Annotated in this window: 52 protein-coding genes and 2 pseudogenes (2 of these 54 cut by a window edge); 12 read left to right on the top strand and 42 right to left on the bottom strand. The window is 58.1% G+C overall.

Annotation, left to right across the window (positions count from 1 at the left end; genetic code table 11):
- Positions 1-1,251, bottom strand: partial view of a bifunctional aconitate hydratase 2/2-methylisocitrate dehydratase gene (acnB, locus tag ACTG2W_RS15370; protein WP_139460945.1) — the 5' end (the start) only. It extends 1,347 nt beyond the left edge of the window; only the first 1,251 of its 2,598 coding nucleotides appear in the window; the start codon lies at positions 1,249-1,251; its stop codon lies off the left edge, out of view.
- Between the two features lie 229 nt (positions 1,252-1,480).
- Positions 1,481-3,742, bottom strand: a complete 2,262-nt coding sequence (locus ACTG2W_RS15365; RefSeq protein ID WP_335836934.1) for a patatin-like phospholipase family protein — start codon at positions 3,740-3,742, stop codon at positions 1,481-1,483.
- A gap of 234 nt (positions 3,743-3,976) precedes the next feature.
- On the opposite strand from ACTG2W_RS15365, the gene ACTG2W_RS15360 reads away from it, so the two are divergent.
- Complete coding sequence (locus tag ACTG2W_RS15360; RefSeq protein ID WP_167567086.1) at positions 3,977-5,887, top strand: methyl-accepting chemotaxis protein; 1,911 nt, start codon at positions 3,977-3,979, stop codon at positions 5,885-5,887.
- Between the two features lie 84 nt (positions 5,888-5,971).
- Here the strand turns inward: ACTG2W_RS15360 and ACTG2W_RS15355 are convergent, their stop codons facing one another.
- The 6 genes from ACTG2W_RS15355 to ampD all read right to left on the bottom strand — a co-directional run bounded on the left by ACTG2W_RS15355 (position 5,972) and on the right by ampD (position 14,999).
- Complete coding sequence (locus tag ACTG2W_RS15355; RefSeq protein ID WP_440016348.1) at positions 5,972-6,934, bottom strand: diguanylate cyclase domain-containing protein; 963 nt, start codon at positions 6,932-6,934, stop codon at positions 5,972-5,974.
- Positions 6,935-7,058: 124 nt separating this feature from the next.
- Complete coding sequence (gene lpdA, locus ACTG2W_RS15350) at positions 7,059-8,486, bottom strand: dihydrolipoyl dehydrogenase (protein WP_005341659.1); 1,428 nt, start codon at positions 8,484-8,486, stop codon at positions 7,059-7,061.
- Between the two features lie 148 nt (positions 8,487-8,634).
- Positions 8,635-10,524 (bottom strand): pyruvate dehydrogenase complex dihydrolipoyllysine-residue acetyltransferase, encoded by a 1,890-nt coding sequence (aceF, locus tag ACTG2W_RS15345; RefSeq protein ID WP_440016346.1) that lies wholly within the window; start codon positions 10,522-10,524, stop codon positions 8,635-8,637.
- 119 nt (positions 10,525-10,643) lie between these two features.
- A complete protein-coding gene (gene aceE, locus ACTG2W_RS15340; RefSeq protein ID WP_440016345.1) occupies positions 10,644-13,301 on the bottom strand; it encodes a pyruvate dehydrogenase (acetyl-transferring), homodimeric type in 2,658 nt (885 codons plus the stop codon).
- Between the two features lie 79 nt (positions 13,302-13,380).
- Complete coding sequence (pdhR, locus tag ACTG2W_RS15335) at positions 13,381-14,145, bottom strand: pyruvate dehydrogenase complex transcriptional repressor PdhR (protein WP_005336127.1); 765 nt, start codon at positions 14,143-14,145, stop codon at positions 13,381-13,383.
- 278 nt (positions 14,146-14,423) lie between these two features.
- Positions 14,424-14,999, bottom strand: a complete 576-nt coding sequence (gene ampD / locus ACTG2W_RS15330; RefSeq protein WP_440016343.1) for a 1,6-anhydro-N-acetylmuramyl-L-alanine amidase AmpD — start codon at positions 14,997-14,999, stop codon at positions 14,424-14,426.
- A gap of 130 nt (positions 15,000-15,129) precedes the next feature.
- On the opposite strand from ampD, the gene ACTG2W_RS15325 reads away from it, so the two are divergent.
- The 9 genes from ACTG2W_RS15325 (at position 15,130) to yacG (ending at position 22,877) form a co-directional block, all read left to right on the top strand.
- Positions 15,130-15,600 (top strand): retropepsin-like aspartic protease family protein, encoded by a 471-nt coding sequence (locus tag ACTG2W_RS15325; RefSeq protein WP_040068932.1) that lies wholly within the window; start codon positions 15,130-15,132, stop codon positions 15,598-15,600.
- Between the two features lie 3 nt (positions 15,601-15,603).
- Positions 15,604-16,467, top strand: coding sequence for a carboxylating nicotinate-nucleotide diphosphorylase (gene nadC, locus ACTG2W_RS15320; RefSeq protein ID WP_440016342.1), 864 nt, complete (start codon positions 15,604-15,606; stop codon positions 16,465-16,467).
- Between the two features lie 315 nt (positions 16,468-16,782).
- Entirely contained in the window at positions 16,783-17,163 is a 381-nt protein-coding gene (locus ACTG2W_RS15315) for a pilin (protein WP_440016340.1), read from the top strand.
- Positions 17,164-17,166: 3 nt separating this feature from the next.
- Positions 17,167-18,873: a PilB family type IVa pilus assembly ATPase TapB gene (gene tapB / locus ACTG2W_RS15310; protein WP_440016339.1), complete on the top strand. Its 1,707-nt coding sequence runs from the start codon at positions 17,167-17,169 to the stop codon at positions 18,871-18,873.
- A 236-nt stretch (positions 18,874-19,109) separates the two neighbouring features.
- A complete protein-coding gene (locus ACTG2W_RS15305; RefSeq protein WP_005336136.1) occupies positions 19,110-20,351 on the top strand; it encodes a type II secretion system F family protein in 1,242 nt (413 codons plus the stop codon).
- A gap of 61 nt (positions 20,352-20,412) precedes the next feature.
- Positions 20,413-21,285 (top strand): prepilin peptidase, encoded by an 873-nt coding sequence (locus ACTG2W_RS15300; RefSeq protein WP_440016337.1) that lies wholly within the window; start codon positions 20,413-20,415, stop codon positions 21,283-21,285.
- Positions 21,286-21,298: 13 nt separating this feature from the next.
- Complete coding sequence (gene coaE, locus ACTG2W_RS15295) at positions 21,299-21,913, top strand: dephospho-CoA kinase (protein ID WP_440016335.1); 615 nt, start codon at positions 21,299-21,301, stop codon at positions 21,911-21,913.
- A gap of 37 nt (positions 21,914-21,950) precedes the next feature.
- Positions 21,951-22,673 (top strand): cell division protein ZapD, encoded by a 723-nt coding sequence (zapD, locus tag ACTG2W_RS15290; protein WP_005356622.1) that lies wholly within the window; start codon positions 21,951-21,953, stop codon positions 22,671-22,673.
- A 9-nt stretch (positions 22,674-22,682) separates the two neighbouring features.
- On the top strand, positions 22,683-22,877 hold the full coding sequence (gene yacG / locus ACTG2W_RS15285) for a DNA gyrase inhibitor YacG (RefSeq protein WP_005336142.1): 195 nt from the start codon (positions 22,683-22,685) through the stop codon (positions 22,875-22,877).
- Between the two features lie 76 nt (positions 22,878-22,953).
- Here the strand turns inward: yacG and mutT are convergent, their stop codons facing one another.
- From mutT to mraZ, 18 genes are all read right to left on the bottom strand, one after another.
- Positions 22,954-23,358, bottom strand: a complete 405-nt coding sequence (mutT, locus tag ACTG2W_RS15280; RefSeq protein ID WP_440016333.1) for an 8-oxo-dGTP diphosphatase MutT — start codon at positions 23,356-23,358, stop codon at positions 22,954-22,956.
- A gap of 74 nt (positions 23,359-23,432) precedes the next feature.
- Positions 23,433-26,153 carry a preprotein translocase subunit SecA gene (secA, locus tag ACTG2W_RS15275; protein WP_005336144.1) on the bottom strand — a complete coding sequence of 907 codons (2,721 nt, stop codon included), beginning with the start codon at positions 26,151-26,153 and terminating at the stop codon, positions 23,433-23,435.
- A 59-nt stretch (positions 26,154-26,212) separates the two neighbouring features.
- Positions 26,213-27,118 (bottom strand): M23 family metallopeptidase, encoded by a 906-nt coding sequence (locus ACTG2W_RS15270; protein ID WP_005355107.1) that lies wholly within the window; start codon positions 27,116-27,118, stop codon positions 26,213-26,215.
- 140 nt (positions 27,119-27,258) lie between these two features.
- The gene (gene lpxC / locus ACTG2W_RS15265; RefSeq protein WP_005336146.1) at positions 27,259-28,182 is read right to left on the bottom strand and encodes a UDP-3-O-acyl-N-acetylglucosamine deacetylase; all 924 of its coding nucleotides are present in this window, start codon (positions 28,180-28,182) and stop codon (positions 27,259-27,261) included.
- Between the two features lie 99 nt (positions 28,183-28,281).
- Positions 28,282-29,433: a cell division protein FtsZ gene (gene ftsZ, locus ACTG2W_RS15260; RefSeq protein ID WP_005336147.1), complete on the bottom strand. Its 1,152-nt coding sequence runs from the start codon at positions 29,431-29,433 to the stop codon at positions 28,282-28,284.
- A 39-nt stretch (positions 29,434-29,472) separates the two neighbouring features.
- Positions 29,473-30,732: a cell division protein FtsA gene (ftsA, locus tag ACTG2W_RS15255; protein WP_005336148.1), complete on the bottom strand. Its 1,260-nt coding sequence runs from the start codon at positions 30,730-30,732 to the stop codon at positions 29,473-29,475.
- Entirely contained in the window at positions 30,713-31,465 is a 753-nt protein-coding gene (locus tag ACTG2W_RS15250; protein WP_005336149.1) for a cell division protein FtsQ/DivIB, read from the bottom strand. The genes ftsA and ACTG2W_RS15250 overlap by 20 nt, the downstream gene beginning before the upstream one ends.
- A 97-nt stretch (positions 31,466-31,562) precedes the next feature.
- The gene (gene murC / locus ACTG2W_RS15245; RefSeq protein ID WP_005336150.1) at positions 31,563-33,017 is read right to left on the bottom strand and encodes a UDP-N-acetylmuramate--L-alanine ligase; all 1,455 of its coding nucleotides are present in this window, start codon (positions 33,015-33,017) and stop codon (positions 31,563-31,565) included.
- A 111-nt stretch (positions 33,018-33,128) separates the two neighbouring features.
- Positions 33,129-34,211 carry an undecaprenyldiphospho-muramoylpentapeptide beta-N-acetylglucosaminyltransferase gene (gene murG / locus ACTG2W_RS15240; RefSeq protein WP_106843505.1) on the bottom strand — a complete coding sequence of 361 codons (1,083 nt, stop codon included), beginning with the start codon at positions 34,209-34,211 and terminating at the stop codon, positions 33,129-33,131.
- A complete protein-coding gene (ftsW, locus tag ACTG2W_RS15235) occupies positions 34,211-35,392 on the bottom strand; it encodes a cell division protein FtsW (RefSeq protein WP_005336154.1) in 1,182 nt (393 codons plus the stop codon). Before ftsW ends, murG begins: the two co-directional genes overlap by 1 nt.
- The gene (murD, locus tag ACTG2W_RS15230) at positions 35,389-36,672 is read right to left on the bottom strand and encodes a UDP-N-acetylmuramoyl-L-alanine--D-glutamate ligase (protein ID WP_005336156.1); all 1,284 of its coding nucleotides are present in this window, start codon (positions 36,670-36,672) and stop codon (positions 35,389-35,391) included. Before murD ends, ftsW begins: the two co-directional genes overlap by 4 nt.
- A 4-nt stretch (positions 36,673-36,676) precedes the next feature.
- Positions 36,677-37,759, bottom strand: coding sequence for a phospho-N-acetylmuramoyl-pentapeptide-transferase (mraY, locus tag ACTG2W_RS15225; RefSeq protein ID WP_005356635.1), 1,083 nt, complete (start codon positions 37,757-37,759; stop codon positions 36,677-36,679).
- Entirely contained in the window at positions 37,753-39,108 is a 1,356-nt protein-coding gene (locus ACTG2W_RS15220) for a UDP-N-acetylmuramoyl-tripeptide--D-alanyl-D-alanine ligase (protein ID WP_106843504.1), read from the bottom strand. Before ACTG2W_RS15220 ends, mraY begins: the two co-directional genes overlap by 7 nt.
- A complete protein-coding gene (murE, locus tag ACTG2W_RS15215) occupies positions 39,105-40,637 on the bottom strand; it encodes a UDP-N-acetylmuramoyl-L-alanyl-D-glutamate--2,6-diaminopimelate ligase (RefSeq protein ID WP_106843503.1) in 1,533 nt (510 codons plus the stop codon). The genes ACTG2W_RS15220 and murE overlap by 4 nt, the downstream gene beginning before the upstream one ends.
- A complete protein-coding gene (locus ACTG2W_RS15210; RefSeq protein ID WP_019444792.1) occupies positions 40,570-42,324 on the bottom strand; it encodes a peptidoglycan glycosyltransferase FtsI in 1,755 nt (584 codons plus the stop codon). The genes murE and ACTG2W_RS15210 overlap by 68 nt, the downstream gene beginning before the upstream one ends.
- Positions 42,321-42,635 (bottom strand): cell division protein FtsL, encoded by a 315-nt coding sequence (gene ftsL, locus ACTG2W_RS15205; protein ID WP_042058665.1) that lies wholly within the window; start codon positions 42,633-42,635, stop codon positions 42,321-42,323. Before ftsL ends, ACTG2W_RS15210 begins: the two co-directional genes overlap by 4 nt.
- Before the next feature lie 3 nt (positions 42,636-42,638).
- Positions 42,639-43,577 (bottom strand): 16S rRNA (cytosine(1402)-N(4))-methyltransferase RsmH, encoded by a 939-nt coding sequence (gene rsmH / locus ACTG2W_RS15200; RefSeq protein WP_005336168.1) that lies wholly within the window; start codon positions 43,575-43,577, stop codon positions 42,639-42,641.
- Positions 43,578-44,036, bottom strand: coding sequence for a division/cell wall cluster transcriptional repressor MraZ (gene mraZ / locus ACTG2W_RS15195; protein WP_042655670.1), 459 nt, complete (start codon positions 44,034-44,036; stop codon positions 43,578-43,580).
- 114 nt (positions 44,037-44,150) lie between these two features.
- Between mraZ and ACTG2W_RS15190 the strand changes: the two genes are divergently transcribed.
- Both ACTG2W_RS15190 and ACTG2W_RS15185 read left to right on the top strand, forming a co-directional pair.
- Positions 44,151-44,600: a hypothetical protein gene (locus ACTG2W_RS15190; protein WP_181281616.1), complete on the top strand. Its 450-nt coding sequence runs from the start codon at positions 44,151-44,153 to the stop codon at positions 44,598-44,600.
- Between the two features lie 80 nt (positions 44,601-44,680).
- Positions 44,681-45,688, top strand: a complete 1,008-nt coding sequence (locus ACTG2W_RS15185; RefSeq protein WP_235657010.1) for a lytic transglycosylase domain-containing protein — start codon at positions 44,681-44,683, stop codon at positions 45,686-45,688.
- Here ACTG2W_RS15185 and ACTG2W_RS15180 read toward each other — a convergent pair.
- From ACTG2W_RS15180 to fgIL, 16 genes and pseudogenes are all read right to left on the bottom strand, one after another.
- On the bottom strand, positions 45,621-46,082 hold the full coding sequence (locus tag ACTG2W_RS15180) for a hypothetical protein (RefSeq protein WP_128834329.1): 462 nt from the start codon (positions 46,080-46,082) through the stop codon (positions 45,621-45,623). The genes ACTG2W_RS15185 and ACTG2W_RS15180 overlap by 68 nt on opposite strands.
- Positions 46,069-47,016: a lateral flagellar motor protein LafU gene (lafU, locus tag ACTG2W_RS15175; RefSeq protein WP_245148018.1), complete on the bottom strand. Its 948-nt coding sequence runs from the start codon at positions 47,014-47,016 to the stop codon at positions 46,069-46,071. The genes ACTG2W_RS15180 and lafU overlap by 14 nt, the downstream gene beginning before the upstream one ends.
- Positions 47,016-47,873 carry a lateral flagellar motor stator protein LafT gene (lafT, locus tag ACTG2W_RS15170; protein WP_019444796.1) on the bottom strand — a complete coding sequence of 286 codons (858 nt, stop codon included), beginning with the start codon at positions 47,871-47,873 and terminating at the stop codon, positions 47,016-47,018. Before lafT ends, lafU begins: the two co-directional genes overlap by 1 nt.
- 50 nt (positions 47,874-47,923) lie before the next feature.
- Positions 47,924-48,640 (bottom strand): lateral flagellar system RNA polymerase sigma factor LafS, encoded by a 717-nt coding sequence (gene lafS, locus ACTG2W_RS15165; RefSeq protein WP_026034857.1) that lies wholly within the window; start codon positions 48,638-48,640, stop codon positions 47,924-47,926.
- Positions 48,641-48,647: 7 nt separating this feature from the next.
- Positions 48,648-49,070 (bottom strand): lateral flagellar basal body-associated protein LafF, encoded by a 423-nt coding sequence (gene lafF, locus ACTG2W_RS15160; protein ID WP_272870671.1) that lies wholly within the window; start codon positions 49,068-49,070, stop codon positions 48,648-48,650.
- 71 nt (positions 49,071-49,141) lie between these two features.
- Entirely contained in the window at positions 49,142-50,224 is a 1,083-nt protein-coding gene (locus ACTG2W_RS15155; protein ID WP_440016330.1) for a flagellar hook-length control protein FliK, read from the bottom strand.
- On the bottom strand, positions 50,215-50,616 hold the full coding sequence (locus tag ACTG2W_RS15150; protein WP_234921483.1) for a LafX: 402 nt from the start codon (positions 50,614-50,616) through the stop codon (positions 50,215-50,217). The genes ACTG2W_RS15155 and ACTG2W_RS15150 overlap by 10 nt, the downstream gene beginning before the upstream one ends.
- Positions 50,617-50,675: 59 nt before the next feature.
- Positions 50,676-51,068 carry a lateral flagellar export chaperone LafC gene (gene lafC, locus ACTG2W_RS15145; RefSeq protein ID WP_005336195.1) on the bottom strand — a complete coding sequence of 131 codons (393 nt, stop codon included), beginning with the start codon at positions 51,066-51,068 and terminating at the stop codon, positions 50,676-50,678.
- A 48-nt stretch (positions 51,069-51,116) separates the two neighbouring features.
- The gene (gene lafB, locus ACTG2W_RS15140) at positions 51,117-52,403 is read right to left on the bottom strand and encodes a lateral flagellar capping protein LafB (RefSeq protein ID WP_440016328.1); all 1,287 of its coding nucleotides are present in this window, start codon (positions 52,401-52,403) and stop codon (positions 51,117-51,119) included.
- A gap of 121 nt (positions 52,404-52,524) precedes the next feature.
- Positions 52,525-52,782 (bottom strand): annotated as a pseudogene (locus tag ACTG2W_RS15135) (flagellin); the annotation flags it as partial.
- A gap of 387 nt (positions 52,783-53,169) precedes the next feature.
- Positions 53,170-53,691: pseudogene (locus ACTG2W_RS15130) on the bottom strand (flagellin N-terminal helical domain-containing protein); the annotation flags it as partial.
- Between the two features lie 249 nt (positions 53,692-53,940).
- Positions 53,941-54,945, bottom strand: a complete 1,005-nt coding sequence (locus ACTG2W_RS15125) for a hypothetical protein (RefSeq protein WP_371153324.1) — start codon at positions 54,943-54,945, stop codon at positions 53,941-53,943.
- Between the two features lie 17 nt (positions 54,946-54,962).
- Positions 54,963-55,862 carry a lateral flagellar hook-associated protein LfgL gene (lfgL, locus tag ACTG2W_RS15120; RefSeq protein ID WP_149152012.1) on the bottom strand — a complete coding sequence of 300 codons (900 nt, stop codon included), beginning with the start codon at positions 55,860-55,862 and terminating at the stop codon, positions 54,963-54,965.
- Between the two features lie 11 nt (positions 55,863-55,873).
- Positions 55,874-57,217 carry a lateral flagellar hook-associated protein LfgK gene (lfgK, locus tag ACTG2W_RS15115; protein ID WP_421308521.1) on the bottom strand — a complete coding sequence of 448 codons (1,344 nt, stop codon included), beginning with the start codon at positions 57,215-57,217 and terminating at the stop codon, positions 55,874-55,876.
- Positions 57,217-57,615, bottom strand: a complete 399-nt coding sequence (locus ACTG2W_RS15110; RefSeq protein ID WP_019444809.1) for a rod-binding protein — start codon at positions 57,613-57,615, stop codon at positions 57,217-57,219. Before ACTG2W_RS15110 ends, lfgK begins: the two co-directional genes overlap by 1 nt.
- Positions 57,616-57,623: 8 nt before the next feature.
- On the bottom strand, positions 57,624-57,671 hold the final stretch of the coding sequence (gene fgIL / locus ACTG2W_RS15105) for a lateral flagellar basal body P-ring FlgIL (protein WP_421308523.1). It continues 1,059 nt past the right edge of the window; the window shows 48 of its 1,107 coding nt (coding positions 1,060-1,107); its start codon lies off the right edge, out of view; the stop codon is at positions 57,624-57,626.

The raw sequence follows: 57,671 nt of genomic DNA, 5'->3' as shown, positions 1-57,671 counted from the left end.
CGTGGTGTCCTGGGAGCCGACCGTGGTCATCTTGGGCTCGCAGTAAGTGCCCGGGCGAATGCCTTTCACGCCACACGCCTTGCCCACCATCTTCTGGGCCAGGGTGAAGCCTTTGCCGGTATCGGCCACCGGCTGCGGGCGACGGAATACGGTGGAGAACGGCAGACCCAGCGCTTCGCGGGCCTTGTCAGTCAGACCGCGACCGATGATCAGCGGAATACGGCCACCGGCGCGTACTTCGTCGATCAGTACGTCGGTTTTCAATTCAAACTGCGCCAGCACCTGGTCGGTGCCGTGTTTGCAGATCTTGCCGGCATAGGGGTAGATGTCGATCACATCGCCCATCTCCAGCTTGGAGACGTCCACTTCGATGGGCAGTGCGCCGGCATCTTCCATGGTGTTGAAGAAGATCGGGGCAATCTTGCCACCCAGACAGACACCGCCAGCGCGCTTGTTCGGCACGAACGGAATGTCGTCGCCCATAAACCAGAGCACCGAGTTGGTGGCGGATTTACGGGAAGAGCCGGTACCGACCACGTCACCCACATAGGCCAGCGGGAAGCCTTTCTCTTTCAGGGCATCGATGGTCTTGATGGGGCCGACGGCGCCATCCTTGTCCGGGGTAATGCCGGGACGAGCGTTTTTCAGCATCGCCAGCGCGTGCAGCGGAATGTCCGGGCGGGACCAGGCGTCCGGTGCCGGAGAGAGGTCGTCGGTGTTGGTTTCGCCGGTCACCTTGAACACGGTGACAGTGATCTTCTCGGCCAACTCCGGGCGGGAGAGGAACCACTCGGCATCAGCCCAGGACTGCATCACCTGTTTGGCGTGGACATTGCCCGCCTTGGCCTTCTCTTCCACGTCATGGAAGGAGTCAAACATCAGCAGGGTGTGGGAGAGCCCCTTGGCGGCAAGCGGCGCCAAAGTGGCGTGATCCAGCAGGTCAATCAGCGGCTGAATGTTGTAACCACCCTGCATGGTGCCCAGCAGCTCAACGGCTTCGGCTGCAGTCAGGATGGGAGAGTGGGCTTCGCCCTTGGCGACGGCGGTGAGGAAACCGGCTTTGACATAGGCCGCTTCATCAACACCGGGGGGAATACGGGAGGACAACAGCTCTTTCAGAAAGTCTTCTTCGCCAGCGGGCGGGTTCTTGAGAAGCGTTACCAGGGCGGCGACCTGCTCTGCATCCAGAGGTTTGGCAACCACGCCCTCGGCGGCACGTTCTGCGACGTGTTTACGGTATGTTTCAAGCACGACTAATTCCTCTTTGGTCTTTTTTTGGGGTTCGCCCACGCTCGCGGCGATCGTCCTTGCGGGACACCCCGTAGGGTGCTCCCCACTATATAAGTTTTAACGACTAATTAAAATCCAAACCCTGTTTACTTATTCACCACAAAATCGTAACCAATTAAACAGACTGGTATTTTTTGAAAATTAATTGAACGCCCCCAATCAGAGTTAACAAATTGGCATCATTTCAGCATTATTCGAACGTACTGCCCAATTGCAGATAGAAGACGTCATTGCCCCCCTCCGCCATGCCGTAGCCGAGGAACACAGGGCCGAGGAAGCTCTCCACCCCGACATAAACCGACCCGGCGGTAAACGAGCTCTCCAGACTGATATCCTCACCCTTGTTCCAGACCCCGCCCTGCTCCAGAGATCCACCCAGATAGAGCGGCATCTTGAGGGCACCGAAGTCGTTGTCTGCCACCCGATAGATGTAACGCAGGCCACCAAACAGGCTGTAGCGACCGCTCAGCTGGTAGCGCTGGAAACCGGAGAGGCGGAACAGCCCGCCCAGATCCTGAATATGCAGCGGCACCACTTCTTCACTGCCCGAGCCTCCCCCTTCGAGGATCAGGTTGAGGCTGTGCCTGTCCCATGACCAGGGCTTGATCATGGAGAGTTGATAATTCCAGCCTTCACTGCGCCCATCTGCTGACTCGAGTCCATCCACACTGACATGGGAGTGGCCCAGTTTCATGTCCCATTTCATCCCCTGATAGGGGAAATAGAGGCTATCCAGATTGTCGTGTTCAAAGCGGACATAGGGGCCCCACGCCGTGGCATCCATCTCCAGCCCCTTGAAGTTCTTCACATCAATCGTACCCAGTTGTCCCTCCAGTCCCATCGACAACCGGCTCCAGGGCTGGCGGTTCCAGCCCACCGCCAGATCGCCGCTGAAGAAGGAGTATTCGGAGTCGAGATAGCTTATCGAAACCGTCTCGGGATCCGGATTGGGGAAAAACAGGCGGCGCAGGGTCTGGTCATAGGCCAGACTCGCCTCACCATAGAAGGTCTGGGAGGGTTCGAGCGGGGTATAGAAGTCGGTCTTGATATGTTTGGCCGTGCCCAGCGACGCTTCGGTCAGCCACTCCGCTCCCCACTCGTTGACGTTGGTGAGGGTATAGGACATGCCGACGTTGTAGTTGGAGGTGTTCTCGAAGTCATCGGTGAAACCGAACTGGAAGTTGAGGTAGCCCGGCCCCCAGTTCTTCTCGCTGGCGTCCACCAGCAGCACGTTTTCCCCGTCACGCTCCTCCACCTCGTAGGTGATGCGATCGAACGACTCAAGGGCATAGAGGCGGCGAATGCCCGCCTCCAGACTCTCGTTGGTCTGTACCTTGTCCGGCCGCACTTTCAGCATGGCGCGCACCGTCTCATCGGAGAGGCGCGACTTGTTGATGATCTCCACCTTGTCAATGAAGTAGGCGGGCTGACCGCTACGCTCGGCACGGCGGCTCAGCTTCTGGTTGCGATAGGCGTTGTACTGCGCCTTGGTGAGCGACAGCTTATCGAGTTGCAGCGACACCTTGTCAGCCGCCGTTTCACCGATCTTGATCCCCTCCGGCATCCGGGCAAAGTCGGCGATCCCCATATCGCCAAACTCGGGGGCGATCAGAATATCCCTGGGTCCCATCAGCGCCTTCTGTTTGTCAGTGCCCACCTGGGTCATGTAAGTAGTGAGCTGGTCGATCATGGCTAACCCTGACTTGAGGGACTCCCGGGTACGCAGCTTGGCACCGATATCCACCGCGATCACCACGTCGGCCCCCATCGCCTTGGCGACATCCACCGGCATGTTGTTGACGCTGCCGCCGTCCGCCAGGATGTGCCCCTCCCACTCCACCGGCTTGAGGGCGCCGGGAATGGACATGGAGGCCTGCATCGCCTTGGCCAGGCTGCCGTGATCCAGCACAAAGGGGGTGACCGTCTCCATGTCGGTCGCCATGGCGCGGTAGGGAATGGGGAGATCGTCGAAACTCGCCTGCACCGGCAGGTTGGAGGTGGCCCCCCGTAGCAGGCTGGCCATGGATTGGCCCTGGAAGAAACCGTCCGGCAGCTGGGTGGTGTCGCCATTCACCCCGATGTCGGTGCGCAGCTGATACTGCTCGTTCTGCTGCTTTTTGCGCAACGACAGTTCGTCGCGGCCCACCTTGTCCTGATACCCCTTGTTCCAGTCGATGGCCAAAGTGGTGCGCTCCACCTCCTCGGCACTGAGCCCCATGGCGTACATCCCCGCCACATAAGAGCCCATGCTGGTGCCGACTATGATGTCGACCGGAATCCGTTTCTGTTCCAGCACTTTGAGGATGCCGATATGGGCCGATCCCTTGGCGCCGCCTCCGCTGAGCACCACCGCAATTTTCGGGCGTTCCCCCTGTGCCGCCACAGCCAGCAGCGGGCAGGCCGCCAGCATCACCAAAAGCAGACGGGTCCATCCCGCACCTAAGCTGCGCATCATATTTTCCATATTATTCAGAGGGTCAGTCACCAAGGATGGCCTCTACTATAAGGGGCCCGGCAGTTAGCGCAACCGTCAATCCGCATCCCGCCTGTGCAGCATGCTGAAGGGGCAAGCCGCCGCCCCTGTGAGCGCAAACGTAATCCGCAAATAAAGGGCTGCAAGCCTCATGAGTAGCGCCGCGCTGCCGCTAATATGAGCGTCGTCAATCTCAACCTTTTGAGCACCTTTATGCTGGCAACCCTCACTCTTAAACAGAAAATACTGGCCACGGTCACCCTGGCCGTGGTCGTCTCCTGCCTGCTGGTAGGCTACTTCAGTCAACGCTCGGCCCAGCAACTGATCGAAAACCGGATGTTCGAGCAGGAGCTCCCCAACCTGACCCAGCGGATCAGCAAGGAGATTGAACAGGATCTCCACGGCATCGCCCAGGCCGCCCGCCAACTGGCTACCGACCGCTTCATTCTCGACTGGGTGGATCGGGGCATGCCAAAAGAGCAGGAGCCAATCCTCATCAACCAGCTCAAGGATGTGGCCAACCAGTACGGACTGGTGACCGCCTCCTTCGCCGATCGCCAGACCGCTGCCTACTACAACCAGGATGGCTTTCTGCGCAACCTGACACCCACGCAAGACGCCTGGTTCTATGACTACACCAAGAGCCAGAAGGAGATGACCCTCAGCATCTTCCGCGAGAGCAACGGCGAGGTGAAGCTGTTCGTCAACTTCCAGCAGCTCAACGGGCGCGGGCTGGCCGGCTTTGCCAAATCCCTCGACACCATGGTGGCCATGGTCTCCAACTTCCGGCTGGAAGAGAGCGGCATCGTCTTTATGGTCGATGGCAGCGGCAAGGTGAAGCTGCACCCCGAGGCCAACCGCATCGAGCGTGACACGCTTGGCAACATTGCCAGCGGTGATACCGGCAGCCTGCTGGCCAAACGTCCCTTTGCCGTCATCAACGCCGAAGTCAATGGCGAGCCCATGGTACTGGCCAGCAGCTATATCCCGCTGCTCGACTGGTATCTGGTGGCCCAGGTGCCAGAAGCCGAGATCTATGCCGAGCTGGAGCAGACCCGCAACGAGATCCTGATGATCTCGCTGGTGATTGCGCTGGCCATGGGGCTGATGGGGATGTTGCTGGCAGGCTCGGTCAGCCGCCCGCTTAACGAGCTGGCCCGCCTGTTCAAGGAGCTGGGCAGCGGCGATGGGGATCTTACCCAGCGACTGAAAGTGGAAGGACGTGACGAACTGAGTCAGGTCGCCACCGGTTTCAACAACTTCGTCGCCAAGATCCACGGCTCCATCGAGCAGGTGGCGGAGAACTCCCGCCAGCTCGCGGCCACAGCCAACGAGGTGGCCAACAAGGCGCAGCTGACCCAGCACAACTGTACTGCCCAGCGCGATCGCACCGTGCAGGTGGCCACCGCCATCCACGAAATGGGGGCCACGGTGAGCGAGATCGCCGGTAACGCTTCGCTGGCAGCCGAAGTAGCCAGACAGGCCAACGATCAGGCCGATGCGGGTGCGGTAGTGGTGGCGCAGGCGCGCCACGGCATCGTCGACCTCTCCGGCGAGATTGAGCAGGTGGCAGGGGTTATCGAGTCGCTGGCGAGCCAGACCGACTCCATCGGCAGCATCCTCGAAACCATCCGCAGCATCTCGGAGCAGACCAACCTGCTGGCACTGAACGCCGCCATCGAGGCCGCTCGCGCCGGTGAACAGGGTCGCGGTTTCGCCGTGGTGGCAGATGAGGTGCGCAATCTGGCCAACCGCTCCGCCGCCTCGACCGCCGAGATCCAGGGGATGATCAACCGCTTGCAGGAGCAGAGTGCCCGCGCCGTCAGCGCCATGGCGCAGGGGCGTAACCAGAGTCTGGAGGTGGTGAGCCAGGCCGATGAGGCCAACGCCGCGCTCGGCCAGATCACCGCCCACATTACCCAGATCAACGACATGAACATCCAGGTCGCCACCGCCACCGAGGAGCAGTCGAGCGTTGTCGGCGAGATCAACCGCAACGTGGAGGATATCAACCAGCTCACCATGGAGACCGCCGATATCGCCCACCAGCTGACCGAATCAAGCCGCAGCCTGCAGCAGCTCTCCGGTCAGCTGGACAAGCTGGTTGGCAACTTCCGACTCTGACCCCGACCTTGACCTGATCCATCAACAACAGAGAGCGCCGTGGCGCTCTCTGTTGTTTTGGTGGCGGCTAATCCGATATAGCTGTCAGCTCTTGCCATCCCGTTTGCGCTGATACATCAGCTCATCCGCGCGGGTGAGCAGCTCGGCAAGGGAGACACAGCCGCGCCCGTCATAGCAGACAATCCCCGTGCTGCAGGTCAGCGCATAACCGCAACCATTGTGCTGATTGTGCTCGGCCAACATGGCATTGAAACGCTCATAGGCCAGTTGCGCCTGCGCCTCCACCACATTGGGCAACAGGACGGCAAACTCATCGCCGCCCATGCGGGCAAACACGTCGGCGCCACGAAAAGCCTGCTTGAGCAGAGTGGCAAAGGCGATCAGGGCCCGATCCCCTTCTGCATGCCCCCACCGATCATTGATCTCCTTGAAGCCATTGAGATCCAGATAGAGCAGCGCCAGCGGCATCTGCAAGCGACTGGCCAGCGAGAGGCTCTTCTCCGCCAGCATCACGAACCCGCGCCGATTGGAGATCAGGGTCAACTCATCAATGGTGGCCAGCTGCACTGCTTCGAGCTCCCGCACCACCATCGCCGCCAGATCCTTGAGCAGCCCCACATCCTCGTCGCTCAATTCCCGCGGCTCCGTATCTATGATGCAGAGCGTCCCCAATTTGCAGCCGTTGGCGATCCGCAGTGGTTGTCCGGCATAGAAGCGGATGCCGGGCCCACCCACCACCAGCGGATTGTCGGCAAAGCGGGGATCCTGCGAAGCATCCGGCACGATAAAGGTCTCATTGCCCATAATGGCGTGGCCACAGAACGAAATGTCCCGGGCTGTCTCGCGGACCTCCAGTCCGATACAGGATTTGAACCACTGGCGATCTTCATCCACCAGACTCACCAGCGCGATGGGGACATTGAATACCCGTCTGGCCATGCGGGTCAGCCGATCAAACCGCTCCTCAGCCTCGGAATCCAGCAAAGAGAGCCGCCGCAGGGTCTCCAGCCGCAATGCCTCATCGGGTGGAATAGGTGCTTCTAGCATCGTGCCTCTCTCGTCAGTGCCAAAACCTATCTTTAGCATATTGGGCTTTGCTGAAGTCGGGGCAGCAAGGAGAAAACAAAAAGCCGCTCATTCGAGCGGCTTTTTAGACAAGCGGGGAAGAAAATTACTTTTTCTTCTTGGCCTTGGCGTTCGGCAGATCGGTGATGGAGCCTTCGAACACTTCGGCAGCCAGACCCACAGACTCGTGCAGAGTCGGGTGAGCGTGGATGGTCAGCGCGATATCTTCGGCGTCAGCCCCCATCTCGATGGCCAGACCGATTTCACCCAGCAGTTCACCACCGTTGGTACCAACGATGGCACCACCGATGACGCGGCCGCTCTCCTTGTCGAAGATCAGCTTGGTCATACCGTCGGAACAGTCGGACGCGATGGCGCGACCGGAAGCAGCCCACGGGAAGGTAGCGACTTCGAAGTTCAGGCCCTGTTGCTTGGCTTCCTTCTCGGTCAGACCAACCCATGCCATCTCTGGCTCGGTGTAGGCGATGGACGGGATCACTTTCGGGTCGAAGTAGTGCTTCTTGCCGGCGATAACTTCGGCGGCAACGTGACCTTCGTGAACACCTTTGTGTGCCAGCATCGGCTGGCCAACGATGTCACCGATGGCGTGGATGTGCGCCACGTTGGTACGCAGCTGCTTGTCCACCTCGATGAAACCGCGCTCGGTCACGGCAACACCTGCCTTCTCGGCATCCAGCATCTTGCCGTTCGGCACACGACCTACCGCAACCAGCACGTTGTCGTAACGAACCGGCTCGGCAGGAGCGTGCTTGCCTTCATAGGAGACGTACAGGCCGTCTTCGCGCGCTTCAACTGCGGTGACCTTGGTCTCCAGCATGATGTTGAATTTCTTGGCCACACGCTTGGTGTAGATCTTGACGATATCTTTGTCGGCAGCCGGAACCAGCTGGTCGGCAAATTCCACCACGTCGATCTCGGAACCCAGAGAGGAGTATACGGTACCCATCTCCAGACCGATGATGCCGCCACCGATAACCAGCAGTTTGCCGGGAACGGTTTTCAGCTCAAGTGCATCGGTAGAGTCCCATACGCGCGGGTCATCGTGGGGGATGAACGGCAGCTTCACCGGACGGGAACCGGCCGCGATGATGGCGTTGTCGAAGGTCACGGTAGTCTTGCCGTCTTCCCCGGTCACTTCGAGCGTGTTCGGGCCGGTAAATTTACCCAAGCCGTTAACAACCTGAACTTTACGCATCTTGGCCATGCCAGCCAGACCGCCGGTCAGCTGGTTGATAACCTTCTCTTTCCACAGACGGATCTTGTCGATGTCGGTCTGCGGTGCACCGAAGACGATGCCGTGCTCGGCCAGCGCCTTGGCTTCTTCAATCACTTTGGCAACGTGCAGCAGCGCCTTGGAGGGGATGCAGCCCACGTTCAGGCAGACGCCACCCAGGGTGGAGTAACGCTCGACGATAATAGTATCCAGACCCAGATCGGCTGCACGGAAAGCAGCGGAATAACCGGCAGGGCCAGCACCCAGTACTACGACCTGGGTTTTGATTTCTTTACTCATCATGACCTCTTTGTCGTTCTTATATCCCCGGACAGCGCAGTCTTATACCGAAACGGGTGGCTGCAGCCGTGAAAAAAACGGGGCAAGTTTACGATCATGTTAATGAAATGAGAAGTAAAAAGGGCAGGCTCTGGGCCCGCCCTCTCACTTACAGGACCAGTCGACGAATGTCGGACAGCACGCCGTTCATGGTGGTGATGAAGCGAGCCCCATCGGCACCATCGATCACGCGGTGGTCGTAGCTCAGAGCCAGCGGCAGCATCAGGCGCGGCGCGAACTCTTTGCCATTCCACTTCGGCTTCATCTCGGACTTGGAAACACCGAGGATGGCCACTTCCGGCGCGTTGACGATCGGGGTAAAGCTGGTACCGCCGATGCCACCTAGGCTGGAGATGGTGAAGCAACCGCCCTGCATGTCGGCAGCGGTCAGCTTGCCGGCACGGGCCTTCTTGGAGATCTCGGCCAGATCGCGAGACAGCTCCATGATGCCCTTCTTGTTAACATCGCGCACCACGGGCACAACCAGACCGTTGGGGGTATCCACCGCCACACCGATGTGGATGTACTTCTTCATGATCAGCTTGCTGCCATCTTCGGACAGGGAGCTGCAGAAGCGTGGGTGAGCTTCCAGTGCCTTGGCGGCGGCTTTCAGGATGAACACCAGCGGGGTGATCTTCACGTCGGCCTTCTGCTTCTCGAGCATCGCATTCTGCTCTTTACGGAACGCTTCCAGCTCGGTGGTATCGGCTTCGTCGAACTGGGTGACATGAGGAATCATGACCCAGTTACGGTGCAGGTTCGGACCGGAGATCTTCTGGATGCGGGTCAGCTCGACCTCTTCCACATCACCGAACTTGCTGAAGTCTACCTTCGGCCACGGCAGTACGCCCAAACCGTTGCCACCAGCTACGCCGGCAGAGGCAGGAGCGGACTCGGCGCGCTTGATGGCATCCTTCACGTAGGCTTGTACGTCTTCTTTGACGATGCGGCCCTTGCGACCGGAGGCTTTCACCTTGGCCAGGTTGACGCCGAACTCGCGCGCCAGACGGCGTACCGCCGGAGAGGCGTGTACATAAGCGTCGTTGGCAACGAAATCGGTCGCAGCGGCAGCAGCCTGGGCAACCGGAGCCGGAGCAGCGGCAACAGGGGCTGCAGCGACCGGGGCGGCAGCTTGAGCAACCGGCGCGGCGACAGGCGCAGCGCCAGCCACTTCGAAGACCATGATCAGGGAACCGGTGGAGACCTTGTCACCCGCCTTCACCTTGATCTCTTTGACCACACCGGCGAACGGCGCAGGCACTTCCATGGAGGCCTTGTCACCTTCCACGGCGATCAGGGACTGGTCGGCTTCAACCTTGTCACCCACAGCAACCATGATCTCAGTGACTTCCACTTCATCGCCACCGATATCCGGTACGTTGACCTCTTTGGCAGCGGCGGCAACCGGGGCAGCAGCCACGGGCGCGGCAGCTTGAGCCGGAGCAGCAACGGCAGCAGGCGCAGCGCCAGCCACTTCAAATACCATCACCAGAGAGCCGGTAGAGACCTTGGCACCAGCGGCAACCTTGATCTCGACTACGCGGCCTGCGAACGGTGCCGGTACTTCCATGGAGGCCTTGTCACCTTCCACGGCAATGATGGACTGGTCAGCTTCAACCATGTCGCCCACGGCAACCATGATTTCAGTCACGTCCACTTCGTCGTCACCGATGTCCGGTACGTGCACATCTTTGCGCGCGGCAGCGGCAGGTGCGGCGGCCGGAGCAGCAGCAACCGGTGCAGCCACTTCAGCAGGGGCGGCAGCGCCTTCGGCTTCGAAGATCATGATCTGGGAACCGGTGGCAACCTTGTCGCCCACCTTGATCAGGATCTCTTTAACGATACCGGCGGACGGGGCCGGTACTTCCATGGAGGCCTTGTCGCCTTCTACCGCGATGATGGACTGGTCCAGCTCGACCTTGTCACCCACGGCCACCATGATCTCGGTGACTTCAACTTCATCGGCGCCGATATCCGGCACCATAATCTGTTTGGACATTGTGCTTTATCCTCTTGCGTCGATCCGCGTGACTGGCTGATGCCGCCACACACATCTCGCGTTAACCGTTTTAAATCCTGGCAGGGTCGCGCCGTCATACGGCGCGACCCTTGATCCACTTACGCGTACAGCGGGTTGACCTTGTCGGCATCGATGCCGTACTTGGCGATGGCGTCGGCCACAACCTGCTTGTCTACCTCGCCGCGCTTGGCCAGTTCGGTCAAAGCAGCAACCACCACGTAGAACTCGTTCACTTCGAAGTGACGACGCAGGTTGGCACGGCTGTCGGAACGGCCGTAACCGTCGGTACCCAGCACGCGGTAGTTCTCGGTCGGAACGAAGGCGCGAACCTGATCGGCGAAGGACTTCATGTAGTCGGTCGCAGCGATGGTGGCTTCGGAACCCAGTACCTGAGCGATGTAGGGAACACGCGCTTCAGAGGTCGGGTGCAGCATGTTCCAGCGATCCGCGTCCTGACCGTCACGAGCCAGCTCGTTGAAGGAGGTGACGCTGAACACATCGGAACCGATATCGTACTCGCTGGCCAGGATCTGGGCAGCCTTGCGCACGTGACCCAGGATGGAACCACAACCCAGCAGCTGAACTTTCGCCTTGGCGCCGGCGACGGATTCCAGCTTGTAGATACCCTTGCGGATGCCTTCCTCGGCGCCTTCCGGCATGGCCGGCATGGCGTAGTTCTCGTTCAGGGTGGTGATGTAGTAGAACACGTTCTCCGGGTTCTCACCGTACATGCGGCGCAGGCCGTCCTGTACGATCACCGCCACTTCATAGGCGTAGGACGGGTCGTAGGAGATGCAGTTCGGGATGGTGTTCGCCAGGATGTGGCTGTGACCATCTTCGTGCTGCAGACCTTCGCCATTCAGGGTAGTACGACCGGAGGTCGCACCCAGCAGGAAGCCACGGGCTTGCTGGTCACCGGCTGCCCACGCCATGTCGCCGATCCGCTGGAAGCCGAACATGGAGTAGTAGATGTAGAACGGGATCATCGGGCAATCGTTGGTGCTGTAAGAGGTCGCAGCAGCCAGCCAGGAGGACATGGCGCCCAGCTCGTTGATACCGTCTTGCAGAACCTGACCCTGCTTGTCTTCCTTGTAGTAGGAGACGATGTCGCGGTCTTGCGGGGTGTACTGCTGACCGTGCGGGCTGTAGATACCGATCTGGCGGAACAGACCTTCCATACCGAAGGTACGGGCTTCGTCAGCCAGGATCGGAACGATGCGCTTGCCGATGGACTTGTCTTTCAGCATCACGTTCAGGGAACGCACGAACGCCATGGTGGTGGAGATTTCGCGCGCCTGCTCACCCAGCAGCGGGCCGAAGGCATCCAGTGCCGGGATTTCCAGCTTGGTGGTGCTTTCGCGCAGACGGGTCGGCACATAGCCTTTCAGGGCGGTGCGACGGTCGTGCAGGTATTTGTGCTCGGCAGAACCGGCTTCGATCAGGTAAGGCAGATCGGCAAGCTGCTCGTCGGCCACCGGCAGGTTGAAGCGGTCACGCAGGTGACGCACGGAGTCCAGCTCCATCTTCTTGACCTGGTGAGCGATGTTCTTGCCTTCGGCCGCTTCACCCATGCCGTAACCCTTGATGGTCTTGGCCAGAATAACGGTCGGCTTGCCCTTGGTCTGGGTCGCCTTGTTGAATGCAGCGAACAGTTTGCGAGGATCGTGACCACCGCGGTTCAGGGCGAAGATCTCCTCGTCGGTCATGTCTTTGACCAGCGCGGCAGTTTCCGGATAACGATTGAAGAAGTGCTCGCGGATGTAGCCACCGTCGCGAGACTTCATGGTCTGGTAGTCACCGTCCACGGTCTCGTTCATCAGCTGGATCAGCTTGCCGGAAGTGTCTTTCTTCAGCAGCTCATCCCACTTGCGACCCCAGATAACCTTGGTGACATCCCAACCGGCACCAGCGAACAGGCCTTCCAGCTCGTTGATGACCTTGCCGTTACCGACAACTGGACCATCCAGACGCTGCAGGTTGCAGTTGACCACGAACACCAGGTTGTCGAGCTTTTCACGCACGGCAACGGTCAGGGCACCCTTGGCTTCCGGCTCGTCCATCTCGCCGTCACCCAGGAAGGCGTAAACGGTCTGCTCGGAGCAATCCTTGATACCACGGTCGGTCAGGTACTTCAGGAAGCGAGCCTGATAGATGGCGGCGATGGGGCCCAGACCCATGGATACGGTCGGGAACTGCCAGAAGTCCGGCATCAGTTTCGGGTGCGGATAGGAAGGGATACCCTTGCCATCCACTTCCTGACGGAAGTTGTCCAGCTGCTCTTCGGTCAGACGACCTTCAGCGAAGGCGCGAGCATAGATGCCCGGGGAGATATGACCCTGGAAGTAAACCAGATCGCCACCATCCTTCTCGTTGCGAGCACGGAAGAAGTGGTTGAAGCAGACATCATAGATGGTCGCAGAAGAAGCGAAGGAAGACATGTGACCACCCAGGTCCAGGTCTTTCTTGGACGCGCGCAGCACGATCATCATGGCGTTCCAGCGGATGATGGCGCGAATGCGGCGTTCCATCTCCAGGTCACCCGGGTAGTCCGGCTCATCGCTGGACGGGATGGTGTTGATGTAATCGCGATTTGCCTTGGCAGCCACGTCCACACCGCTTACGCGGGCTTTCTCGGCCAACTGTTCAAGGATGAACTGAGCGCGTTGCGGACCCTCTTCACGCAGCAGGGATTCCAGAGAGGCAAGCCACTCCAGCGTTTCTATCGGGTCCACATCGTTCTTCAGGATATCAGACATGGCTGGTTCCTATGTTGTTGTGATTGCACGGCATTGCACGGCGAAGGGCGCAAGCATTCGACAATAAAGCCTTGTGGGATTAGTTTTCCTGCTGACGGATCCGACGCATGGATCGCTGGATCCGGCTGTCTTCCCTCTGCATATCCAACAAGGTGTCCTCGATAAAGGCCAGATGCTCATGACAAGCTGTTCTGGCCCGCTCCGGAGCCCCCGAAAGAATAGCCTCGATCAGATTCGCGCGATGGCGACGTATCTTGGCTACCACTCCCGGGCGGCGATTCAAAATCTCGTTATTCTGCAGAATGTTCTGTTCGAGCATCGGGCTCATGGCCCGCAGCAGGTGCAGCAGCACCACGTTGTGGGACGCCTCGGCCACCGCCAGATAGAACTGGGTTACGGCTGCCGACTCGGCCACCAGCGAGCCCAGCTGGCCCGCCTCTTCGATGGTGGTTTGCACCTGACGAATGCGTTCGAAATCAGACCCGGTTCCCCGCAAGGCCGCGTAGTATGCACAGATGCCTTCCAGCGCGTGGCGAAACTCCAGCAGGTCATACTGGGCTTCCGGGTGGGTACTGAGCAGTTCGAACAGAGGATCGGCGATCCCCTTGCTCAGGGCATTCTGCACATAAGTGCCGCCGCCCTGACGGCGATAAAGCAATCCGCGCGCTTCCAGTCGCTGGATGGCTTCGCGCAAGGAGGGGCGCGATACCTGAAACTGGATGGCGAGTTCCCGCTCGGGAGGCAATTTCTGCCCCGGTTGCAGGCTGCCTTCCAGAATCATCTGTTCCAGCTCGGCGACAATGGAGTCGGCTAACTTGGGTTGCGTAATCTTGCGATAGGGCATGAGGCTACTTTGTTAAATTGGTATTACCAATTTTATGGATGGGGCGAAAATTAGCAGAGGCCTTTTGAAAAGTCCACTCAAAAGATGATCTGAGTCAAGAATCGGCCCTGCCACTTAAGAGGTAAAGCAGGGGAAACATGATTTAGCTCATAGAAAATGGTCTGACCAATATTCTTGACCGCGCTCACAAATAACATTTGCGCAACCAGAGACAAAAATGGCCTGCCAGATAGGCAAGCCATTGATTTTAAAATCCAAACTAAATTTGAATATTTACTTTAGCTGTTTAGTAGTTGCCGGTAGTAATCCCACTGGAAACTGGCTCCGGGATCCGTCTTGCGCCCTGGCGCGATATCGCAATGGCCGACAATTTTTTCGTGGGTGATGGCCGGATAGCGCTCCAAAATGGCTCGGGTGAGCCCCACCAGCGCCCGGTATTGAGCCTCGGTATAGGGGGTTTCGTCAGTCCCTTCCAGCTCGATGCCGATGGAGAAGTCATTACATGCCTCCCTCCCCTGCCAGCTCGAGACACCAGCGTGCCAGGCGCGCGCGCCAAACGGTACATATTGCACCAGCTCGCCATCACGGCGGATCAGGCAATGAGCCGAGACTCGCAGCTGATGGATACCGGCAAAATAGGGGTGGGCATCGGGGTCGAGCCTCCCCATAAAGAGATCGTCGATAAAGGGGCCACCAAACTCCCCCGGCGGTAGGCTGATGCCATGCACCACCAGCAGGGAAATATCATCCGGCGCTGCCCGTTCGTTGTGATGGGGAGAAGGCACTCGGCGCGCCTGCTGGCACCAGCCTGCGGCATCGATAGAGAAACAAGGTTGTGAAGCGAGTTGGGTCATCGGCTACTCGAGTTGGCTGATAAATGGCGAGAAAACGAAGATACCTGATAGGCAACCCGACACCAACTCACTGAATCAAAGGGAAATGGTATGTTAGGCTGAGTCATCTTCCGCTCGATATGGATGGGGTATGCAGCACACGGCACGCTGGATGTGGTTACTGGCCTGGCTCTCTTTGATGGGCCTGCTGACCCTCTATTTTCACTCCCGCAACCAACCAAGCGTCACCGCCAGCGGCGAACTGTTGCTGCGGGCCGACCAGAGCGGCCACTATCGTCTGGAGGGTGCCATCAACGGCCAGCCGGTGCAACTGCTGCTCGATACCGGCGCAACCCGTATCACCATCCCGCAGCAAGTTGCCGAGCGGCTCGGCCTGACCGCTCATGGCAGCAGCCAAGTCAATACCGCCGCGGGGCAGATCCGGGTCGGCAACGGCACCATCGAAACGCTGGCGATGGGGCCATTGACCTTGTACGATCTGGCCATCTTTATCAATCCGGCGGCAGACGGTGACGAAGTGCTGGTTGGCATGAACGCCCTCGGTCGGCTGGAGCTGGTTCAAAAGGAGCGGCAACTGCTGCTCAGACCCTTGCAGGAATAAGGCATGTTTCAACAGGATGTCAGCCGCGCCGTGCGCGCCGCACTACTCGAAGATCTGGGCGATGCCCTCACCACGCTGGACCAACCGGACGCCAGCGCTGATATCACCGCCCAGCTGATCCCGGCCGACCGGATGGCCACTGCCCGGGTCATCACCCGCGAAGCCGGCGTATTCTGCGGCCAGCCCTGGGTCGATGAAGTGTTCGTACAACTCGGCGGCGACGTGAAGGTGGAATGGAAGGTGCAGGATGGGGAAGTGCTCTCCCCCAATCAGGAGCTGTTTCGCCTCCACGGCCCTGCCCGCCTGCTACTGACCGGCGAGCGCAATGCGCTGAACTTTGTCCAGACCCTCTCCGGCGTCGCCACCCTCACTGCCCGCTATGTGGCAGAGCTGGAGGGCACTGACTGCCGCCTGCTCGACACCCGCAAAACAATCCCCGGGCTGCGCACCGCCCAGAAGTACGCGGTCACCTGCGGCGGCGGCAAGAATCATCGCATCGGCCTCTACGACGCTTACCTCATCAAAGAGAACCATATCCTCGCCTGTGGCGGCATTGCCGAGGCGATTAATGAGGCTCGTCATCTCAATCCTGGCAAACCGGTGGAGGTGGAAGTCGAATCGCTGGCAGAACTGGAGCAGGCGCTGGCGGCAAAGGCTGATATCGTGATGCTCGACAACTTCGACGTGACCATGATGCGCGAAGCGGTCGCCATCAATCAGAGCCGTGCCAAGCTGGAAGTCTCCGGCAATGTGACGCTGGAGACCCTGGCCGAATTTGCCGCCACCGGCGTCGATTTTATCTCGGTGGGGGCGCTCACCAAGCATGTGCGGGCGCTCGATCTCTCCATGCGCTTTATCCAACAATGAGATTCACCCCGCAGGCCTGAGCAATTACTCGACCTAACCGGATAAACAACTTGCAAAAGGCGCCATTGGCGCCTTTTCTTTATGCAGGATCCCTCAGCAAAGGAGTGTAATGACGGACCCGCTTTCACCCGTAACAAAGAGTCATAAGAAGCCACTTATTTTATGACTCGCATCAAGTTTTTGGTAAATGACATGAAAGTGGTTAACAAAGGCAGCAATCTCTGTTGCCACCCCTGACAGCTCGGATAAGATACTGACGTTCGGACGATTTTCTACCGACACTTCCCAGGAACCAAGGATAAAAGGATATTTTCCATGAACAGCGAAATGAAGAAACAATCGGGTTTTACCCTTATTGAACTGATGATCGTGGTCGCGATCGTGGCCATTTTGGCGGCGGTAGCACTGCCGGCGTATCAGAGTTATACAGAGAAAGCAAAAATGACAGAGCTTGTATCTGCTACTGGAGCAGGTAAAACAGCTCTGGAAGTTTGCGTTCAAACATCTACATCTGCTGCAAGCTGCACTTATAGCGCAACTACAACAACACAAAATGTTAGCGCTGTTACGGGTGGCGTTTCTGGTGGAACCGCAACCATTAGAGCAACCGGCAGAGGTGACCTAGCATCAAAGACTTGCACTCTGACAGGCCCAGTAAGTGGCTCAGTAATTAACTGGGCTGTACCAAACTGCTAACGCATGACTTCTAGCCCCAATAGCGGCCTGGCGTTAAGCCTGGCCGCCTCTTCACTGATCAGTGAAGAGGACTCCCAGCGCTATCTGAGCCAGGCCAAGGCCCAGCGCAAACCCTTTGTGACATTTCTGATAGAAAACGAGATCCTCGACAGCAAGGCACTGGCCGATTTTTGCGAGCTGGAGTATGGGGTACCTCTGCTGGATCTTGCCGCCTTCGATTTGGCCGAGATCCCGCAGAAGTACCTCAATCAGAAGCTGATTGAGAAACACCACGTCCTGCCCATCTACACCCAGGGCAACACCCTCTATATCGCCATGTCGGATCCGACCAATGTGTCGGCACTGGAGGACTTCGGCTTCAGCTTCGGGCTCCATACCGAGGCGCTGCTGGTAGAGGAGAACAAGCTCACCGCCGCCATCGGCAAGCTGCTGGAGAGCGAAAACGACGCCCTCGGCATGGAGGATATCGACGAGTCCGAGATTTCGGATCTCGAGGTCTCCGACGATAACAGCCGGCTGGACGAAAGCGTCAATACCGCCGATGACGATGCTCCCATCGTCAAGTACATCAACAAGATCCTGATGGATGCCATCAAGCGCGGCGCCTCCGACCTGCACTTCGAGCCCTATGAGTTCAAGTATCGGGTGCGCTTTCGCATAGATGGCATTCTGCACGAGATCGCCACACCGCCGGTCAACCTCTCCAACCGCTTTTCCGCTCGCCTCAAGGTGATGGCGCGACTCGATATCGCCGAGCGGCGGCTGCCACAGGATGGCCGCATCAAGTTGAAGTTGTCGCGCAACAAGTCGATGGATATGCGGGTCAACACCCTGCCCACCATGTGGGGGGAGAAGATCGTTATCCGTCTGCTCGACTCCTCGGCGGCACGCCTTAATATCGAGCAACTCGGCTTTGATGACCGGCAGAAGGCGCAGTACCTGCGCGCCCTCTCCAAGCCACAGGGAATGATCCTGGTGACCGGCCCCACCGGCTCGGGCAAAACGGTCTCGCTCTATACCGGCCTCAATATTCTCAACACCACCGAGGTCAATATCTCTACCGCCGAAGATCCGGTGGAGATCAACTTGCCCGGCGTCAATCAGGTGCAGGTCAATCCCAAGGCGGGGCTCACCTTTGCCAGCGCCCTGCGCTCCTTCTTGCGGCAAGACCCGGATGTGGTGATGGTGGGTGAAATTCGCGATCTCGAAACCGCCGAAATCGCCATCAAGGCGGCCCAGACCGGCCACCTGGTACTTTCCACTCTGCATACCAACTCCGCCGCCGAGACCCTGACCCGGATGATGAACATGGGGGTTCCGGCCTTCAACATCGCCTCCTCGGTGACCCTGATCATGGCCCAGCGGTTGGCCCGTAAACTGTGCGACCACTGCAAAGCGCCGGAAGTGGTGCCGGAAGCCGAACTGCTGGAGCTGGGCTTTACGCCGCAGCAACTGGCGGCCGGGCTTAGACTGTTCAAACCGGTCGGTTGCAAGGAGTGTTCCGGCGGCTACAAGGGGCGGGTCGGCATCTACGAAATCATGCTGATGTCGGAGAACATCGCCAAATTGATCATGCAGGGCGCCAACTCCCTGCAAATCGCCGCGATCGCCCAGAAGGAAGGGATGCGAACCCTGCGCACCTCGGGACTAGAGAAGGCCCGGCTCGGGGTCACCAGTCTGGCCGAGGTCAATCGGGTCACCACCAACTGATCCATGCGGCGGAACGACCCGCCGGTTTGGTTGGCAGAACGCATCATTCTGCCCACAAACTCGGTATGGATGGCAACCCGAACGACAGAATAATCAGGCATTAAAGTGACCGGGCTGGCGCCAAGAAGGCACCTCCTATCAGTACCCCGCCGGCATCAAGCCAGTCGGACACCTTGACCAGGTTGGTGACGTGCGGAGTCAAGCTCTGACAACCAACCCCATTGCAGGATGCAAAGATGGCAACCCTAACGAAAAAGAACAATGCCCCCAAGAAAGTCTTCGCCTTCCGCTGGCACGGGGTTAATCGCAAGGGGCAGAAGGTCTCCGGCGAGCTGCAGGCCGACAGCATCAACACCGTCAAGACCGAACTGCGCAAGCAGGGGGTCAACGTCACCAAGGTAGCCAAGAAATCCCAAGGGCTCTTCTCCAAGGGCGGCGCCAAGATCAAGCCGATGGATATCGCCATCGTCTCACGCCAGATCACCACCATGCTCTCCGCCGGCGTACCACTGGTGCAGAGCCTGCAGATCATCGCCCGCAGTCACGAGAAAGCCTCGATGCGCGAGCTGATGGGGCAGATTGCCGCCGATGTGGAGACCGGTACCCCCATGTCGGAGGCGCTGCGCCGCCATCCTCTCTATTTCGATGATCTCTATTGCGATCTGGTGGAAGCCGGTGAGCAATCCGGTGCGCTGGAGACCATCTACGACCGTATCGCTACCTATCGGGAAAAGTCGGAAGCGCTCAAGTCGAAGATCAAGAAGGCGATGTTCTACCCCACCATGGTCATTCTGGTCGCCATCGTGGTCACCTCCATCCTGCTGCTGTTCGTCATTCCGCAGTTCGAGGATATCTTCAAGAGCTTTGGTGCCGAGCTGCCGGTGTTCACCCAGTTTGTTATCGGCATCTCCCGCTTTATGCAGAACTGGTGGTATGTCTTCTTTGGTGGCACGGCCCTTGGCATCTTCCTTTACGTGCGGGCCTGGCGGGCCTCCCAGAAGGTAAAAGACAATACCGACAAATTTGTCCTCACCATTCCGGTGGTCGGAATGATCCTGCACAAGGCGGCCATGGCTCGCTTTGCCCGCACCCTGTCGACCACCTTCTCCGCCGGTATTCCGCTGGTAGATGCGCTGATTTCGGCGGCTGGCGCCTCCGGCAACTATGTCTATCGCACCGCGGTCATGGCGATCCGCAACGAGGTGGTGGCCGGTATGCAGATCAACGTGGCGATGCGCACCGTCGATCTCTTCCCCGACATGGTGATCCAAATGGTGATGATCGGTGAGGAGTCCGGCGCCATCGATGATATGCTCTCCAAGGTCGCCACCATCTTCGAACAGGAGGTGGATGATCTGGTCGATGGCCTCACCAGCCTGCTGGAACCCCTCATCATGGTGGTGCTCGGGGTGCTGGTCGGCGGCATGGTTATCGCCATGTACCTGCCCATCTTCAAGCTTGGCGACGTTGTAGGCTGATTTATCAGGGCATGGCACCACAACCATGCCCTCCCCCTCATTCAATAACTGACGGTTGGTTATGACACTTCTTCTCGAGCTGGCTCACAGCTTGCCTTGGCTCTACTTCTCGCTGGTTTTTCTTTTCTCCCTAATGATCGGTAGCTTCCTTAACGTAGTGATCCACCGCTTGCCCATCATGCTGGAACGGGAATGGCAGGCCGAGTATCGCGGCTACTTTTCCCCCGATGAGGAGGCCACTGCGCCAGAGCGCTACAACCTGATGGTGCCGCGCTCCGCATGCCCTCACTGTGGCCACGCCATCACTGCGTTGGAGAACATCCCGCTGTTGAGCTGGCTCTGGCTCAAAGGGCGTTGCCGCGACTGTCAGGCCCCCATCTCGGCCCGCTATCCGCTGGTAGAGCTGCTGACCGCCCTGCTCTCGGTGGCCGTAGCCATGGTCATAACACCGGGCTGGGGCACACTGGCCGCCCTGTTGCTGACCTGGGTGCTGGTCACCCTCACCTTCATCGATCTCGACAAGATGTTGCTGCCCGACCAGCTCACCCTGCCACTGCTGTGGGGCGGGCTGCTGTTCAATCTGGCTGGTGGTTTCGTGCCGCTGGCAGATGCCGTGATCGGCGCCATGGCGGGCTATCTGGTGCTCTGGAGCCTCTACTGGGCTTTCAAGCTGCTCACTGGCAAGGAGGGGATGGGCTATGGCGACTTCAAGCTGCTGGCGGCGCTGGGCGCCTGGCTCGGTTGGCAGGCGCTGCCCATAATTCTGCTGCTCTCATCTCTGGTCGGCGCCGTGATCGGCATCAGCCTGATCGCCTTGCACAAACACCATCAGGGCAAGCCTATCCCCTTCGGCCCCTACCTCGCCATCGCGGGCTGGATCGCCCTGTTGTGGGGCGATACCATCACCCGCTGGTATCTCTCTACCCTGCTTTGAGCAAGAGGCCCCCATGTATGTAGTTGCTATCACAGGTGGTATCGGCAGCGGCAAGACCACTATCGCCAATCAGTTTGCCGCGCTGGGTATCGAGGTGGTGGATGCCGATGTGATCGCCCGCGAAGTGGTCGAGCCGGGCACCCCGGCCCTTGCCGCCATCGCCGACCATTTTGGCCCGGATGTGATTGATCCGAGCGGTCAACTCGACCGTCGTGCCCTGCGCGAGCGGGTCTTCAGCGATCCACAGGCCAAGGAGTGGCTCAATGCCCTGCTTCACCCGCTTATTCGCAGCGAAATGCAGCGCCAATGTGCCGCAGCCAGTTCACCTTACTGCCTGCTGGTGGTGCCGCTGCTGGTGGAGAACAAACTCACCGGCCTCGCCAATCGGGTGCTGGTGATCGATGTGGATGAAGCCACCCAGATTGAGCGCACCTGCCGCCGGGATGGGGTATCGGCCGAGCAGGCCCGTGCCATCATCGCGGCCCAAGCGAGTCGGGTGGAACGCCTCGCTGCGGCGGATGATGTCATTGAAAACCACAATGGCAGCGAAATGGCGATTAAAACGCGGATTTTGGCGCTGCACGAGACATATCTGGCAATTGCCTCTCAACAAGGCCGCCAAGTGTGAGTACACTAGGCCGGTTTATGGCTGGCCAGGATTAGGCATGATTTACGATTTCCCCCTCAATGAAAAAAGCCGGACCTATCTTCGTCTGGAGTCCCTGTTTTCCCAGATCCGCGACAATCTGGAGAGTGAACAATCCTGGGCACATATCGCCTTCTTCAAGGGGCTGTTCGATCTGCAAGAGTTGCTGGAGCGTGGTGACCTGCGCGCCGACCTCATCAAGGATCTGGAGCGTCTCGGCCAGCGTCTGAGCCACTGGGCCAGCCTGCCCGATGTCGATCTGGAGCAGATCAAACTGATGCAGCAAGAGAGCAGCCAGCTCTCCCGCAACCTGCTCAATTCGCCACGCCCGGGTGCCCGCCTGAAAGAGGATCGTCTGCTCGGCTCCATCCGCCAGCGCTTCTCCATTCCGGGTGGCCTTTGTGCCTTCGACGTACCGCAGCTGCACCACTGGCTCGGAACCCCGGCCATCACCCGTCACCAGCAGATGCAGGGCTGGCTGAGCGATATTAACCTGCTGATGAATGCCATCACTCTGCTGCTGCGCCTGTGGCGCGAATCAGGCAGCTTCAGCGAGCAGATTGCCAGCAACGGTTTCTTCCAGGACACCGCCGAGAGCGCCGAGCTGATCCGCATCAAGCTGCCGGGCAATCTGTTCTGCTACCCGACCCTGAGCGGCCACAAGAACCGCTTCGCCCTGCGCTTTCTGCCTACCGCAGAACAGCCGATTGGCGACGTGCCGTTCCAGCTCGCCTGCTGCTAAGGAGGGCTTATGGTCACCAAGGTAAAGTGTCCGACCTGTCAGAGCGAAGTGGAGTGGGGCCCGCAGAGTCCGTTCCGCCCCTTCTGCAGCAAGCGCTGCCAGCTGATCGATCTCGGCGAATGGGCCGATGAAGAGAAGCGGATCCCGGGGGAGATCAACCCGGATCTGCTGCCGGAGCCGGAAGAGGGTGACCAGTGGCTATAAGCCTCCGGTCACTCACCTCTGCAATATGAAAAAGGGCCGATTGGCCCTTTTTTCATGCTTGTTGATTACTACCGGCTCACACCAGCAGGCCTTGAAGCCGCGCTACAATCGGGCCATTGGCATCGGGGAAGTGGTAGTTGTTCAGCTCGGCCACCGGCACCCACAGGCACTCCTGCCCCTCTTTGCCGAACGGCTCACCGCTGAAACGGGTCACCTTCCAGATATCCAGCAACACCTGCTTCTCGGGGTAGTCGTACTGCAGCTCCATAAAGGGAGCACAATCCAATACCCGGATGCCGATCTCTTCCCACAGCTCCCGATCCAGTGCGGTGAGCAGATCCTCGCCCGACTCGACCTTGCCACCGGGAAACTCCCAGCGATCCCCCTGATGGCGATCGGAGGAGCGTCTGGCGATGAAGATATCGCCCCGTTCATTCTCGATGACGCCAACCGCCACCCAGATCCGTTTTTTCTTTTCCATCAATTACCTCTGTTCGCTTGTTGCCACCAATAACAAGGCGGGCACTTGGCCCGCCTGTTATGGCATAGCGTCGATCAGGTCAACTGACCGTGGCAGTGCTTGTACTTCTTGCCGGAACCGCACGGGCAGGGATCGTTGCGACCGACCTTCTGCTCATCGCGTACGAAGGTGGTGTGGCCCTCTTCGCCTGCGGCCTGTTCATCGGCCAGCTGGCTCTCGGCAGCGGCGTGGGTATAGGTACGGGGAGCGGCTTCCGCCTGCTGGCGCTGCTGCTCTTCCATCGCTTCCACATCGCGCTCCTGCACCTGAACACGGCTCAGGATGCTGACCACGTCGCGCTTGAGGGTTTCCAGCATCTGGGTGAACAGATCGAAGGATTCGCGCTTGTACTCCTGCTTGGGGTTCTTCTGGGCGTAGCCGCGCAGATGGATACCCTGACGCAGGTGATCCATGGCGGCCAGATGCTCTTTCCACAGACCATCCAGAGTTTGTAGCATCACCGCTTTCTCGAAGTTGCGCAGCACCTCTTTGCCGACCAGCTCTTCCTTGTGGGCATAGAGCTTGGTGGCTTCGTCCAGAATGCGCTCGCGCAGCTTCTCTTCATACAGCTTGTCATCTTCCGCCAGCCACTGCTGCAGCGGCAGATCCAGCGCGAAGTCCGCCTTCAGGCGCGCTTCCAGGCCCGGCACGTCCCACATCTCTTCCAGAGACTGGGGCGGGATGTACTCGTCGATCACCGCGCCGTAGACGTCGTCACGGATAACGTGGATGGTCTCGGAAATGTCGTTGGTATCCAGCAGCTCGTTGCGCTGCTCGTAGACCACCTTGCGCTGGTCGTTGGCAACGTCATCAAACTCCAGCAAACTCTTGCGGATGTCGAAGTTGCGACCTTCCACCTTGCGTTGGGCGTTTTCGATCGCCTTGGTGACCCACGGATGCTCGATGGCTTCGCCCTCTTCCATGCCCAGCTTCTTCATCATGCCGGTCACGCGATCGGAGGCGAAGATCCGCATCAGGGTATCTTCCATGGAGAGGTAGAAACGGGAGGAGCCCGGGTCACCCTGACGACCGGAACGGCCGCGCAGCTGGTTATCGATACGACGGGATTCGTGACGCTCGGTGCCGATAATGTGCAGACCACCGGCGGCCAGCACCGCATCGTGACGCACCTGCCAGGCGGCTTTCAGCTCAGCAATCTGCTCGCTGGTCGGGTTCTCCAGCTTGGCAATCTCTGCCTGCCAGTTGCCGCCCAACACGATGTCGGTACCACGACCGGCCATGTTGGTGGCGATGGTCACCGCACCTGTCTGACCGGCCTGGGCAACGATCTCCGCTTCCATGGCGTGGAACTTGGCGTTCAGCACCTTGTGCGGGATCTTCTCCTTGGTCAGGATGCCGGAGAGCAGCTCGGAGTTCTCGATAGAGACGGTACCAACCAGTACAGGCTGGCCCTTGGCCACACACTGACGGATATCTTCGATGATGGCGGCATACTTCTCGTTGGCGGTCAGGTAGACCAGATCGCCCATGTCCTTGCGCACCATCGGCTTGTTGGTCGGGATAACCACGGTATCCAGGCCATAAATCTGCTGGAATTCAAAGGCTTCAGTATCTGCAGTACCTGTCATCCCCGCCAGCTTGTTGTAGAGACGGAAGTAGTTCTGGAAGGTGATGGATGCCAGCGTCTGGTTCTCGTTCTGGATCTTCACCCCTTCCTTCGCTTCAACGGCCTGATGCAGACCATCGGACCAGCGACGACCCGGCATGGTACGGCCGGTGTGCTCGTCAACGATGACGATCTCGTCTTTCTGGACGATGTAGTCCACGTTGCGCTCGAACAGAGTGTGAGCACGCAGACCCGCATTGACGTGGTGCAGCAGGCTGATGTTGGAGGCGGAGAACAGGGAGTCGTTCTCATCCAGCAGCCCCTCTTTCTTGAGCAGCTCTTCCACGAAGATCTGACCGTTTTCGGTCAGCAGGGCCTGACGGTTCTTCTCGTCTACTGTGTAGTGACCGTCGCCGGTGTACTCTTCGGTGTCTTCCTTGTCCTGCTTGACCAGCAGCGGGATCAGCTTGTTGACGCGGATATAGAGCTCTGAGCTGTCTTCGGCCGGGCCGGAGATGATGAGCGGAGTACGGGCTTCATCGATCAGCACCGAGTCCACCTCATCCACCAGCGCGTAGTTGAGCGGGCGCTGTACGCGCTGCTCCGGCGAGAACGCCATGTTGTCGCGCAGGTAGTCAAAACCGAATTCGTTGTTGGTACCGTAGGTGATGTCGGCGGCATAGGCGTCACGCTTCTGGGACGCATCCATACCGGGCACGTTGCAATCGACTGTCATGCCGAGGAAGGCAAACAGCGGGCGGTTTGCCTCAGCGTCACGTTTGGCCAGATAGTCGTTCACCGTTACCACGTGCACACCACGGCCACTTAGGGCGTTCAGGTAAGCTGGCAGAGTCGCAGTAAGAGTCTTACCTTCACCGGTTTTCATTTCCGCGATGCGGTTGGAGTTCAGCACCATGCCGCCGATCAGCTGCACGTCGAAGTGACGCATGCCGAACACCCGCTTGGAGGCTTCACGCACGGTCGCGAACGCTTCCGGCAGCAACTGCTCCAGGGTCTCCCCCTGCTCGATACGCTGACGATACTCGGCCGTTTTGGCCTGCAACTCGGCATCGGACAGAGCCTCGAACTGCGGCTCCATGGCATTGATCTGTTTTACAATTTTGCGCAAAGCCTTGAGCGTTCTGTCGTTCCGGCTGCCGATAATCTTGGTAAGCAGTGTGCTAATCATGGGTACCAACTATTTCTGGTTATAAAAGCGTTCCGTCACTGGAACCTGAAGAAAAAAACCTAACCCCGTCTGGCACTGAGAAAGCGTGCGGGGTTGACCTGACGACCATCTTTCAACACTTCGTAATGCAGATGGACCCCGGTCGCGCGACCGGTGCGTCCCATCAAGGCAATCTTCTGACCCTGATCAACCAGGGTGCCCACCTCGACCAGCAACTTGGAGTTGTGGGCATAGCGGGTGACCAGGCCATTGCCGTGATTAATCTCCACCATATTGCCAAATTCCGGATGACGGCCCGCCCAGCTGACAATGCCGGGCCCGGTGGCCAGAATCGGGGTTCCGGGTTTGCCACGGAAATCGACCCCTTTGTGCATCTTGGCACGCCCGTTGAACGGATCGACCCGTCCACCAAACCCGGACGAGACCCAAACTCGCTCCTGTTTGACTGGCGTGCCGGAAATAAAACCGGCATCGGTGATATGGTGATTCATGATGAAAGATTCAAGTACCGACAGCTGCTCTTCACGGCTGCTGAGCTGCTGGCTGAGGTGTTTCATCGAGGCTTGCAGCTCGTTGAGGCTCACTTCCAACTCTTCATCATAAGAAGGGCCGCCCATGGGGGGCAGCTCTTTGAAATTGAACTCGTCGGGATCGAGATCGGCCTGCTCGGTCAATCGTTCGCCGAGGGCATTGAGACGGCCAAGCTGGCCCTGCATGGTGCCCACCTGAGCTGCCAGCATTGCCAACTGTTCACGGGCTTCGTCGCCACTCTGGTCAACGGACTGTTGCTCGGCAACGGCAAGCGCCACTTCCAGCGCCTCCATTTTCTGGTGCCAGCTCTGCCAGAGCCAACCACCACCAAGGGCCAACAGGGAGAAGAGAATACCGCCGACCCAAGCCAGACGTTGTTTGGGCAGGTGCAACTTGCGTCGCTGCTTGCCGTGGAGGATCAGGGTAATGCTCATAGAAATCAGTCTGCTCGGTCAGGTGCGGCCAGGAGCCTGCACGGGAAATAAAACCGGGAGATAATCGGTATTAAAGGATGGAGTAAACAAATGACGGAACGTCGGTGCGGAGAGAGGACCGACGTTCCGTTGCACAGCTATCAGGCCAGAACCAGACCGTTATCGTAGTAAGCGATAGGCGCTTTGTCGCCCTCACCCTCGAAGGTCACCAGTTCCCAAGCCTCCTGCTCGGCCAGCAAGGCACGCAGCAGCTTGTTGTTCAGGGCATGTCCGGTCTTGTAGGCACGGAACTCACCGATGATGCTGCGGTTACACATATAGAGGTCACCGATCGCGTCCAGCATCTTGTGCTTGACGAACTCGTCCTCATAACGCAAACCGTCTTCGTTCAGCACCCGATAGTCGTCCAGTACCACGGCGTTTTCCAGGCTTCCGCCCAGCGCCAGGTTCTGGGAACGCAGGTACTCGATATCACGCATGAACCCGAAGGTACGGGCACGGCTGATCTCTTTCACGAAGGAGGCACCGGAGAAGTCCAGTACGCAACGCTGATTGCGCCCTTCAAAGACCGGATGCTGGAAATCGATCTCGAGATCCATCTTGAAGCCGTTGCGATAGGGGTGGAATTCCGCCCACTTGTCGCCGTCTTCAACCCGGATGCTCTTCTTGATCCGCACAAACTGCTTGGCCGCATTCTGCTCACGGATCCCGACTTCCTGCAGCAGGTAGATAAAGGGATGCGCACTGCCATCCATCACCGGGATCTCGGGCGCGTCAACCTCAACGTAGAGGTTGTCGATCCCCATCCCGGCCAGCGCGGCAGAGAGGTGCTCGATGGTAGAGACACGGACACCGGCTTCGTTGACCAGAGCGGTACAGAGCACGGTATCGCGCACCTGATCGGCATTGGCTGGCAGCTCCACCACAGGATTCAGGTCGGTACGCAAGTAAACGATCCCTGTGTTCACAGGCGCCGGACGGAACGTCATGGTGACTTTCCGGCCCGAATGCAGGCCGACACCAGTCGCCTGTACACTCGTTTTCAAGGTTCTTTGTCTAATCATGGGTGTACCCTAAACAGCTTAAAATCCGGACCAGATGGTCGTTGGCAGGCCATCTTAGCACATTCCTTGAACAACAAACAAACGAGAGCCATAAGAGGCTTAGTCAGCTTGCTTGCGCAGGAACGCCGGAATATCCAGGTAATCCGGTTCACGACGAGCTTGCGGCTCGGCGTTGACCACCTTGGCCGGGGCTTCGTCCATCACTCGGCCTTGCATCATGTCGCTGACCAGCGGCTGACGCACCGGGCGCTCTTGCACCTGGCTGCTCTTGACTAGCGTGATGTCCGGCTTGCGCTCGGCACCGATACCGGTAGCAACCACGGTCACACGCAGTTCGTCGTGCATTTCCGGATCGATTACGGTACCCACAACTACAGTGGCATTCTCGGAAGCGAAGGCCTTGACCGCATTACCCACGGTTTCGAACTCTTCGATGGTCATGTCCATACCGGCGGTGATGTTGACCAGGATGCCACGGGCACCGGCCAGATCCACGTCTTCCAGCAGCGGGCTGGAGATGGCTTTCTCGGCCGCTTCCTCGGCACGGTCATCACCAGAGGCGGAACCGGTACCCATCATGGCAGTACCCATTTCGCGCATTACGGTACGCACGTCCGCGAAGTCGACGTTGATCAAGCCCGGGCGGGTGATCAGCTCGGCAATGCCCTGTACCGCGCCAAGCAGTACATCGTTGGCCGCCTTGAAGGCATCCAGCAAGGAGATACCGCGACCCAGCACCTTCAGCAACTTGTCGTTGGGGATGGTGATCAGGGAGTCGACGTTCTTGGAGAGCTCTTCGATACCGTGCGCGGCGAAGCCCATCCGCTTCTTCCCTTCGAAGGAGAACGGCTTGGTGACCACAGCAACGGTCAGGATGCCCATCTCGCGCGCCACTTCGGCCACGATCGGCGCAGCACCGGTACCGGTACCACCACCCATACCGGCGGCGATGAACACCATGTCGGAACCGGTCAGCAGCTCACGCAGTGCTTCGCGATCTTCCATGGCCGCATCACGACCCACTTCCGGATTAGCGCCGGCACCCAGACCCTTGGTGATGCCACCGCCGATCTGCAGGGTAGTGTTGGCGCTGGAGTTACGCAGTGCCTGGGCGTCGGTGTTGACGGTAATGAACTCAACACCCTCAATATTTTGACGAACCATGTGTTCGACAGCGTTACCGCCGCCGCCACCTACACCGATCACTTTAATGACGGCTTCGTCAGTGTGGCTATCCATAAATTCAAACATGTTGTCTCTCCGCTTTATTTGCCTGACTCAGCAAAATTCTTAGAACTCGCCACGCAGCCAGTTGCTAACCCGTTTGACCAGGCCACCGACGCTTGCCTTGGCGGCATATTCTTTGTTGCTACCTGTGGCTTGATGGGTGCGGCCATATTGCAGCAACCCGACCGCAGTCGAGTACACCGGTGCCTGCACGTAATCACTCAAACCACGTATGTTCATGGGCTCTCCCACCCGGACCTGGCTCTGGAAGATCTGCTCTGCACACTCCACAATGCCTTCAATCTGGGCAGCGCCGCCGGTCAAGACCACACCGGCTGCCAGCTGATGCTTGACCCCCTGCGCTTTCAACTCGCTTTGTACCCGCACCAGCTCATCATTCACCATGGAGAGCAACTCGGTGTAACGGGGCTCAATCACTTCAGCCAGTGTCTGCCGTTGCAGGCTGCGCGCCGGGCGACCGCCGACACTGGGTACTTCAATATTGTCTTCCTTGCTGACCAGACGACCGAGGGCGCAACCGTAGCGCACCTTGATCGCTTCCGCGTCGAGCGGCGGCGTGCCGAAGGCGTAGGCGATGTCGCTGGTCACAGTGCTGCCAGCGTACGGGATCACCTTGGTGTGGCGCAGGGCACCGCCGGTAAACAGCGACATATCCATGGTGCCGCCACCGATGTCCACCACGCAGACACCCAGCTCTTTCTCGTCTTCGGTCAACACGGCATAGCTTGAGGCCAGCGCGGAGAAGATCAGTTGATCCACGCGCAAACCGACCTTCTCCACACACTTCTCAATGTTGCGAGCCATGTCGTTGTGGCAAGTGATCAGGTGAACCTTGGCTGCCATCCGCACACCGGAGAGGCCGACCGGATTCTTGATCCCTTCCTGATAATCGATGGCAAACTCCTGAGGCAGCACATGCAGCACGCGCAGCTCGTCGGAGAGGCGAACCGACTTGGCGGTGTGGATCACGTTGTCCACATCCTCCTGGGTCACCTCTTCATCGGAGATGGGCACCATACCGGTCTCGTTGCGGCAATCAATATGCTTGCCGGACAACCCCAGATAGACAGAGCTGATCTGGCAATCTGCCATCATCTCGGCCTCTTCCACCGCGCGGCGCAGTGACTTGACCACGGAGTCGAGGTCATTGACCCCGCCCTTCTCCATTCCGCGAGAAGCGTGACTGCCCATACCGATGACGTTCAGTTCACCGTCCGGCAATACTTCCCCGACCAGAACCGCCACCTTGGTTGTGCCGATATCCAGTCCGACAATCAAATTCCTATCTGCGGTGTTGGTCATGCACTTTCTCTTCGCTCTTCTTCCAGCCAACTGCCATTCCGGTGTCGTATCGAAGATCCACGTAGGCGACTTGCGCACGGGGTTCGATAACCGGGAAGGCATCGATAAACCGCTGCAACCGGAGCGCAATGTCATTGCGTCCCAGGAACAGCTTGATATTGCCATCCAGGGTCAGTTCCCAGGCATGGCGGGGGGTCAGATTCACCCCCAGCAACTTGTATCCCTTGGCAGCCAGTTGCGACTCGTACTGCCGACTCTCTTTCAACACCCGGGCGGCCTGGTCATCCGGCCCTGACAGCTGCAACAGCGGCGTCTTGACCCGATCCGGGGCACTGAATACCTTGCCCTTGGTGTTGACGAAGCGGTTGCCATTCCAGCGAGCCGCCACATCTTGTTCCGTGAGGTAGATCTTGATCTTGTTCGGCCACTTCTTTCGTACCGAGACCGAGGCCACCCATGGCAAGGCATTGAGCCTTGCCTGCAATTCGTTGACGTCCAATTCGAAGAAGTTGCGCAGCTCGGCGCCATCCAGCACGGCCATCCGCAGCTCTTCGGTTTGCAAATACTGGTGTTGCCCCTGCAGCAACAGCTCGCTCATGGGCAACCGGTTGGCATCTGTCAGCCAACCTTTAACATCCAGCGCCGTCCGGTAGCAGCCCCATATCACCAGCAGGAAAAACGCTACCCCTGCGATGAAGCCACCCTTGGTGCGCCCCTGTGCCCTTGCCTCCACCCGATCGATCCCCGTGTAACGCGCTAAACCGGCCTTTGACAGACCGGTTCGCCATTATATAGGCCCCGGCTTGGCGGTCAAAATACTCATTGGGCCCTCAGGCGCCAGATTTCATGCTATCTATGCTCAATTTCATCTCGCCGAGACGACGGGCCAGTGCCCCGACGTTCCCGGCGCCTTGAGTCAACACCAAATCCCCCTCGCCGATCAGGTCGGCCAGCACGGCTGGCACGTCATCTGGCGTAGCGACGAAGATGGGTTCCAGGTTGCCGCGCGAACGAATGGAGCGGCACAGTGCCCGTCCATCAGCGCCCGGGATCGGCTCCTCACCGGCAGCATAAACCTCCAGCATCACCAGCACGTCTACCTTGGAGAGCACATCGGCGAAGTCCTCGTAGAGGTCGCGGGTGCGGGTATAACGGTGCGGCTGGAACACCATCACCAGACGCTTCTCGGGCCAACCGGCACGGGCAGCATTGATCGTGACCTTCACTTCGCTCGGGTGGTGACCGTAATCGTCCACCAGCATCGCCTTGCCGCGACCGGTTTCAAACTCGCCATACTGCTGGAAGCGACGACCGACCCCTTCAAATTTGGCCAGTGCAGAGATGATGGCCTCATCGCTAACACCGTCCTCTGTCGCGACAGCTATCGCCGCTGCGGCGTTCAATGCGTTGTGAATACCCGGCAAATTGAGGGTGACCTGCAGCTCACCCGCCTCTTTGCGGCGAACACGGAAGCAGCTGTGGTTGGTGGTCTGGACAAAATCCAGCACCTGCACATCGGCATCGTCAGAGAGACCGTAGGTCAGGGTCGGACGGGCAATCTCGGGCAACATGCCACGGATCACCGGATCATCGATGCAGACCACCGCCAGTCCGTAGAAGGGCAGGTTGTGCAGAAACTCGATGAAGGTGGCCTTCAGCTTGGAGAAATCACCGCCGTAGGTATCCATGTGATCCGCTTCGATATTGGTCACGATAGAAACCATGGGCTGCAGATGCAGGAAAGAGGCGTCGCTCTCATCCGCCTCTGCAATCAGGTAGCGGCTGCTGCCCAGGCGGGCATTGGTGCCGGCACTGTTGAGCAGACCACCGATGACGAAGGTCGGATCGCGGTCGGCTTCGGCATAGATGCTCGCCACCAAACTGGTGGTGGTGGTCTTGCCGTGGGTACCGGCGATGGCGATACCGTGGCGGAAACGCATCAGCTCGGCCAGCATCTCGGCACGGCGCACCACCGGGATCCGCAGTTCGCGGGCAGCCAGCAGCTCCGGGTTGTCCTGCTTGATGGCAGTAGAGACCACCACCACGCTGGCACCCTCAACGTGTTCGGCACTGTGGCCGACGAAGATGTGCGCGCCCAGTCCGGCTAACCGCTCGGTCACGGCGTTGCGAGCCAGATCAGAACCCGTTACCTGATACCCTTCGTTGGCAAGCACTTCGGCGATCCCGCCCATACCGGCACCACCGATGCCGATAAAGTGGATGCGACGCACGCGGCGCATTTCGGGGATCACAGTACGCAGTTTTGCCAGTTCAACCTTGGTCATAATCGTCTCTTTAGTCTGCCGCAGGCCATGTGCCGTCAAAGCGCGGCTGCACGGCGGCATCAATACATACAGGTACAAGGCTGCCCGGAGTCACCGCTGCAACCTTGCTCATCAATCTTTACCACGCTGCCCGGTTGCGAGCTGTTTGCACTCATCCGCAACCCGCTCGGCCGCATCCGTGATGGCGACGCGGCGAGCCGCTTTCGCCATGTTAAACAGGGTCTCCCGGCGACCTGCCAACCAGGTCAAGCGTGCCGCCAGTGAGGCTGTGTTCAGCTCGGACTGGGGCAGAAACTCGGCCGCTCCGCCGTCGACCAGGGTCAGGGCGTTACGGGTCTGGTGATCATCCACCGCATGGGGCAGCGGCACGAAAATGGCTGCCACACCGGCGGCAGCCACTTCGGAAACCGTCAGCGCACCGGCACGGCAAACCACCAGATCGGCCCAGGCGTAGGCGCTGGCCATATCCTTGATAAATTCACTCACCTCGGCATTGATGCCGTGCTGGACATAGGCAGCAGAGACAGTCTCAGCATTGCCCTTGCCACACTGGTGACGCACTTCAATGGGCACGCCGGATGCTGCCACCGCAGCAGGTACCTGCTCGTTGAGCACCCGCGCACCCAGACTGCCACCCACGATCAGCAGATGCAGTGGCTCGGCTCCGCTGCGCAGTTGTGGATCCGGCAGGGCAACCACTTCGGGACGCACCGGATTACCCACCACGGCGGTGCGACGGCTCGGCGCGAAGGCACCCGGAAATGCCATCAGCACCCGCCTGGCGATACGGGCCAGCAGCTTGTTGGTCATGCCGGCAGCGGCATTCTGCTCATGGAGCAGCAGCGGGATGCCGGAGAACCAGGCCGCCACGCCACCCGGGCCGGAAGCAAAACCGCCCATGCCGAGCACCACATCAGGACGAACGGTCTTGAGCACCTGACGCGCCTGCAAGATCGATTTGACGATGCGATAGGGTGCCACCAGCAGTCGCTTGATGCCGTTGCCACGTACTCCCTGAATATCGATGAAGGAGATGGGATAACCGTGGGCGGGCACCAGCTCCGCCTCCATCCGGTCGGCAGTGCCGAGCCAGTGGACAGTCCAGCCCTGGGCCTTCAGGCGATCGGCCACGGCCAGACCGGGGAACACATGCCCACCGGTACCACCTGCCATCACCAACAGAGTCTTGCTCACTAAACCTCCCGCACGCGCGCCTGGGCTGTCGCCTGACGCAACTCAAAATCGATTCGAATCAACATGCTCACCGCCACCGACATGATGATGAGACTGGAACCACCGTAACTCACCAGCGGCAGGGTCAAGCCCTTGGTTGGCATCATGCCGCTGGCCGCGCCGACGTTGACGAAGGTCTGGAAGCTGAACCAGATGCCAATGCCGATGGCCAGATAACCGTCATAGAGCCGCTCTGCCACCAGCGCGCGATGCCCCAGCTTGAGCGCCTTGACCGCCAGCGCAAAAATCAGGAACAGGGCGCCCAGCACCCCGACGTAACCCAGCTCTTCACCGAGGATCGCAAACACGAAGTCAGTGTGCGCTTCCGGCAGGTACTCCATCTTCTGGATGGAGTTGCCAAGCCCTTCGCCAAACCAGCTGCCACGGCCAAACGCCATCAGCGACTGGGTCAACTGGTAGCCGCTGCCAAACGGATCGGCCCAGGGATCCATAAAGGAGGTCACTCGCCGCATCCGGTAGGGCTCGACGATAATCAGCATCACCACAGAGCCGAGGCCCGCGCCGATCAGGGTCAAAAACTGTCCCAGTCGGGCACCGGCCAGAAACAGCATGCCGAACGAGGTAACGAACATCACCACGGTGGAACCCAGGTCAGGCTGCAACAGCAGCAAGACCGCCAGCACCCCGAACACCGCCAGCGGTTTCAAAAAGCCGATCCAGGCTTCACGCACTTCGCTCTGGCGCCGCACCAGATAGCCGGCCAGATAGACAAACAGCGCCAGCTTGCCAAACTCGGCAGGCTGCAGGTTGAAGGGGCCGAGCGGCAACCAGCGCACCGCACCGTTGACGTTGCGGCCCACCAGCAGCACCAGCACCAGCATCAAGATCGCCAGCAGCAGCATGGGGCCGTTGTGCTGTTGCCAGCGCGCCATCGGCACCTGCAACACAAACCAGGAGATACCGAGCGCCATCACCAGAAACAGGGCGTGACGCTTCACAAACATGAAGGGGTCATCCCCCAGCGCAATCCCTTCGGGGATCGACGCCGAGGCCACGATGACCACCCCGACCGCCATCAGGGAGAGCGCCAGCAGTACCAGCTGCCGATCGTAGAGACCGGCAGGACGCGCCGGTAACAACCAGCGCTGGAACAGACCTGCTGCTGCGCGAAGGGCGTTCATAGCGCCAGCACCATTTCGGTAAAGCGATCGCCACGCACCTCGAACGACTTGAACTGATCGAGGCTGGCACAGGCTGGCGCCAGCAGCACCCAGTCACCGGGCTTGGCATCGGCAGCCGCTTTGGCAACCGCGGCAGCAAGGTCGGCCACCCGTTCGGTCTGCTCGCCCAGTGCCAGCAGCACCTCGGCATCCTGACCGAAGCAGTACATGTGATCGATCTGGTTGCCCAACAGCGCCTGGATCGGGCCAAAATCCTGCCCCTTACCCTGACCACCGGCCAGCAGCAGCAGGCGCCCCTTGACCGACTCGCGCACACCGGCAACGGCAGCCAGCGTGGCTCCCACGTTGGTGGCCTTGGAGTCGTTGATCCAGCGCACCCCGTTCACCTCGCGCACGAAGCGGGCACGATGGGGCAAGCCCTCGAAACGACGCAGCACGGTAAGCTGAGCCGCACGAGGAATGCCGACCGCATCACACAGCGCCATGGCGGCCAGCGCGTTGGCCTGATTGTGGGCACCGACGATCTTCATCTCGTCTACCGCCAGCAGTGGTTCACCGTGCAACGTCAACCAGTAGCGGCCATCCAGCAGGCAACGGCCATAGCCATTGCAGTCGAGACCAAAGCTCTGCCACACCTGACCCACATCAGGCAGGGTCTGGGCATCGTCACGATTGACCAGAATGTGTTTGGAGTGCTGATGGATCTCCATCTTGGCGGCGCGATAGTCGGCCATGCCCTGATAGCGATCCATATGATCTTCTGAGAGGTTCAGCACCACGGAGGCGGCAGCACGCAAACTGTGAGTAGTTTCCAGCTGGAAGCTGGAGAGCTCCAGCACGCAGAGATCCATCGGCTGCTTGAGCAGCTCCAGCGCAGGCGTGCCGATATTGCCGCCCACGCCGACATTGAGACCGGCTTCGGCAATCATCTCGCCCACCAGGGTAGTGACGGTGCTCTTGCCGTTGGAGCCGGTAATGGCGATGACCGGGGTCTGGGTCTCGCGCACAAACAGTTCGATGTCACCGACGATCTGTACGCCACACTCGGCAGCCGCTTTCAGTTCGGGGGTCGCCAGCGCGATACCCGGGCTCGCGACGATCATGTGCGCCTGCTTTAGCAGTGCCTCGTCGAGCCCGTGAATGAGCTCAACCTCCGGCGGCAGTTGATCCTTGCCGGGCGGGTTGGCGCGGGTATCCATCACCAGTGGCGTCACGCCACGGCCGAGGAAGTAATCGACACAGGAGAGTCCGGTTTTGCCCAATCCGATGATGATGACCATGGCCTTACCTCACCTTCAGGGTGGCAAGACCCAGCAGCACCAGCACGAGGGTGATGATCCAGAAGCGCACGATGACGCGCGGCTCCGGCCAGCCCTTCTTCTCGTAGTGGTGATGGATCGGCGCCATGCGGAAGATCCGCACGCCGCGCAGCTTGTATGAACCCACCTGCAGGATCACCGAGACAGTCTCCATCACGAAGACGCCGCCCATGATCACCAGCAGGAACTCCTGACGGACCAACACGGCGATGGTACCGAGCGCGCCGCCCAGCGCCAGGGAACCAACGTCGCCCATGAAGACCTGCGCCGGATAGGTGTTGAACCAGAGGAAACCCAGACCCGCCCCGACGATGGCGGTACAGACGATCACCAGCTCGGAGGTATAGGGCACGTAGGGAATGTGCAGGTAGCTGGCAAAGTTGACGTTACCGGTGGCCCAGGCGATCAGGGCAAAGCCCCCCGCCACCATCACGGTCGGCATGATGGCCAGGCCGTCGAGACCGTCGGTCAGGTTGACCGCGTTGGAGGTGCCGACGATGACAAAGTAGGTCAGTACGATAAACATCAAGCCAAGCTGCGGCATCACATCCTTGAGGAAAGGCACCACCAGCTGGGTTTGGCCCTCATGGGTTGCGGTCGCATAGAGGAACACCGCCACCGCCAGCGCTACCGCGGATTGCCAGAAATACTTCCAGCGCGCGATCAGGCCGTCGGTATTCTTGCGCACCACCTTGAGGTAGTCGTCGGCAAAGCCGATGGCGCCATAGGCACCCAGCACAAACAGCACCAGCCAGACATAGGGGTTGTCGAGGCGGCACCAGAGCAGCACAGACGTGAAAATCGCAGCAATGATCATCAGGCCACCCATGGTCGGGGTACCCCGCTTGCTGAGGTGGGACTCGGGACCGTCGTTGCGGATCACTTGACCGAATTTCAGGATCTGCAGGCGACGGATCAGGCGTGGCCCCATCCAGAGGGCAACCCCCAGTCCGGTAATGATCGACAGGATGGCGCGAAACGTCAGGTAGGAGAAGACGTTGAAGAAGGTGAAGTGCGGGGTGAGCAGTTCGGCCAGCCAGACTAGCATGTGGCTGACTCCTGACGGTCTTTGACCATCTCGACGATATCTTCCATGCGGGAGCCACGTGCCCCCTTGACCAGAATCGAAATTTCCTGATGTGTATTTATCATTTGCGCAAGCACTTCAAACAACGACGCCTTGTTATCGAAATGTCGGCCAACCGCGGCATCTGCGGTGTGGCGACTCTCTTCCCCCACTGTCAGCACGGCATCCAGACCGCGCTCGCGGGCATGACGGCCAACCCGGGCGTGTTGCTCGGCAGACTCCTCACCCAGTTCCCGCATATCACCAAACACCAGCACCTTGAAGCCGCCCATGGCGGTCAGGGCATCGATGCCCGCCAGCACGGATTCCACGCTGGCATTGTAGGTATCATCTACCAGGGTCAGACCGCCCCAGCGCTGCACGCAGAAGCGCCCCTTGACCGGTGCCATCTGTTCCAGCCCAGCCTTGACGGAGTCGAGGGATGCGCCGAGGGCCAGACAGCCCGCGGCGGCAGCCAACGCATTGGCCACGTTGTGGCGACCCGGGATCGCCAGAGTCAGGCTCAACTCGCCCTGCGGGGTCACCATCACGAACTCGGCGCAGCCTCGCTCATTGAGCACAAGGTTGCGCGCGTGAAACGGCTGGCTCTGATCGTCGATGGAGAAGGCGCACTGAATGCCGCGTTCCCGCCACTTCGGCCAGAATTCGTTGTCGGCATTGACGATGGCCGTGCCGCCCTCGCTCAGCCCCTCAAAGATTTCGCTCTTGGCGTGGAATACCCCTTCCAACGAGCCGAAGCCCTCCAGATGGGCCGCCGCCACGTTGTTGATGATGGCGGCATCGGGTTTGGCCAGTGAAGTAGTCCAGGCGATTTCGCCCGGATGGTTGGCCCCCAGCTCCATCACTGCAAACCGGTGTTGCGGCTCGAGGCGCAGCAGGGTGAGCGGCACGCCCACCTCGTTGTTGAAGTTGCCAGCGGTGGCCAGCACTTCCCCTTCGTTGCGCAGTATGGCGGTTGCCATCTCCTTCACCGTGGTCTTGCCGCAGCTGCCGGTAATGGCCAGCACTTTCGGGTTGATGCGCTCGCGCACCAGTTTGCCGAGTCGGCCCAGTCCTTTCAGACTGTCGGTCACCACCAGCTGGGGGATGGCCAGCGGCAGCTCACGCTCAACCAGCAGGGCAGAGGCCCCTGCCTGAACGGCCTGCTCGCAAAAATCGTGGGCATCGAAGCGCTCGCCGCGCAGAGCAACGAACAGGGCACCCGCGCCCAGAGTGCGGGTGTCGGTACTGACGACGGTGATCTCGCCGTCGTCACCAATCAGACGGGCATCGAGTACCTGCGCCAGCTCGGCAAGCCTGAGGGTCATCATTTGAATGACTCCAATAATGTGTGCAAGGCGGCAGCAACGGTTTCCCGGTCGCTGTAGTGCCGCTTGTCGGTTCCAATGATCTGATAATCCTCGTGACCCTTACCGGCCACCAGGATGATGTCCTGTTTGCTCGCCTGACCGATGGCCAGCGCAATCGCCTTGACCCGGTCGTGCTCCACCTGCACCGCAGCAGGATCGCGAAGACCCGCCACCATGTCGGCCATGATCCGGGCCGGCTCCTCGGTACGGGGATTGTCGTCGGTCAGGATCACGCGATCCGCATACTGCTCGGCCATGGCGGCCATCATGGGGCGCTTGCCGCGATCGCGGTCGCCACCACAGCCAACCAGGCACCAGAGCTGGCCTGTGCAGTGCACTCGCAGGGCCTGCAATGCCTTCTCCAGCGCGTCCGGAGTGTGGGCGTAATCGACCACCGCCAGCGGCGTATCGCCACCGCCGAAACACTCCATGCGACCGGTCACTGGCTGCAATTTCGGGGCAGTTGCCAGCAGCTCGTTGAAGTCGTAACCGAGCACCAGCATCACGCCCATCGCGGCCAGCACATTGCTGACGTTGAAGCGCCCGAGCAAGGGGGCGGATAATACACCATTCCCCCAGCTGGAGTTAATCTGCGCGCGAAAACCTTGCTGGTGAAAATCAAGCTGCTGCGCCGTTAATTGACGGCCAGAATGGTTTTCGATCGGGCCATTAACGCTGAACGCCACCGCTGCCGGATATTTTTCGATCCACTTGGCACCCAACTTGTCATCACGGTTGATCACCGCATTCGACTCATCGACCAGCTGCAACAGCTGCTCCTTGGCGGCGCCATAGGCTTCCATGGTGCCGTGATAATCGAGGTGATCCCGGCTCAGGTTGGTGAAAACGGCAGCGGCAAACGGCAGTGCGGCAACACGGTGCTGCACCAGACCATGGCTGGAGACCTCCATCGCCACCAGATCCGCCCCCTGCGCTTGCAGCGCAGCCAGATTGGCTTGCACCTGCACGGCGCTGCCGGTGGTGTTTTCCGCTTCGATCAGATGGCCAAACAGGCCGTTGCCGATGGTGCCCATCACACCCGCCTTGCCACCCAGCAGGGTGCGCCAGTTGGCGACCAGCAGCGCCGTAGTGCTCTTGCCATTGGTGCCGGTGATCCCGACCAGATCCAGTTTTTTGGCTGGTTGATCGTAGAAATAACCTGCAAGAGCAGAGAGGTGAGCGGGCAGATCCCGCATCCCGATACAGGGAACCGGAGTCGATGGTGGGATAAATTCACCATCCTCCTCAAACACAACAGCGGTCGCTCCTTGAGCCACCGCCTGTTCGATAAACCGTCTGCCATCCACCTGATGGCCGCGAATGGCCACGAAGAGCGAGCCGGGGCCAACCCGCCGACTATCCAGCTGGATATCGGTCAGGGTGAGCGCCGGCGCCTGGATACCGAAGGGGCGCAGTAATGCATCAAGTGCGCGGGACAAGAGAAGCCTCCGTACGGGCAAGTTTGGTGGGCACCGCTGGCGGCACCGCATCGGGACGAATATTGAAGAGCTGCAGCACCCCGCCCATGGCCTCTGCAAACGGTGGGGTCGCCACGGCGCCGCCATAGTAGGCGCTACCTTTTGGCTCGTTGATCACCACCACCATGACGAAACGGGGATCACTGGCGGGTGCGAAACCGGCAAACCAGGCCATGTAATCCTTGCCATAGCCACCGGCGACGGCGACCTTGGCGGTACCACTCTTGCCACCGACCCGATAGCCCGGGATCTTGGCTTTTGGAATAGCGTTGTCGACCACATACTCCAGCGCCTGCAACATGGCAGCGGCGTTGTTGTGATCAATCACCTGCTCACCCTTGGGCGGCGTAGTCACCTTGACGATGGAGAGCGGCACCCGTTTGCCCTTGTTAGCCAGGGTGGCGTAGGCGGAAGCCAGCTGCAGCGGGGTGACCCGCAGACCATAACCGAACGAGAGGGTTGCCCGCTCGATATCGGACCAGCGACGACGCTGGGGCAGCATGCCGCTGCTCTCGCCCATCAGCCCGCTGCCGGTATCCATACCGAAACCGAACATGCTGAGGGTGTTGATCATCTCCTGCGCCGGCATCCGCAGCGCGATGCGCGACATACCGATGTTGGAGGAGTAGCGCAGGATATCGTAGAGGTTGGTCGCCTTGTGGATACTGACGTCCTTGATCTGCTTGGCACCGATAAAGAGCGGCCCACCAGGAATGAAATCTTTCCAGCTGGTGACACCTGCCTGCAAGGCACTGAGCAAAATCAATGGCTTGACGGTCGAACCCGGCTCATAAGTATCGGTTACCACCCGGTTGCGTACCCGGAAGCTCTGATACTGGCCACGGTTGTTCGGGTTATAGGAGGGGGTGTTGACCATGGCGAGTACTTCACCTGTCTTGATATCCAGCATCACCATGGAGCCGGAGGTCGCCTTGTTCTCGTCGGTTGCCCGCTTGAGGGCTCGGTAGGCCAGAGCCTGCACCCGCTGATCGATACTGAGCTGCAGATCGTTGGCGTTCTTGCCCTCTTTGACGATGCCAAGCCGCTCGATGACGCGACCTTGACGATCCTTTCGTACCCGCATTTCGCCGGGTGTCGCCGTCAGCCACTCGTTGTAGCTGCGCTCAATCCCTTCAATACCGCTGCCATCGATGTTGGTCACCCCCACCAGATGGGCGCTGATCTCGCCGGTCGGATAGAAGCGGCGCGCTTCGGGGCGCAGGTAGATGCCACCCAGCTTGAGCCCCTTGATATATTCCGCCACCGCAGGAGTAACCTGACGCTGCAGATAGACGAAGCGTTTGCTGGGGTTGGCGATGCGGTGTTTGAGGGTATTGATGTCGAGCTTGAGCACGGCGGAGAGAGCCAGCCAGGCTCGCTCATTATTGATGGCACCAGATTCATGCACCGTCTTGGGATCGGCCCAGACAGCTTCGACCGGCACAGAAACCGCCAGCTGCTCGCCGTTGCGATCGGTGATCATGCCGCGCACCGCCTGGGTAGAGGTGGTACGCAGGGAACGCATGTCCCCTTCCTGACGCAGACGATCCGGATTGATCACCTGGATCCAGGCCAGACGCAGGATCAGACCCACAAACGCGATGCCGATAAACACCGCAAGCGTGCGAAAGCGCCACGGATAGATCGATGGCGCTTTGACATTCGCTTTGGCAGCTTTGGCTGTAGCCTTGCGTTTCATGGTTGGGTAATTACCTTCTCGGTGGTCACCAGCGGACGACCCATCTGCAACTTGTCCATCGCCAGACTCGCCACCCGGGAGTGTTCAGCCAGAGTGCCCTGCTCCAGCAGCAGATGGCGCCATTCGATATTGAGGCGATCCTCTTCCGCCATCAGATCGTTCTGCTGGGCCGTCAGACCTCGGGTCATGTTGGTCACCAGGATCACGGCAAACGCGGTCACCAGCACGGCGACCGACAGAAAAATCTGCAGCTTGTGCCGCCAGAGATCGGCAACGATCTCCTTGGCCAGATGAACACGCACTTCGCTCATCGCTTACTCCGCCAGCCGTTCGGCAACCCGCAGCACCGAGCTGCGTGACCGGCTGTTTTCAGATACTTCATGATCAGAAGGCTTGAGTGCCTTGCCGACCGACTTCAATTTGCGACCGCCAGCGAGCTGGGCTTCGGTCAACGGAATGCCGTAAGGCACTTCCGGCCCCTTCTCGTGCTTGCGGATGAAATGCTTCACCAACCGGTCTTCCAGCGAATGGAAGCTGATCACCGACAGACGGCCATGTGGTGCCAATACTTCCAGCGCACCGTTGAGCGCGGTTTCGATCTCGTCCAGCTCGCTGTTGATATAGATGCGAATGGCCTGGAAGCTGCGGGTTGCCGCATGCTTGCCCTTCTCCTTGCTCGGATTGACCCGGGCAATCATCTCCGCCAGTTGACGGGTACGCACATAAGGCTCGGTCACGCGGTCGTGCACGATGGCGCGGGCGATCTTCTTGGCAAAACGCTCCTCACCGAAGGTCTTCAGCACCCAGGCGATGTCATCCACATCGGCCTTGGCCAGCCACTCGGCGGCGCTCTGACCGGAAGTGGGGTCCATTCGCATATCGAGCGGACCATCTTTCATAAAGCTGAAGCCGCGCTCGGCATCATCCAGTTGGGGTGAAGAGACCCCCAGATCCAGCAGGAAGCCATCCACTTTGCCCAACAAACCGCGCTCATCCAGATAGGAAGCGATGCCGGAGAAGGGACCATGCACGATTTCGAAACGGGGATCCTGGATCTTGGCTGCTTCGGCGATCGCCTGCGGATCGCGGTCGATGGCGATCAGGCGGCCATTGGGACCAAGGTGCTGCAGGATCAGACGAGAATGACCACCACGGCCAAAAGTACCGTCGACGTAGACACCGTCCGGCTTGATGGCCAGACCTTCAACGGCTTCGTGCAGCAGCACTGTGATGTGTTCAGCGGCTTGGGTCATTTATAAAGAGAAATCCTGTAGTCGTGGTGAGCTTGCCCAATCGTCCCCGGGCAGACCCAAGATGTCGTCATTGACCTGTTGTTGCCAGCGGGCTTCATCCCACAACTCAAACTTGTTGAGCTGGCCCACCAGCATGATTTTCTTGTCCAGCCCCGCATGGTTGCGCAGTGGCTGACTGAGCAGCAGACGGCCATTGCCATCCAGCTCGCATTCGGTTGCATGTCCCAGCAGCAGTCGCTGCAAACGGCGCTCTTGCGGATTCATGCTGGAGAGGGTCTTGAGCTTGCGCTCGACCTCTTCCCATTCAGTCAGGGGATAAAGCAGCAGACAGGGATGGGCAATATCGATGGTACAGACCAGCTGGCCGTCGCTTTCATCGCGCAGCCAATCACGAAATTTGGTCGGAATAGCCAGCCGCCCTTTACTGTCCAGGCTGATAGCATGAGCGCCACGCAACAAATTGCAGTCCCTGAAGGTGAGTGAGCAGGCAGATTGCCCCTCTAAAAACCACTTTGATCCACTTTTCCCCACCTTGAAGTTTAAGGACGTGCAGGGGGCTTTTCAAGCAAGGAGATGGGACAGAAGGAACATATTGACGCAGCAATTGCATGCTGTGGATTGAGTAGGTTGATTTTCCAAGAGTTATTGCTAAAAAAACAGAAAGTGATTAATAAGCAGCAAGTCGGTGAGCGGTCACTATCTGGGCGATATGATGAAACGGAACAATACCACGGCACAGAGCAAAATACTGACACATATCACTGGATAGATGATGTAACCATCTTTCGAACGGCGAGCACGCAGAGACACCAGCTGACACAGCAACAGATTGTAAATAATCAGCAGGGATGTCAGCAGAATATTGGTGGCAAATGTCAGCTCTTGAGCGTAACCAATGTACAAGCCCATCAGAATGAAATTAGCGAGTATCAGATACAGCAAAAACTTCTGAATCGCTTTACCCGAATTTGGGCTCTTTTTTACTCGTGTTATCATGCTTGCTACGTCCTGGATTACACATGATCAGACGACCTTAAATTCAAAAAACTGTTGAGATATATCATGTTTTTATTATTGCGCGATCCTTGCTCAACAATTGCCCCATGACCCGGCTCGTTTTTTTGCTAATGAGCGGGATGTTAATGATATCAACATCTTGCCATGCTTATCACAATTATCACTGGCAAGCTGGTTTCCCTGTCCCGATTCAGGGTAAAGGGGTCGACTTGGTCAGCCAGCAGCAGCAATTCTTGCTGAAGCAGCGCCCTTATCTTCAACAACGTCTTGCGGAGACACAGCCCGTTATTCGCTGGGTCGCGGAACAGGTTCACGAACGCAAACTGCCGCCCTTGCTTGCCTTTGTTCCTTTACTGGAAAGCAGTTACCGATTTGATGTGGTCTCTTCTGCTGGCGCCGCAGGCCCTTGGCAGCTGATGCCAGATACCGCCACCCGATTTGCCGTTCCCATCACCAGCGAATTTGATGGGCGCTATTCACTGCCATTGGCGACAGAGGCTGCCCTTTCCTATTTGGCATGGCTGTATCGCTTCTTTGGCAATGACTGGCTGCTTGCTTTGGCCGCCTACAACGCAGGAGAAGGGCGGGTACTCAATGCGGTTTTAAAAGCGGGGACACGTAATATATGGGAACTGGAGCTTCCGACTGAAACACGCTTTTATGTCGCGCGCTTTGTTGCGCTGGCAAGACTGCTTGATATGGCTGACAGCTATCAGTTTCAACTTCCGCCATGGCACAGCGGCAATGACTTGCAAATATTCCGTCATCCGAACGGCTGCTCACTGCCCGCGTGGGCTCAGGCAAAAGGCGTATCAATGAATGACGCCAGCCGCTGGAATCCGGCCTGGCAACTCCCTATCGCGCAAGGGATAACCCATTGCCCTATCGTCTATAGCAAAGGCAAAGCCCCCACCGCCAACCGGAAGAAAGGGGCGACCGCCATTGTCAAAGCGGTCTCACTGGACAGTCTGCATGATCCCCTGTTGCTGAAAGCTGCCAGGGGGCTTGATATGAGTCGAGGCGAGATCAGGCTGGAACGCTTGCCTGATCCTCTTGGGATTCAGCAGAAGCGGCCGCTGATTGCGGCACCATGAAACTGTGGCGCCAATGGCTCAGTACCGGAGCCAAATCAACCTCTTCCGGATATGACCAGCGAGCACCATAAAAGCAGAGCTGCCGGCCAATGGCGCGACGATGAGTGATGTTGCAATCCAGCGCAATTCGCGGCAACAGGGCGAGCTTCACCGTTTCGGGTAATTCAAATCGAGCCGGAGCAAGGAAACCGACCCCGCCCGGACCAATGTCTTTGATCACTGCGCGGCCAATGTTCTTGTCAAACAGCAATCCGGAAATCAGCAATCTGGCCGCAATACCACAACTCTGTGACTCGAAAGGCGTTGTTCCATCGTGCAGATACCAGCGCGGCACCTTTCTGCGTGGATCATTGTGCGAGGTATGCAGCGGAAACTCGATCTCAGGGTCGTCCATGGGAAATTATCTCCTTGGCATGGCTGGTTGCCGCTTGCGTTTGGGAGCTGAAAAGTTGCTCCAGATTAGTTTCTGCCTGGGTTGTCATGACCAGCAATTCAATGCGCCGATTACGGCTGCTTTGTGGATTGCGGGTATCTTCCAGCATGGTATCGGCCATCGCGACAACCTGCCCGACTCGTTCAGGTGGCATGCCGCCTGCCAGCAACACCCGTCTTGCCATCATGGCGCGGTCTGACGATAGCTCCCAGTTGCTGTAGTTGTCACCGGCAAACGGTGTGCTGTCGGTATGGCCAGAAATCATGACCCGATTCTCGATACGCTGGAATATGGGTGCCAGCGCCATCAACATATGGCGAAAGAAAGGGCTAATACGGGCACTGCCGCGGCTATACATTTCCCGATCCGCGTCATCACGGATCAGGATCCGCAATCCTTGGGGAACAATTTGAATCTCGAGGTTATTCTTCGCCTGCATCTGCTCAGCAAGATGGTCGATAAAGCTGGCCAGCTGCTTCATCTGGGCTTCCCCCTCAAGCTTGCCTATCAACAGCTTTTCATATCCACCGCCCGGACCGTCAGAAAAAATGCTCTGATTACGGTCCATATGCTTGGGCATCAGCTGACCCTGCTGATCGAACTTGGGGTTCAACTCATCGATCACGGAGGGATTGCCCCCGAGATCGACAGGATAGGGGCTGTTGCGAATATCAAACGGGTTGGCCTCACTGTCCATGATGCTGTAGTCCCGCAGGCGGCTGGCAACGACTTCCCGCTCCTCCTGATTGGACACAGCCAGGATCCAGAGCACCATGAAGAAAGCCATCATGGCCAATGTGAAGTCGGCAAATGCTACCTTCCAGGCGCCTCCCCCTTTGGGACCGCTGTTACGACGCTGCTGACGCTTGACGATAATCTGTTCGTGATTGCGCATTACATCGCCCTGTTGGTCACCCAATCTTCCAGCTCAAGGAAGCTTGGTTTGACTTCAGGCTCCAGGATCTTGCGACCCGAATCGACGGCAAGCAAAGGAGTTTTGCCACGCAGCTGGGCAATCAGGATCGACTTGATGCACATCAACAGGCCGATACGGCGCTTGACCATCTCTTCCATGGCATTGCTGATTGGCTCCAGCAAGCAGTAGCAGAGGAAAATACCGATAAAGGTGCCCACCAGAGCGGCCGCCACATGGACACCGATATTGCTCAGGGGGCCGTCCAGTTGCTGCATGGTGATGATGATCCCCATCACCGCAGCAAGAATGCCGAAGCCAGGGCAGGCCTCACCGGTTTTGTGCAAGGCATGAGCAGGCTTGAGCATGTCCTCTTCAATGGCCATGATCTCCTGCTCCAGCACGGTATCCAGTTCATGGGGTGTGATCTTGCCCATTCCGAGCAGACGCAGGTTATCGATAATGAAACCAAGCAGTTGGGGATCTTCCGAAATCTGGGGATACATCAAGAAAACCGAGCTCTGCTGGGGATTTTCAATATGCTCGTCGAGCGCCTTCATCCCCTTGTTGCGTGTCTCTTCAAGCAGTTGATGCATCAAAGTCAGCAGCTCACGATAGACCTCTTTCTCTTCTTTGTTCGCTTTGAAGCACATTTTTATCTGCCGCCACATTTCATGCATCACCTCTTTCGAGTTGCCAAGAAACATGGAGCCTACCGCTGCGCCGATAATGATGATAAGTTCGGCTGGCTGCCACAAGGCGGCGAGGTTCCCCCCGGCCATCATGAAACCACCCAGCACGCACACTAATATGACGCCGATGCCAATCTGTTTTTGCATGAATGTTCCCGCACGATACAAGAAGGGTCACCAGTAAAGGTGAAGCACTACTATATGGAGTCGACCAATCGCTGCTTTAGCTGAAGTACACATTGTTTGTGCAGCTGACAAACCCTGGATTCGGTTAATCCCAGCACCAGCGCGATCTCTTTCATGTTGAGCTCTTGCTGGTAATAGAGGGAAAGCAATAACTGCTCGCGTTTATCCAGAGTGGCCAACACCTTGCTGATGGTCATCGCCATATCGACATCATCAGATTCGGTAGTCGGGGCTTTACCGCCATTCTCCAGCCACTCTTCCAGACTCTGCAGCGCTTCAGCCTGGCTGGCGTAGGACAACTGACGCACCTCATCCACCGAACAGTCGAGCGCAGTAGCAAGTTCTTGCTCTGAGGGGGGGCGCCCCAAACGATTGTGCAGTTCACGCTGCGCCTGATTATGGCCGTGTACCTGCTGTCGCAGTTGGCGGGGTCGCCAGTCCAGACGGCGCAACTCATCGAGCATGGCGCCACGAATCCGTTTGAAGGCATAACTTTCAAACTGGGCATCGGGCTCGCTGCCATAACGGCGCCACGCCTCCAGCAATCCCATCATTCCCACCTGCTCCATGTCCTCCTGATCAAAACAGGCACTGACCTGGCTGCGCAGATGGCTGGCGGCTCGCTTCACCAAGGGTAGATAGCGAGCAAGAATAGCGGGCTCTCCCGTGCGAGGAAGTTGCGGAGTATCGGCAAACTCTTGTTGAGCATCCCAAACGGAATCTGTCATATCGTGGCTACTGTACCAGTACCTTGGTGATCAGCACTTCATCCAGATAGGGCTTGTAGCCATATCCCTGTACCGTAGTGACCAGCTTGTCGCGCAGAGAGACCTGCAACTTGGAAATATTCTGCAGCTCGACTTTTACGTCATCATGGGAGCGGTGGCTGAAATACTGCACCATGGCATTGCGGATCAGTGGTGTCAGTTCATCCAGCTTGGCAACCTGCGCCGGGTTGTAGGTCACCAGTGCCAGCTCCAGCACCAGATAATGGGACTGTTCACCCCCTTCCAGACTGATGACAAAGCGCTCCATCGGCTTGAACAGCGGAGTGCTGCTCAGCTCGGGCTTTGGCTCTGCCAATCCGAGCCAGACTTCGACCACATCGCGCTTAAGCCATGTGCCATAGGCCAGTATGGCCAACAGACACAGAGCCATGACGAATATCATCAACCACTTCATGACACGCCGCATAATGTAAAACCACTCTCGCTGTTACGGGTTAAAAATCAGACCAGTGTATTGAGCCAGTCGTGCACCGTATCCCATTGGGAATCCGGATCATCCTGCCACTGGCGGCGGCCAGCCAGGATCTTCTCCTGTTGCCACCGCTCCTGCTGTCCCTGTTCGCCACCCTGCCCCACATTGACCTCGACCCCGCCGGCATGATGGGGCGCCAGGCTCATGCGCAAGCGCTCCATCGACTGGATCATCGCATCGCGCACCGCCGGATTGGTCACGTTCAACTGGACATTGAGCCGATCACCATCGAGCTTGACGGTCAACTCAAGTCGCCCCAGCTCTGGCGGGTCCAGCCGGATGTGAGCCTGTTTCACCTGTTGATTGACCTGCAGTTCAACCTTGTCCTGAAGCAGGCTAACCAGCTGCTGTCCCCACTGGCTCTGGTTGTCTGACAACCGGACAGGTGCCCATTGATAGTCGACCGGACGCAGCGGTGCAACGGCGAGTTGTCCAACTGCCAGCTGGCGAGCATCTGGCAACCTGTTTTCTACCGCAGCGGTATCAGGCACATTTCCAGCATCGAGACCGGCGGCCATAATCGGCAAGGTGAAGCGGCTGGGCAATACACCGGTTTGCCCATTTGATTTGACAAGCAACGTAGAGAGCGCCTGTTCTGCAGCAGCAGAGACCGTTTCACGACGCGGCATCACCTCTTGCTCGGGCAGCGTGGTCAAACTCCCCATCAAGGCACGAAGAGAGGGCGGCAATTTGTTATCCACCACCACCTGCTGGCCACCGGTGCTACCTTCAGCTCGGGAAAAAGTACGACTTACAAGCACACCATCAAGATCGGCATCACTTACTCTGACAAAGAGAGGAGGCATATTGGTAAACGCTTGCAGCTGTTCAGCCGGGTCGCCTTCCATCCTTGGCTGTTCGCTCTCTTTTTCCTCTACCGCAACATCGCTGGCAGCCAGCTCGGGCAAGGGCAATACAACCAGAGGCTCAACCGCCTCATCCAGCGGTTGATACAGCCCACCTTCACTGCCGGCTTGGCCGGACAAACGGTTCAAGGCCGTGACATCCGGCGAATACGCAGCGTCAAAACCGCTAAATTGAATCAATCCCATTGCTCTGTCTCACCGTAGGCGGTCAAACCTTCACGAATCGAAGAAAGCTGCTGCCACTCCTGTTTACGAACCTGGGTCTCCTGCTCGCAGAGTTGCAATGCCTGTCGATACAAAATTCGGGCTTTATCTCTTGCTGGTTGCAACGCAGCCCAGAGTTGGGGATTCCGGCTAACTTGAGAGACAAATTGTGCAAAACGTCCATCGGTTAGCCTGACTGCATCCCACTGGCCAGCTTGCGCTTGTTGCAGCAAGAGCGTACCCAACCCCAATAACTGACGCTGGCGAGTCTGCAGTTCGGTCTCACGCAACACGGGAGCAATACCTGACATGACGAGCCCCAAAAAGAAGATGAACCAGCCCACAAGCAAGGAGTGGGCCAGACCGAGAACCAAGAAATTTCAATATGTTGGGCGTGAGGAAGAACAGAGAGGAAGGAAGTACTACTTCCGTATTAACGAGGATGACGCGCCATTGCTTCCCAACCCTCTTTCAGCTCTTGCAGGATTTTGCGCACTTCGGCGAACCCCTCAACATTGTTGGAAACGCTGATTTCGAACAATTTTTGACCGCAGTAGTCATAAAGACGATGCAGGTTAACCGCCAGCTCACCACCCTTATTCATATCAAGCGCACTGTCCAGCCCACCCAGGATCTGCAGACACTTGTTGATGGCCAACCCTTTGCGCTCAAACTGTTTCGCCAAGATATGCCCTTCTGCTCTGGCTATCTCGTCAAGCAAGCCATCCATCAACATCAGCACCAGCTGATATGGATCGGCACTCGCGGCCTTGGCTTCTGTGGCGGCAAATCGATAGGCATCGTAGCCATCTTCAGATTCAAACATGGGTCACTCGCTATTGCAGGTTCAAACCAGTGCATCCAGGGGAAAAGCTTACAGTGCTCCCATGGTCTGCATCATCTGGTTCATGGTGGTGAATTGATTGAGGTAACGCTTGTAAACAGATTCCATCCGTTTATTCAGCGACTCCATTTTATCATCAAGTCGCTTTTGATTGGCTTCCAATGTGCTCTTGCGAGTGGCCATCACCCCGTTGCTCTTGGAGAAAGGGTCGAGCACCTTGCTCATCCGCTTGAGCAAACCGTCATCCCCCATCAGCGCCTTGCCCAGCAGTTCAGGGTCCTTCTCGAGCGACTTTTTGAAATCAGAGTCACTAAACACCAGCTTGCCCGATTTCTCGGTTTTGATACCAAGCTGAGTCAGGGTCATGCCAGCAGGAAGATTGCGAACCGCGTTGGCCAGCGCACCTTTCAAACCTCGCACCGTGGCATCAGAAGCCAGTACGCCTTTTGCCTTGATATCGGTGGATGTCTCTTTGTTCAGCAGCTCCAGCAACTCGTTGTAACTATCAACAAATTTCTTCAATGAGCCGGTGACGGCTTCATTGTCATAAGCCACCGTCACCTGCATCGGGCCATCGGTTGGCTTTTGCACCTTGGTGAGATCCAGCGTCAGCCCTTCAACCACGTTTTCAATCTTGTTGGTCGGCGACTTGATCTCCAGCGCGCCGTCGCCTACCCCCATCTTGATGATGGAATCCTGACCCGGGGTGATCACCTTGCCGTCGATAAATGCCTTGCCGAATGCGGAAGCCGGGTCGCCATCATAGGTGGGGGTAAACACCTTGGCTACTCCGCTCTCTTTGCTGGTCAGTACCAGGTTAACCTTGCCATCCGTGCGGATCAGGCTTGCCTTGACCCCCGGATTATCCGCCGCATCATTGATGGCAGAGACCAGACTCTGGGCAGTCGACTCGGCAGGCAAGGTCGCCAAATCGATAGCAAACGCCTTGCCGCCTACGGTAAACGACACCTTGCCGGAGGTTGGCAATGGCGCCTTTTCATCTGCCAGTTGCACCCCGAACTGATGGGCCTGTGCCAGTTGCTTGACCTCAAAGTTATATTGCCCCGGGGTCGCCTTGCCATTGCTGGAGACCGTCATGATCCCCTCTTGCGAGAGGCTGGCTTTCTGGGCCTGCAAAGCCGCTGGCTTGTTCAGATCTTTCAGCAAAGTCTGAAAGCTGGAGAGTTTGGAGTTGATGGATGACAGCGAACTCTGCTGCGCCTTGACATTGGCCAGCTGCCCCTTGAGCAGCTTGTCCATGTTCTTGCGCTCATTGGTCACCATATTCATCGCGGCTGAAGCGGGATCGACCTGCATATATCAACTCCTTCGGTATCAGGGCAAGACTTGCTTGTTGAAAAACGCTGTTTCGCCAGCACTTTTCAACCGGCAAGGGGAAGAAAAGAGGCCGCCACACAGGTAGCGGCCCTTATAACGATTAACGCAGCAGACCGGTGACCATACCAGTCATCTGGTTTGCCTGACCCAGCACAGACATGCCAGCTTGCATCAGCATCTGGTTCTTGGTCATGTTGGTGCTTTCGGTGGCGAAATCGGCATCCATGATACGGCCCTTGGCGATATCGGTGTTCTCTTTCATGTTGGAGAGGTTGTTAACGGTGTGCTCCAGACGGTTGATATTGGCACCGAAAGCGGAACGTACGCTGGTGATATCCTGCATAAAGGATTCCAGCTCACCGATAGCTTTTTGAGCGTGTTCTTGGCTCTTCAGGCCATACTCCAGGGTCTTGGAATCCAAGCCAGAACCTGCGGTCATGGCGCCAACAGTAGACTTGTCAAAATTCTTCTGAGCAGTATCCAAATCGGTCTGCTTGGTGGTCAACGTGTTTGCCGCAGTGTCATACGCGGTCTTTGCTGTATTGTAAGTACCTTCTTTGATTAACTTTTGTGCAGCATCAGACTCTCCCTCCCAATCAGTCTTGGCTGTATCCATTGTAGCTTTTTTGCCATCCGCATCAGTTTTAGCGGTATCAAACGCGGTCTTGGCACCATCCAATTTGGTATTCAGATCAGTCACCCCATCAACCAGCTTCTGATCTTCAGCACTCAGGGTTGCGCCACCGACAACCTTCTTGAGGGTATCGCCGATAGCCAGGGTCAAACGCTCACTGTCGGAGCCACCAATCTGGAAGGTCACTTCCCCCTTGGCAAACTTGCCGTTTTTGCTATCCAGCAGGTTTTCGCCACCGAAGGTGGTATTGCCGGCGATATTTTTCAGCTCTTTGGTCAACTCGCCGAATTCGGCGTTCATGGCGGCAATATCTTTATCGCTGCTGGTGCCGTTGGCGGCCTGGGTAGCCAGATCCTTCATGCGCTGAACGATATTGGTCATTTCGTCCATGGCACCTTCGGCAGTCTGCATCATGGAGATGGCATCCTGGGCGTTGCGCATACCGATCTTCTGGCTGTTGGACTGGGATTGCAGACGAGTAGCGATTTGCAGACCAGCGGCATCGTCAGCGGCAGAGTTGATGCGCAGACCGGTACCCAGACGCTGCATGGCAGTGCTGGCCAGCTTGTTGGTGGTGGTCAGTTGGTTCTGGGTAACCATGGATGCAAAGTTGGTATGAATTGACAGACTCATTTTCGTTTCCTCGAAATAGATGCTGCCACAGGCAGCGTTTGGGTTGACCCCAATGAAGAACGACCACAGCGTCGTGAAAATTAAATCTTTTTTTGCTGAACAGCAGTTTCTCTTGGCCCCCCGTTCAGTACTCAACAATGTTCTTGCAAGCAGACCGCGTCGTCACAGGCACAAGAGGGCATCACAGAGATAAAAAAACCGCACAAGTCAGCTTGTGCGGTTTTTTAACGATGAGACAGGTCAGCGCTATCAAGTGAGTAACGCAACCACCCCTTGCCGAGTGACGTTGGCCTGCGCCAGCAGACCGGACATGGTGCCCATATAGCCGCCTTGTGAGAGGCGGGCGGCCAGAGAGGATTGCAACTGTGCCAGCTCCTCCTGTTTCAGGTTCTGACTGCGAGCCTTGACCTTGTCCAGTTGCAGCACCATCTTCTGGCGAAACTGTTTCAACTCCCGTACCGATTGCTCAATCTCGCCAAGTACTTTTTGCAGCCGCTGCCGCTCCTGACGGATCTCCCCTTTGGCAATCCCTTCGGCCATATGGGTCAGCGCTCCGGCCCTGGGCTTGAACTGCACCGGGATCGGGTTGCCTGCCGGGATACGAATCCCCTCCCCCCGGATCAGTACCGGCTCATCCAGTTTGCGACGATAGGGTTCAGCGACAGAGAGCTCCAGCTTGCCCAACTCATTCAGCCGAGCCCGGATATGCTCTTTACGCAGCGCCCGATCGAGTATGGTGACAACCTCCCCCTCTCGTGCTCCGGCGGGGATGGTCACCTCCACCGCACTACTGCTTTGGGGGAAAGAGAACACCAGTCGCTCAGTGCTATTTTTGGCGCTTAATAAATCCAGATGCTCGGCACTGAACCGGGTGCGCAGTTCCTGAGGTGACGCAAGAAGTCTGGGCTTGAGCTCGTCAGTCAAAGGGCCTCTTGGTTGGGTGACTTTCTCTTCCAGCATTTTTAAGCGGTTGGCAACGTCACTGCTGGCCAGCTCACGCTGACCCAACTGGCGTTCCAGCCGCTTCAATTCGCCCCAAACCTGATTGAGTGCCTGTTCCCCACCCTGAGCATGGGCAATGCGCTGTTGCGCTGCGCCGATCAGGGCCCATCTATCCATCCGGATAATATTGGGGTGGCGCTCGTTCTGCTTTCGATTTTCCGGAGTGTGAGCCTGTGCAGTTGCGCGGCCCTGCAACTTGGGCTTTGCCTGCGCCTCGGCAACGCCCCCAAGACGGGTTTGCTGGATCTGCATCATGACTCCTTCACTCGTTACGGCATGTAGTTGAACAGGCTAAGGCCATTAACCTTGGCAAAAGCCTGCTGCTGCACCTGCAATGCCATCAGGACATGGGCCTGTCGGGTCGCGGCCTCGGCATAATCCAGCGACTCTATCTGGTTGCTCACTTCCTTGCTATAGACACCTTTCTCGGCATGGCTCTCATCAATCTGATCCAGCAGATTGATCCGGGCACCAATCGTGCTCACCGCCTGGCTGATACTATCTTGCAGCGTCTGGCTGCGGCCGAGCATGGCTCGGGCTTGATCGACGGCGTCAGGTGCTGCGGCATTAATTGCCGCCACCATGCTATCGAGTCGCTTGAAAAAATCATCAGGCTGCAGAAACAGCTGGTCAGCCGTCTGGTTCAAGCCCACAGTGACGCCGTTGGCAATACTGACCTCACGCACCAGATTGTCCCCCTGGTAGCTGTAGTCACCACTCGCCTGCTTTACCAATGCAGTCTGATCAACCTTGCTACCGGTAAACAGGCTGGAGCCACTCTCGTTACGTGCATTGGCCAGATCCAGCAGACCATCCTTGATAATGGCGACCTCACTGGCCACCGCTTTGCGATCCGCATCCGACAAAGAGCCTGTTGCAGCAGTCTGGGTCAACTCCCGCAACCGCATCAGCATGTTGGTCATGGTTTCAAACTGCAGTTCCCCCTGAGAGAGCTGGCTCTTGGCGTTGGCAATATTTTTCTGGTACTGCGCCATCGCCACCTGCTCTTTCTGCAAGCCCAGCAGTTGCACACTGCCAACAGGATCATCAGAGGGCTGAAGAATGCGTTTTTGCGTGGAGATTTGGCGATCAAGCCGGGCATATTCACCGAAGCCATGCTGCAAGTTGTCTAGCATGCTGAGCTGGATCTGGTTAGTACTGATGCGCATAGTCACCCTCCTCAGAACATATTCAGAATGGAATTGAAGAGTTGTTCCGAGGTGCTGATCACCTTGGCATTGGCCTGATAAGCCTTGGTGTAAGCCATGACTTTCACCCCTTCCTCATCGGTATTCACACCGCTGACACTGCTCAGCTTGGCCGCCATCTGTTTTTCCATATTGGCATCGGCCTGCATGCTCGCTTTCGCCTGCCCGCTCTGCACCGCCATCTTGCCAAGCAGGGCACTATAGGCATCGTATTGGCCATTTTTTATCGTCAGCAGGTCCTGCAAGTTGCGGTTATCGCCCTTGCCGCCACCGGCCTTGGCAAAAGCCAGGTCGTCTCCGGTAAAACCATCAGCCACACGCAATGTTCCCAACGCATTGATGTAGTTACCATGGATATCTTTTGTTTCGTCAAAAGCGAATAGCGGTTTCCCGGTTACTCCATGAAGGTCAACACCACCGGCCTGTTTATCATTGAAATCCTTTGCGAGTTTGCCCGCTATCTGATTCAGCGCCACTCTGGTCGGCCGCAATACTGTAGTGCGATAATCCATCACACCCGCCAGCGAACCACCATGCAATTTAGGAACTTCAAACGTCTGACCACCGAAAGCGAGGCTGAGTTTATCGCCAGCAAGCGCGAGAGTACTGCTGCTTCCTCCCAACACCAGCGGCTGTCCTTGCGGCAGGCTGATCGCGAAAGCGCCGTCACTCTGACGATTAACCCGCACTTCCATATAGGTCGACAACTCACGAACAACCTGTTCGCGACTATCTTCCAGCGCTGAGGTATTGACTCCCTTGGCGGCTTGATCGCCAATCTGGACATTCAATTCGGCCAGTTGTGACAGGTAGCTGTTCACTTGGGAAACAGTGCTGCTCAACTGATCGTCGATCTGTTTTTCCTGGGTGACCAGGCTCTCGTCCAGCTGGGTAAAGCGGTTGGCGAGCGCCCCAGCCGAGCTGACGATCTGGCTGCGCTGTGCCGGGGTTTCCGGACTGTCGAGCGCAGCACTGAGCGAGGCAAAAAAGCTGTCGAGCCCTTTTGCGATATTCATCGACTCACTGCCCAGCAACTGCTCTGTCGTATTGATGTACTGATGAAAGGCATAAGAAGAACCGGTGGCCGAACGGCTACGCCAGTGTTGAGCAACCAGATAGTCATCCGTTACCCTGCGTACCCCTGTCACCTCGACACCGGCACCATTATCCAGCCGCCCGAAACCGGATAGACTGCCCATCATGGCTTCCTGACGGCTATACCCGATGGTATTGACGTTCGCGATATTCTGGGCGGTCAGGTTCAATGCAATCTGGGCTGCATTTAGTCCGCTGGCGCCGATATTGAGCAGTGACATCAGTCAACCTTCTTCATTTTTACCGAGTTGAGAGGCTGGCTGAATGCAGCCAGGGTCTGCTGCTCTGAAGCGACCACCCCGTCCGGATTCTTTAATGACGGAGCCAGCTGGTTGACCATCTGCTCCCGCAAACCGATACCACCACGTTTGACCATGCTCATCGCCAACTGGCTGTCATACATATCGCGATAGAGGGATTGTCCCTTGATAATCTTGTCGTCCTCATCCTGCAGGGCATCCGTCGCCGAGCGCATATGTTTGAGCACGGTTTGCAGAAAACTGACTTCAAACTGACCGGCTGCAGCATCCAGCGCGGCACGCTGATCCGGGTTGCTTTTGATTTGCTGCAATTCATTGAGATCCTGATAAAAACCGGGATCAGAGCTAATTCTGGTCATGATAATCCTTAGATAACCACCAGCTCACCCTCAAGGGCGCCAGCCTCATTGAGCGC

Origin of the sequence: Aeromonas sp. 96A (assembly GCF_051919165.1) — a bacterium.
GTDB lineage: Bacteria > Pseudomonadota > Gammaproteobacteria > Enterobacterales > Aeromonadaceae > Aeromonas > Aeromonas veronii.
This window is presented reverse-complemented; position numbering and strand designations above follow the sequence as displayed.

What these genes read in the sequence shown, in the direction of transcription:
- ACTG2W_RS15365 (WP_335836934.1), bottom strand. Translation starts at nt 3,742, where the DNA reads ATGCGCAGCTTAGGTGCGGGATGGACCCGTCTGCTTTTGGTGATGCTG.
- ACTG2W_RS15360 (WP_167567086.1), top strand. Translation starts at nt 3,977, where the DNA reads ATGCTGGCAACCCTCACTCTTAAACAGAAAATACTGGCCACGGTCACC.
- ACTG2W_RS15355 (WP_440016348.1), bottom strand. Translation starts at nt 6,934, where the DNA reads ATGCTAGAAGCACCTATTCCACCCGATGAGGCATTGCGGCTGGAGACC.
- lpdA (WP_005341659.1), bottom strand. Translation starts at nt 8,486, where the DNA reads ATGAGTAAAGAAATCAAAACCCAGGTCGTAGTACTGGGTGCTGGCCCT.
- aceF (WP_440016346.1), bottom strand. Translation starts at nt 10,524, where the DNA reads ATGTCCAAACAGATTATGGTGCCGGATATCGGCGCCGATGAAGTTGAA.
- aceE (WP_440016345.1), bottom strand. Translation starts at nt 13,301, where the DNA reads ATGTCTGATATCCTGAAGAACGATGTGGACCCGATAGAAACGCTGGAG.
- pdhR (WP_005336127.1), bottom strand. Translation starts at nt 14,145, where the DNA reads ATGCCCTATCGCAAGATTACGCAACCCAAGTTAGCCGACTCCATTGTC.
- ampD (WP_440016343.1), bottom strand. Translation starts at nt 14,999, where the DNA reads ATGACCCAACTCGCTTCACAACCTTGTTTCTCTATCGATGCCGCAGGC.
- ACTG2W_RS15325 (WP_040068932.1), top strand. Translation starts at nt 15,130, where the DNA reads ATGCAGCACACGGCACGCTGGATGTGGTTACTGGCCTGGCTCTCTTTG.
- nadC (WP_440016342.1), top strand. Translation starts at nt 15,604, where the DNA reads ATGTTTCAACAGGATGTCAGCCGCGCCGTGCGCGCCGCACTACTCGAA.
- ACTG2W_RS15315 (WP_440016340.1), top strand. Translation starts at nt 16,783, where the DNA reads ATGAACAGCGAAATGAAGAAACAATCGGGTTTTACCCTTATTGAACTG.
- tapB (WP_440016339.1), top strand. Translation starts at nt 17,167, where the DNA reads ATGACTTCTAGCCCCAATAGCGGCCTGGCGTTAAGCCTGGCCGCCTCT.
- ACTG2W_RS15305 (WP_005336136.1), top strand. Translation starts at nt 19,110, where the DNA reads ATGGCAACCCTAACGAAAAAGAACAATGCCCCCAAGAAAGTCTTCGCC.
- ACTG2W_RS15300 (WP_440016337.1), top strand. Translation starts at nt 20,413, where the DNA reads ATGACACTTCTTCTCGAGCTGGCTCACAGCTTGCCTTGGCTCTACTTC.
- coaE (WP_440016335.1), top strand. Translation starts at nt 21,299, where the DNA reads ATGTATGTAGTTGCTATCACAGGTGGTATCGGCAGCGGCAAGACCACT.
- zapD (WP_005356622.1), top strand. Translation starts at nt 21,951, where the DNA reads ATGATTTACGATTTCCCCCTCAATGAAAAAAGCCGGACCTATCTTCGT.
- yacG (WP_005336142.1), top strand. Translation starts at nt 22,683, where the DNA reads ATGGTCACCAAGGTAAAGTGTCCGACCTGTCAGAGCGAAGTGGAGTGG.
- mutT (WP_440016333.1), bottom strand. Translation starts at nt 23,358, where the DNA reads ATGGAAAAGAAAAAACGGATCTGGGTGGCGGTTGGCGTCATCGAGAAT.
- secA (WP_005336144.1), bottom strand. Translation starts at nt 26,153, where the DNA reads ATGATTAGCACACTGCTTACCAAGATTATCGGCAGCCGGAACGACAGA.
- ACTG2W_RS15270 (WP_005355107.1), bottom strand. Translation starts at nt 27,118, where the DNA reads ATGAGCATTACCCTGATCCTCCACGGCAAGCAGCGACGCAAGTTGCAC.
- lpxC (WP_005336146.1), bottom strand. Translation starts at nt 28,182, where the DNA reads ATGATTAGACAAAGAACCTTGAAAACGAGTGTACAGGCGACTGGTGTC.
- ftsZ (WP_005336147.1), bottom strand. Translation starts at nt 29,433, where the DNA reads ATGTTTGAATTTATGGATAGCCACACTGACGAAGCCGTCATTAAAGTG.
- ftsA (WP_005336148.1), bottom strand. Translation starts at nt 30,732, where the DNA reads ATGACCAACACCGCAGATAGGAATTTGATTGTCGGACTGGATATCGGC.
- murC (WP_005336150.1), bottom strand. Translation starts at nt 33,017, where the DNA reads ATGACCAAGGTTGAACTGGCAAAACTGCGTACTGTGATCCCCGAAATG.
- ftsW (WP_005336154.1), bottom strand. Translation starts at nt 35,392, where the DNA reads ATGAACGCCCTTCGCGCAGCAGCAGGTCTGTTCCAGCGCTGGTTGTTA.
- murD (WP_005336156.1), bottom strand. Translation starts at nt 36,672, where the DNA reads ATGGTCATCATCATCGGATTGGGCAAAACCGGACTCTCCTGTGTCGAT.
- mraY (WP_005356635.1), bottom strand. Translation starts at nt 37,759, where the DNA reads ATGCTAGTCTGGCTGGCCGAACTGCTCACCCCGCACTTCACCTTCTTC.
- ACTG2W_RS15220 (WP_106843504.1), bottom strand. Translation starts at nt 39,108, where the DNA reads ATGATGACCCTCAGGCTTGCCGAGCTGGCGCAGGTACTCGATGCCCGT.
- murE (WP_106843503.1), bottom strand. Translation starts at nt 40,637, where the DNA reads ATGCGGTGCCGCCAGCGGTGCCCACCAAACTTGCCCGTACGGAGGCTT.
- ACTG2W_RS15210 (WP_019444792.1), bottom strand. Translation starts at nt 42,324, where the DNA reads ATGAAACGCAAGGCTACAGCCAAAGCTGCCAAAGCGAATGTCAAAGCG.
- ftsL (WP_042058665.1), bottom strand. Translation starts at nt 42,635, where the DNA reads ATGAGCGAAGTGCGTGTTCATCTGGCCAAGGAGATCGTTGCCGATCTC.
- rsmH (WP_005336168.1), bottom strand. Translation starts at nt 43,577, where the DNA reads ATGACCCAAGCCGCTGAACACATCACAGTGCTGCTGCACGAAGCCGTT.
- ACTG2W_RS15190 (WP_181281616.1), top strand. Translation starts at nt 44,151, where the DNA reads ATGGGACAGAAGGAACATATTGACGCAGCAATTGCATGCTGTGGATTG.
- ACTG2W_RS15185 (WP_235657010.1), top strand. Translation starts at nt 44,681, where the DNA reads ATGACCCGGCTCGTTTTTTTGCTAATGAGCGGGATGTTAATGATATCA.
- ACTG2W_RS15180 (WP_128834329.1), bottom strand. Translation starts at nt 46,082, where the DNA reads ATGGACGACCCTGAGATCGAGTTTCCGCTGCATACCTCGCACAATGAT.
- lafU (WP_245148018.1), bottom strand. Translation starts at nt 47,016, where the DNA reads ATGCGCAATCACGAACAGATTATCGTCAAGCGTCAGCAGCGTCGTAAC.
- lafT (WP_019444796.1), bottom strand. Translation starts at nt 47,873, where the DNA reads ATGCAAAAACAGATTGGCATCGGCGTCATATTAGTGTGCGTGCTGGGT.
- lafS (WP_026034857.1), bottom strand. Translation starts at nt 48,640, where the DNA reads ATGACAGATTCCGTTTGGGATGCTCAACAAGAGTTTGCCGATACTCCG.
- lafF (WP_272870671.1), bottom strand. Translation starts at nt 49,070, where the DNA reads ATGGCTCTGTGTCTGTTGGCCATACTGGCCTATGGCACATGGCTTAAG.
- ACTG2W_RS15155 (WP_440016330.1), bottom strand. Translation starts at nt 50,224, where the DNA reads ATGGGATTGATTCAATTTAGCGGTTTTGACGCTGCGTATTCGCCGGAT.
- lafC (WP_005336195.1), bottom strand. Translation starts at nt 51,068, where the DNA reads ATGTTTGAATCTGAAGATGGCTACGATGCCTATCGATTTGCCGCCACA.
- lafB (WP_440016328.1), bottom strand. Translation starts at nt 52,403, where the DNA reads ATGCAGGTCGATCCCGCTTCAGCCGCGATGAATATGGTGACCAATGAG.
- ACTG2W_RS15125 (WP_371153324.1), bottom strand. Translation starts at nt 54,945, where the DNA reads ATGCAGATCCAGCAAACCCGTCTTGGGGGCGTTGCCGAGGCGCAGGCA.
- lfgL (WP_149152012.1), bottom strand. Translation starts at nt 55,862, where the DNA reads ATGCGCATCAGTACTAACCAGATCCAGCTCAGCATGCTAGACAACTTG.
- lfgK (WP_421308521.1), bottom strand. Translation starts at nt 57,217, where the DNA reads ATGTCACTGCTCAATATCGGCGCCAGCGGACTAAATGCAGCCCAGATT.
- ACTG2W_RS15110 (WP_019444809.1), bottom strand. Translation starts at nt 57,615, where the DNA reads ATGACCAGAATTAGCTCTGATCCCGGTTTTTATCAGGATCTCAATGAA.